Annotated in this window: 52 protein-coding genes and 1 pseudogene (2 of these 53 cut by a window edge); 29 read left to right on the top strand and 24 right to left on the bottom strand. The window is 69.0% G+C overall.

Going from position 1 to position 55859, the window contains the following annotated elements; all coding sequences use genetic code 11:
* From E9232_RS20135 to E9232_RS20165, 7 genes are all read left to right on the top strand, one after another.
* On the top strand, positions 1-219 hold the 3' end of the coding sequence (locus tag E9232_RS20135) for a hypothetical protein (protein WP_309796816.1). Its footprint begins 453 nt before the window's first position; 219 of the gene's 672 nt are visible here — the last part of the coding sequence; its start codon lies off the left edge, out of view; it ends in the stop codon at positions 217-219.
* 350 nt (positions 220-569) lie between these two features.
* Positions 570-1457, top strand: coding sequence for an NAD(P)-dependent oxidoreductase (locus tag E9232_RS20140; protein WP_309796818.1), 888 nt, complete (start codon positions 570-572; stop codon positions 1455-1457).
* Positions 1454-2467 (top strand): thiamine pyrophosphate-dependent dehydrogenase E1 component subunit alpha, encoded by a 1014-nt coding sequence (locus E9232_RS20145; RefSeq protein WP_309796820.1) that lies wholly within the window; start codon positions 1454-1456, stop codon positions 2465-2467. The genes E9232_RS20140 and E9232_RS20145 overlap by 4 nt, the downstream gene beginning before the upstream one ends.
* Positions 2464-3450 carry an alpha-ketoacid dehydrogenase subunit beta gene (locus tag E9232_RS20150; protein ID WP_309796823.1) on the top strand — a complete coding sequence of 329 codons (987 nt, stop codon included), beginning with the start codon at positions 2464-2466 and terminating at the stop codon, positions 3448-3450. The genes E9232_RS20145 and E9232_RS20150 overlap by 4 nt, the downstream gene beginning before the upstream one ends.
* Positions 3447-4826, top strand: coding sequence for an acetoin dehydrogenase dihydrolipoyllysine-residue acetyltransferase subunit (locus E9232_RS20155; protein ID WP_309796825.1), 1380 nt, complete (start codon positions 3447-3449; stop codon positions 4824-4826). Before E9232_RS20150 ends, E9232_RS20155 begins: the two co-directional genes overlap by 4 nt.
* A 94-nt stretch (positions 4827-4920) precedes the next feature.
* Positions 4921-6054, top strand: a complete 1134-nt coding sequence (locus tag E9232_RS20160; protein WP_309796826.1) for a helix-turn-helix transcriptional regulator — start codon at positions 4921-4923, stop codon at positions 6052-6054.
* Positions 6055-6150: 96 nt separating this feature from the next.
* Entirely contained in the window at positions 6151-6597 is a 447-nt protein-coding gene (locus tag E9232_RS20165; RefSeq protein WP_309796827.1) for a DoxX family protein, read from the top strand.
* 20 nt (positions 6598-6617) lie between these two features.
* Here E9232_RS20165 and E9232_RS20170 read toward each other — a convergent pair whose 3' ends face one another.
* The 3 genes from E9232_RS20170 to E9232_RS20180 are packed head-to-tail and all read right to left on the bottom strand — an operon-like array spanning position 6618 to position 9116.
* The gene (locus E9232_RS20170; protein WP_309796829.1) at positions 6618-7397 is read right to left on the bottom strand and encodes a MetQ/NlpA family ABC transporter substrate-binding protein; all 780 of its coding nucleotides are present in this window, start codon (positions 7395-7397) and stop codon (positions 6618-6620) included.
* 26 nt (positions 7398-7423) lie between these two features.
* On the bottom strand, positions 7424-8089 hold the full coding sequence (locus E9232_RS20175) for a methionine ABC transporter permease (RefSeq protein WP_309796832.1): 666 nt from the start codon (positions 8087-8089) through the stop codon (positions 7424-7426).
* Positions 8058-9116 (bottom strand): methionine ABC transporter ATP-binding protein, encoded by a 1059-nt coding sequence (locus E9232_RS20180; protein WP_309796834.1) that lies wholly within the window; start codon positions 9114-9116, stop codon positions 8058-8060. Before E9232_RS20180 ends, E9232_RS20175 begins: the two co-directional genes overlap by 32 nt.
* 643 nt (positions 9117-9759) lie before the next feature.
* Between E9232_RS20180 and E9232_RS20185 the strand changes: the two genes are divergently transcribed.
* The 3 genes from E9232_RS20185 to E9232_RS20195 all read left to right on the top strand — a co-directional run bounded on the left by E9232_RS20185 (position 9760) and on the right by E9232_RS20195 (position 13364).
* Positions 9760-9975 carry a hypothetical protein gene (locus E9232_RS20185; protein WP_309796837.1) on the top strand — a complete coding sequence of 72 codons (216 nt, stop codon included), beginning with the start codon at positions 9760-9762 and terminating at the stop codon, positions 9973-9975.
* Between the two features lie 222 nt (positions 9976-10197).
* Positions 10198-12018, top strand: a complete 1821-nt coding sequence (locus E9232_RS20190; RefSeq protein WP_309796839.1) for an ABC transporter ATP-binding protein — start codon at positions 10198-10200, stop codon at positions 12016-12018.
* Between the two features lie 74 nt (positions 12019-12092).
* Entirely contained in the window at positions 12093-13364 is a 1272-nt protein-coding gene (locus E9232_RS20195) for a glycosyltransferase family 4 protein (protein ID WP_309796841.1), read from the top strand.
* 20 nt (positions 13365-13384) lie between these two features.
* Here E9232_RS20195 and E9232_RS20200 read toward each other — a convergent pair whose 3' ends face one another.
* The 4 genes from E9232_RS20200 to E9232_RS20215 form a co-directional block, all read right to left on the bottom strand.
* Positions 13385-16708, bottom strand: coding sequence for a class I SAM-dependent methyltransferase (locus E9232_RS20200; RefSeq protein WP_309797446.1), 3324 nt, complete (start codon positions 16706-16708; stop codon positions 13385-13387).
* A gap of 95 nt (positions 16709-16803) precedes the next feature.
* On the bottom strand, positions 16804-17514 hold the full coding sequence (locus tag E9232_RS20205; RefSeq protein WP_309796842.1) for a class I SAM-dependent methyltransferase: 711 nt from the start codon (positions 17512-17514) through the stop codon (positions 16804-16806).
* A 193-nt stretch (positions 17515-17707) separates the two neighbouring features.
* A complete protein-coding gene (locus tag E9232_RS20210) occupies positions 17708-19177 on the bottom strand; it encodes a glycosyltransferase family 2 protein (protein ID WP_309796844.1) in 1470 nt (489 codons plus the stop codon).
* Positions 19177-20583 (bottom strand): rhamnan synthesis F family protein, encoded by a 1407-nt coding sequence (locus E9232_RS20215; protein WP_309796846.1) that lies wholly within the window; start codon positions 20581-20583, stop codon positions 19177-19179. Before E9232_RS20215 ends, E9232_RS20210 begins: the two co-directional genes overlap by 1 nt.
* 164 nt (positions 20584-20747) lie before the next feature.
* Here E9232_RS20215 and rfbA point away from each other — a divergent pair, with 164 nt between their 5' ends.
* Positions 20748-21644 (top strand): glucose-1-phosphate thymidylyltransferase RfbA, encoded by an 897-nt coding sequence (gene rfbA, locus E9232_RS20220; protein WP_309796848.1) that lies wholly within the window; start codon positions 20748-20750, stop codon positions 21642-21644.
* A 6-nt stretch (positions 21645-21650) separates the two neighbouring features.
* Entirely contained in the window at positions 21651-22613 is a 963-nt protein-coding gene (locus E9232_RS20225; RefSeq protein WP_309796850.1) for a hypothetical protein, read from the top strand.
* A gap of 72 nt (positions 22614-22685) precedes the next feature.
* Here the strand turns inward: E9232_RS20225 and groL are convergent, their stop codons facing one another.
* Together groL and E9232_RS20235 are read right to left on the bottom strand one after the other, a co-directional pair.
* Entirely contained in the window at positions 22686-24335 is a 1650-nt protein-coding gene (gene groL / locus E9232_RS20230; protein ID WP_309796852.1) for a chaperonin GroEL, read from the bottom strand.
* Between the two features lie 63 nt (positions 24336-24398).
* Complete coding sequence (locus tag E9232_RS20235) at positions 24399-24686, bottom strand: co-chaperone GroES (RefSeq protein ID WP_309796855.1); 288 nt, start codon at positions 24684-24686, stop codon at positions 24399-24401.
* 316 nt (positions 24687-25002) lie between these two features.
* On the opposite strand from E9232_RS20235, the gene E9232_RS20240 reads away from it, so the two are divergent.
* Both E9232_RS20240 and E9232_RS20245 read left to right on the top strand, forming a co-directional pair.
* Complete coding sequence (locus E9232_RS20240; protein ID WP_309796857.1) at positions 25003-25251, top strand: hypothetical protein; 249 nt, start codon at positions 25003-25005, stop codon at positions 25249-25251.
* A gap of 6 nt (positions 25252-25257) precedes the next feature.
* Positions 25258-25917 (top strand): exopolysaccharide biosynthesis protein, encoded by a 660-nt coding sequence (locus E9232_RS20245; RefSeq protein WP_309796859.1) that lies wholly within the window; start codon positions 25258-25260, stop codon positions 25915-25917.
* Between the two features lie 32 nt (positions 25918-25949).
* On the opposite strand, the gene E9232_RS20250 is transcribed toward E9232_RS20245, so the two are convergent.
* A complete protein-coding gene (locus E9232_RS20250; protein WP_309796861.1) occupies positions 25950-26294 on the bottom strand; it encodes a hypothetical protein in 345 nt (114 codons plus the stop codon).
* 259 nt (positions 26295-26553) lie between these two features.
* Between E9232_RS20250 and E9232_RS20255 the strand changes: the two genes are divergently transcribed.
* Positions 26554-26985 (top strand): hypothetical protein, encoded by a 432-nt coding sequence (locus E9232_RS20255; RefSeq protein WP_309796863.1) that lies wholly within the window; start codon positions 26554-26556, stop codon positions 26983-26985.
* A 3-nt stretch (positions 26986-26988) separates the two neighbouring features.
* Here the strand turns inward: E9232_RS20255 and E9232_RS20260 are convergent, their stop codons facing one another.
* The 4 genes from E9232_RS20260 to E9232_RS20275 are packed head-to-tail and all read right to left on the bottom strand — an operon-like array spanning position 26989 to position 30623.
* Positions 26989-27753 carry an amino acid ABC transporter ATP-binding protein gene (locus tag E9232_RS20260; protein WP_309796866.1) on the bottom strand — a complete coding sequence of 255 codons (765 nt, stop codon included), beginning with the start codon at positions 27751-27753 and terminating at the stop codon, positions 26989-26991.
* Positions 27750-28727 carry an amino acid ABC transporter permease gene (locus E9232_RS20265; RefSeq protein WP_309796867.1) on the bottom strand — a complete coding sequence of 326 codons (978 nt, stop codon included), beginning with the start codon at positions 28725-28727 and terminating at the stop codon, positions 27750-27752. The genes E9232_RS20260 and E9232_RS20265 overlap by 4 nt, the downstream gene beginning before the upstream one ends.
* Complete coding sequence (locus E9232_RS20270) at positions 28724-29617, bottom strand: ABC transporter substrate-binding protein (protein ID WP_309796869.1); 894 nt, start codon at positions 29615-29617, stop codon at positions 28724-28726. The genes E9232_RS20265 and E9232_RS20270 overlap by 4 nt, the downstream gene beginning before the upstream one ends.
* 49 nt (positions 29618-29666) lie before the next feature.
* A complete protein-coding gene (locus E9232_RS20275; protein ID WP_309796871.1) occupies positions 29667-30623 on the bottom strand; it encodes a substrate-binding domain-containing protein in 957 nt (318 codons plus the stop codon).
* A gap of 118 nt (positions 30624-30741) precedes the next feature.
* On the opposite strand from E9232_RS20275, the gene E9232_RS20280 reads away from it, so the two are divergent.
* Together E9232_RS20280 and E9232_RS20285 are read left to right on the top strand one after the other, a co-directional pair.
* Positions 30742-32094, top strand: a complete 1353-nt coding sequence (locus E9232_RS20280; RefSeq protein WP_309796873.1) for an aminotransferase class I/II-fold pyridoxal phosphate-dependent enzyme — start codon at positions 30742-30744, stop codon at positions 32092-32094.
* Between the two features lie 78 nt (positions 32095-32172).
* Positions 32173-32982 carry an HpcH/HpaI aldolase family protein gene (locus E9232_RS20285; protein WP_309796876.1) on the top strand — a complete coding sequence of 270 codons (810 nt, stop codon included), beginning with the start codon at positions 32173-32175 and terminating at the stop codon, positions 32980-32982.
* A gap of 14 nt (positions 32983-32996) precedes the next feature.
* Here E9232_RS20285 and E9232_RS20290 read toward each other — a convergent pair whose 3' ends face one another.
* Positions 32997-33818: a carbohydrate ABC transporter permease gene (locus E9232_RS20290; protein ID WP_309796878.1), complete on the bottom strand. Its 822-nt coding sequence runs from the start codon at positions 33816-33818 to the stop codon at positions 32997-32999.
* Between the two features lie 23 nt (positions 33819-33841).
* Here E9232_RS20290 and E9232_RS20295 point away from each other — a divergent pair, with 23 nt between their 5' ends.
* Entirely contained in the window at positions 33842-34201 is a 360-nt protein-coding gene (locus E9232_RS20295) for a type II toxin-antitoxin system RelE/ParE family toxin (RefSeq protein ID WP_309796880.1), read from the top strand.
* A 12-nt stretch (positions 34202-34213) separates the two neighbouring features.
* Positions 34214-34516 carry a HigA family addiction module antitoxin gene (locus E9232_RS20300; RefSeq protein ID WP_309796882.1) on the top strand — a complete coding sequence of 101 codons (303 nt, stop codon included), beginning with the start codon at positions 34214-34216 and terminating at the stop codon, positions 34514-34516.
* 23 nt (positions 34517-34539) lie between these two features.
* On the opposite strand, the gene E9232_RS20305 is transcribed toward E9232_RS20300, so the two are convergent.
* From E9232_RS20305 to E9232_RS20320, 4 genes are all read right to left on the bottom strand, one after another.
* On the bottom strand, positions 34540-35523 hold the full coding sequence (locus E9232_RS20305) for a carbohydrate ABC transporter permease (protein ID WP_309796884.1): 984 nt from the start codon (positions 35521-35523) through the stop codon (positions 34540-34542).
* A 76-nt stretch (positions 35524-35599) separates the two neighbouring features.
* Positions 35600-36820 (bottom strand): ABC transporter substrate-binding protein, encoded by a 1221-nt coding sequence (locus E9232_RS20310; RefSeq protein WP_309796886.1) that lies wholly within the window; start codon positions 36818-36820, stop codon positions 35600-35602.
* A 41-nt stretch (positions 36821-36861) separates the two neighbouring features.
* Positions 36862-37788, bottom strand: a complete 927-nt coding sequence (locus E9232_RS20315) for a sugar phosphate isomerase/epimerase family protein (protein ID WP_309796887.1) — start codon at positions 37786-37788, stop codon at positions 36862-36864.
* Positions 37785-38843 carry a Gfo/Idh/MocA family protein gene (locus tag E9232_RS20320; protein WP_309796889.1) on the bottom strand — a complete coding sequence of 353 codons (1059 nt, stop codon included), beginning with the start codon at positions 38841-38843 and terminating at the stop codon, positions 37785-37787. Before E9232_RS20320 ends, E9232_RS20315 begins: the two co-directional genes overlap by 4 nt.
* Before the next feature lie 151 nt (positions 38844-38994).
* On the opposite strand from E9232_RS20320, the gene E9232_RS20325 reads away from it, so the two are divergent.
* From E9232_RS20325 to E9232_RS20345, 5 genes and pseudogenes are all read left to right on the top strand, one after another.
* The gene (locus tag E9232_RS20325) at positions 38995-40032 is read left to right on the top strand and encodes a LacI family DNA-binding transcriptional regulator (protein WP_309796891.1); all 1038 of its coding nucleotides are present in this window, start codon (positions 38995-38997) and stop codon (positions 40030-40032) included.
* 461 nt (positions 40033-40493) lie between these two features.
* Complete coding sequence (locus E9232_RS20330; RefSeq protein WP_309796893.1) at positions 40494-42689, top strand: phosphocholine-specific phospholipase C; 2196 nt, start codon at positions 40494-40496, stop codon at positions 42687-42689.
* An 80-nt stretch (positions 42690-42769) separates the two neighbouring features.
* Positions 42770-42904: pseudogene (locus E9232_RS20335) on the top strand (IS701 family transposase); the annotation flags it as partial.
* Between the two features lie 49 nt (positions 42905-42953).
* The gene (locus E9232_RS20340; RefSeq protein WP_309796896.1) at positions 42954-43277 is read left to right on the top strand and encodes a type 1 periplasmic-binding domain-containing protein; all 324 of its coding nucleotides are present in this window, start codon (positions 42954-42956) and stop codon (positions 43275-43277) included.
* Positions 43250-43423, top strand: coding sequence for a substrate-binding domain-containing protein (locus tag E9232_RS20345; RefSeq protein ID WP_309796897.1), 174 nt, complete (start codon positions 43250-43252; stop codon positions 43421-43423). Before E9232_RS20340 ends, E9232_RS20345 begins: the two co-directional genes overlap by 28 nt.
* Before the next feature lie 30 nt (positions 43424-43453).
* Here the strand turns inward: E9232_RS20345 and E9232_RS20350 are convergent, their stop codons facing one another.
* Complete coding sequence (locus E9232_RS20350) at positions 43454-44419, bottom strand: AraC family transcriptional regulator (protein ID WP_309796898.1); 966 nt, start codon at positions 44417-44419, stop codon at positions 43454-43456.
* Positions 44420-44577: 158 nt separating this feature from the next.
* On the opposite strand from E9232_RS20350, the gene E9232_RS20355 reads away from it, so the two are divergent.
* The 3 genes from E9232_RS20355 (at position 44578) to E9232_RS20365 (ending at position 49491) form a co-directional block, all read left to right on the top strand.
* Positions 44578-45426, top strand: coding sequence for an alpha/beta fold hydrolase (locus E9232_RS20355; protein ID WP_309796899.1), 849 nt, complete (start codon positions 44578-44580; stop codon positions 45424-45426).
* A 349-nt stretch (positions 45427-45775) separates the two neighbouring features.
* On the top strand, positions 45776-47968 hold the full coding sequence (locus tag E9232_RS20360) for an RNA degradosome polyphosphate kinase (protein ID WP_309797447.1): 2193 nt from the start codon (positions 45776-45778) through the stop codon (positions 47966-47968).
* A 14-nt stretch (positions 47969-47982) separates the two neighbouring features.
* Positions 47983-49491, top strand: coding sequence for a Ppx/GppA phosphatase family protein (locus E9232_RS20365; RefSeq protein WP_309796900.1), 1509 nt, complete (start codon positions 47983-47985; stop codon positions 49489-49491).
* 7 nt (positions 49492-49498) lie between these two features.
* Here E9232_RS20365 and E9232_RS20370 read toward each other — a convergent pair whose 3' ends face one another.
* Positions 49499-51049, bottom strand: coding sequence for an ABC transporter substrate-binding protein (locus E9232_RS20370; protein WP_309796901.1), 1551 nt, complete (start codon positions 51047-51049; stop codon positions 49499-49501).
* Positions 51050-51066: 17 nt separating this feature from the next.
* Positions 51067-51978 carry an alpha/beta hydrolase gene (locus tag E9232_RS20375; protein ID WP_309796902.1) on the bottom strand — a complete coding sequence of 304 codons (912 nt, stop codon included), beginning with the start codon at positions 51976-51978 and terminating at the stop codon, positions 51067-51069.
* 111 nt (positions 51979-52089) lie between these two features.
* On the opposite strand from E9232_RS20375, the gene E9232_RS20380 reads away from it, so the two are divergent.
* Entirely contained in the window at positions 52090-52713 is a 624-nt protein-coding gene (locus E9232_RS20380; protein WP_309796903.1) for a GntR family transcriptional regulator, read from the top strand.
* 46 nt (positions 52714-52759) lie between these two features.
* On the opposite strand, the gene E9232_RS20385 is transcribed toward E9232_RS20380, so the two are convergent.
* Together E9232_RS20385 and E9232_RS20390 are read right to left on the bottom strand one after the other, a co-directional pair.
* The gene (locus E9232_RS20385) at positions 52760-53632 is read right to left on the bottom strand and encodes an amidohydrolase family protein (RefSeq protein WP_309796904.1); all 873 of its coding nucleotides are present in this window, start codon (positions 53630-53632) and stop codon (positions 52760-52762) included.
* A 36-nt stretch (positions 53633-53668) separates the two neighbouring features.
* A complete protein-coding gene (locus E9232_RS20390; protein WP_309796907.1) occupies positions 53669-54655 on the bottom strand; it encodes an aldo/keto reductase in 987 nt (328 codons plus the stop codon).
* A gap of 315 nt (positions 54656-54970) precedes the next feature.
* On the opposite strand from E9232_RS20390, the gene E9232_RS20395 reads away from it, so the two are divergent.
* Positions 54971-55859 carry the 5' portion of an ABC transporter substrate-binding protein gene (locus E9232_RS20395; protein WP_309796909.1) on the top strand. 320 nt of this gene lie beyond the right edge of the window, so only the first 889 of its 1209 coding nucleotides appear in the window; the start codon lies at positions 54971-54973; its stop codon lies beyond the right edge, outside the window.

The following is a 55859-nucleotide window of genomic DNA, read 5'->3' on the forward strand; positions in this document are numbered from 1 at the left end:
TTCGTGCGCGAGGTCTGCCGCAGGATCGGCCGGCCGCCGGCTTCGGTCCCGCTGCCGCAGGGCCGGGATGATGGCACCGGCGATGATGCCGGCTTGGCCGGGGAGGGCACGGGTGCGGTCGCCGTGGGCTCCGGGACCGGGGAGGGCTGGGCCGAGCTGCCGGAGGAGTCCGGGGAAGGCTGGGCGCCGTCCAAGCTGGCGGCGCCGGACAGCAGCTGAGCGGGCGATGGGCCGCGCCACTCCCGAACTGTCGTCGAAGCCTGCTGATCGCATTGCCTCTCCCGTTCACGGGAGAGGTCGGAGGCGTTTGCGCCTCCGGGTGAGGGGGTTTTGTCGAGGCCGGGACCAGCCCTCACCCGGTCTCGCTGCGCGAGCCCGGCCTCTCCCGCCAGGCGGGAGAGGTGACGCACTCCCGTTCTCCCGAGGGAAGAGGCTCGCGGTCTCCCGCGCGCTATGTCGCCATCCCCCGCAGCGGATGCCGCTGGCATCCCGGCCCAGCCTTTGTAGGATGTATGAAACGGCGCGACCGGTCCCCGGCCGCGCCGCGTCATGACGGGAGGGCGGAACCCATGGCCGACATCGCATATCTCGGGCTCGGGCTGATGGGCCGGGGCATGGTCCGCAACCTGCTGAAGGCGGGGCACAGCGTCCACGCCTGGAACCGCAGCGCCGTCGACCTGCCGGAGGAGGTCACCGGCCATGCCGGTTACCACGCCGCCGCCTCGGTGGCCGCGGCGGTGGCGGGCCGCGACCGGATCATGCTCTGCGTCACCGGTCCGGACGCCCAGCGCGCCCTGCTGCTGGGCCCCGACGGCGCCTTCGCCCATGCCGCTAAGGGCACGGTCGTGGTCGACAGCACCACAACCGACCCCGCCGTGTCGCGCGCCCTGGCCACGGCTGCCGCGGAGGCCGGCCACGCCTATCTCGACGCCCCGGTCTATGGCAGCAAGGCCCAGGCCTGGGACGGCACCATCGGCTTCATCGTCGGCGGCGAGGCGGCGGTGCTGGACTCGGTGCGGCCGATCCTGGAGGCGATCTCCGGCGGCGCCTTCCATCTCGGCCCCAACGGCGCCGGGGCGGTGATGAAGCTGATCGGCAACCTGCTGTCGGCCGCCCAGACCGCGGCGCTGGGCGAAGGCCTGGCCCTGGCCCGCAAGAACGGCCTGGCGGCGGAAGGCGTGATCGAGGTGCTGGACCGTTTCGGCGGGTCCTCCAGCGTCATCCGCGGCGCCGCCCGCAAGACCCTGGCGAACGACTTCGAGCCCGCCTTCCACCTCAAGAACATGGCCAAGGACATCGGGCTGATGCTCGACCTCGGCAAGGCCAGCGGCGTGCCGATGCTGGGCACCGCCGTGACCGCGGAGCTGTACCGCGCCGCCCTGGCCGCCGGTTACGGCGAGCTGCAGGCCAACGCCGTGCACAAGGTCCAGTTCGCCCTGGCGGGGATCAAGGAATGACCAGCAACACCGCCGGTCTCGACCTCTACCGCCGGCTGGTCCGCATCCGCCTGTTCGAGGAGCGGGTGGGCGAGCTGTTCGTGCGCGGCGGCACCGCCGGGTCGATGCTGCACCTCTCGATCGGGGAGGAGGGGGCGGCGGTCGGCGTCGCCGCGGCGATGCGGGACGGCGACAGCTTCACCACCCATCACCGCGGCCACGGCATCTTCCTGGCCCGCGGCGGCGAGCCCGACCGGATGATGGCGGAGATCGCGGGCAAGGCCACCGGCTATTGCCGGGGCAAGGGCGGGTCGATGCACATCGCCGACCGCGGCGTCGGCCATCTCGGTGCCAACGCCATCGTCGGCGGCGGCATCGCCCATGTCGTCGGCGCCGGCCTGTCGTACCGGGCGCAGGGGCAGGGCCAGGTCGCGGTCGCCTTCTTCGGCGACGGCGCGCTGCAGCAGGGCATCCTGTACGAGAGCATGAACCTGGCGGCGCTGTGGTCGCTGCCGGTCGCTTTCGTCTGCATCAACAACCAGTACGGCATGGGCACGCGGATCGACCAGGCCTCGGCCTCGCTCGACTTCTCCGGCCGCGCCCGCAGCTTCGGCCTCGCCGCGGCTCAGGCCGACGGCACCGATGTCGAGGCGGTGCTGGACGTCGCCCGCGGCCTCTTGGACGGCGCGCGGGAAGGCCGGCCGGCCTTCCTCACCATCGACTGCTATCGCTTCCACGGCCACGCCCGGATGGACAAGAGCCCCTATCGCGACGCGGCGGAGGAGGCGGCGGGGCGCCAGCGCGACCCGGTTGCCCACCAGCATGCCCGCCTGCTCGCCGCCGGCCTGGCCAGCGAGGCCGAGCTGGACGCGATCCGCGATGCCGCGGCGGCGGAGATGGATGCGGCGCTGGATGCCGCCATCGCCGCGCCAGAGCCAGATGCCGCCGCGCTGTTCGAGGATGTCTACGACCCCGCGACCCCGGCGCCGGAGCCGGTGGCCGCCATGCTGGACCGGGTGTTCGGACCATGAGCGCGCATCCCGCCGAGATCACCTACCGCGACGCGCTGCGCCTGGCCCTGCGCGAGGCGATGGCCGAGGACCCGGCCGTGATCGTGCTGGGCGAGGAGGTTGGCCGCTACGGCGGCGCCTATGGTGTCACCAAGGGCCTGCTGGAGGAGTTCGGGGCCGAGCGGGTGCGCGACGCCCCGATCTCCGAGGCCATCATCGTCGGCGCCGCGATCGGCGCGGCCATGACCGGCCTGCGGCCGGTGGCCGAGCTGATGTATGTCGACTTCATCGGCCTGGCCATGGACCAGGTCGCCAACCAGGCGGCCAAGATCCGCTCGATGTTCGGCGGCCAGATCGGCGTGCCGATGGTGCTGCGCACCCAGGGCGGCACCGGCCGCTCCGCCGCCGCCCAGCACAGCCAGAGCCTGGAGGCCTGGATCCTGCACGTGCCGGGCCTGCGCCTGGCCATGCCGGCGACCGCGACCGACGCCTATGTCCTGCTGCGCCAGGCGCTCAAATCGCCCGACCCGGTGGTGTTCATCGAGCACAAGGGCCTCTACACCAGGACCATGCCCTTCGCGCCGGACGAGGCGCTGCCCTGGGGCAAGGCGGCGGTGCGGCGGCCGGGCCGCGACCTGACCATCGTCACCTATTCCCGCATGGTGTTCACGGCGCTGGAGGCGGCGGAGACGCTGGCCGGCCACGGCATCGAGGCCGAGGTGATCGACCTGCGCACCCTCAACCCGCTCGACCACGAGACCATGACCGCGTCCCTGCGCCGCACCGGCCGGGCCATCGTGCTGACCGAGGACGCGCTGACCGGCGGGGTCTCGGCCGAGCTGTCGGCCCGGCTGCAGGAGGGTGCGTTCGACTTCCTGGAGGAGCCGATCCTGCGCCTGGCCGGCGAGGATGTGCCGATCCCGGTGGCGCCGGGGCTGGAGCAGGCGGCGATTCCCCAGGCCGCCGGCGTGGTCGCCGCCGCCCGCCGGCTGCTGCGGCGATGAGCGCGCTGCTGACCCTGCCTCGGCTGGGCGAGACCATGGAGGAGGGTGTGGTCGTGGCCTGGCTGAAGCAGCCCGGCGACCGTTACCGCCGCGGCGAGGTGCTGCTGGAGGTCGAGACCGACAAGACCGTGGTCGAGGTGCCGGCGCTGTCCGACGGCACCCTGCTGGAGATCCTGGTCGAGGCCGGCACCCGACTGCCGGTGGGGGCGCCGATCGCCCGGGTGGAGGATGGGACGGTTGGGGCGAAGGCCGCGGCTGTCTCGAGTCCCCCCTCCCCTCGCGGGAGGGGGCCAGGGGGAGGGGGTTCCCGATCGGAGGGAGCCGACGCGGCTGATCCCGATGCCAGTTCTCCCGGCGCCAACCCCCTCCCCCTACCCCCTCCCGCGAGGGGAGGGGGGACCACTGAAGGTGCCTCCGTCCGCGCCTCTCCCGCCGCGCGCCGGCTGGCGGATCGCGGCGGCGTCGCCCTGGCCGACCTCGCCGGCAGTGGGCCGCTTGGCCGCGTCACCACCGACGATGTCCGCGCCGCCACGGCCGCACCGCCGGCCCCGGCCGCGCATCCGGCGACGCTGGCCGCCGGGGTCCGCGCCCAGCAGGTCGCCCTGGCCGACGGCCGGTCGATCCGCTACCGCCGCATGGGCGCGGGCGAGGCCACGCCGATCGTCATGGTGCATGGCTTCGCCGGCGAACTCCTGACCTGGGCCGCCAACCAGGGGCCGCTGTCGGTCCGGCGCCCGGTCTATGCGCTCGACCTGCCCGGCCATGGCGGGTCGTCCAAGGATCTCGGCCCGGGCGGCGTGCCCGGCCTGGCCGAGGCGCTGCTGGCCTTTCTCGATGCCGTGGGCGTCGGCCGGGCGCATCTGGTCGGCCACTCCATGGGCGGCGCGGTGGTGCTGCAGGCGGCGCTGGCCCGGCCGGACCGCGCGGCGTCGCTGACCCTGATTGCGCCCGGCAGCCTGGGCGCCCAGGTCAACACCGGCTTCATCGACCGGCTGCTGACCGCCGACGACCCGGAGGCGCTGGCGGCGACGCTGCGCCCGCTCTATGCCGATCCGGCGCTGATCACCCCGGCGCTGGGCGAACTGGTGCTGACGGTGATGCGCAGCCCCGGCACGCGGCAGACGCTGCGCCGCCTGGCCGACCAGTGCTTCACCGCCGGCGCCCAGCGCCTGGTGCTGCGCGACCGGGTGGGGGAACTCACCATGCCCGTCAAGGTGTTGTGGGGGATGAACGATGTCATCCTGCCGGCCCATCACGGCTGGGGCCTGCCGGGCACCGTGGCGCTGCACCTCTTCCCCGGCCAGGGCCACATGCTGCCGATCGAGGCCGCGGCCGAGGTCAACCGCCTGGTCGCGGAAATCGCGGCAACGGGCTGATCTGTCGCAGCAATCAGGGGGGCGGGGCCCCCTGTCGCCGTCCTGGCCGGTTTGAATAAAATGCCATTCGACGCTGCCGTCACGGAGGCCCGCCTTGGGGGATCTCGAAAGACTGAGCGATCTGATCGGCCGTATCTATGACGCTGGGAACGATCCGGACGCCTGGATTCCGGCGCTGAACGAGATCTGCAGCTGGACCGGTGGCGAGGCGGCGCAGGTCCTGGTGCTGAACCAGGGCGCGCCGGCGCCGGGCCTCGCCGCCACGGTCGGCTACGACGCGGAGGCCCATGACCGCTACCTCAAGGAGTACGCGCTGGAGGACCCGCGCCTGCCGGCCTGGCGCCGCCTGCCGCCGACCGCCCAGGCCTGCCATGTCGTGGTCGATCCCGGCTGGTTCGACCGCCAGCCCTTCGGCGCGTTCCTCGACGAGCACGGCTATCGCTGGACCATGGGCGCGATCGAGCCCGGCTTCGGCGGGCTGGCCGGCATCGGCGTGCATCGGGCCCGCCGGGCTGGTCCGTTCAACGCGGTGGAGCTGCGCCGGCTCGACCTGCTGGTGCCGCATGTCCGGCGGGTGCTGGCGCTGCATCAGCGCTTCGACGGCCTGTCGGGCCGCGCCGGCCAGGCCGAGGATGTGCTCGATCGGCTGGGCCAGGCGCTGATCCTGCTGACCGCGGATGGCCGGGTGGTGCACAGCAACGCCGCGGCGGAGCAGCTGTTCGAGAGCGGCCGGCTGCGCCTGCGCGGCCATCGGCTGGACTCCGATGATCCGGCCGAGGCGACGGCGCTGCGCGGCCTGATCGCGGCCGTGCTCGACCCCGCGCCCGATGCCGCGCTGACCCGGCTGCTCGGCGCGGCCGGCCCGGCGGCGCTGATCGCCCGCGGCTGCCGCCTGCCGGTGCGCCGGCCCCCCGCCATGGGATCGGTGCGGGCGGCGGCCGCCCTGTTCCTGACGCCGCTCGGGCAAGGGCAGGGCGACCTGCTGCGCCTGCTGCCGGCACTGTTCGGCCTCAGCCCGGCCGAGGCGCGCTTGGCCCTGGCGCTGCATGACGGCCTGTCGCTGACCGAGATCGCGGCGCAGCACCGGCTCAGCCGCGAGACGCTGCGCACCCAGCTGCGCTTCGTGTTCGACAAGACCGGCACGCGCCGCCAGGGCGCCCTGATCCGGCTGCTGGCGGACCTGGCCGGGGAAAGCCGGCTGCTGCGGCGGACGAAGCCGGAGGGCTAGGCAGGGCTTGGCGGGATCCTGTGATCGCCGACACGGCGCGGCCACAATGGTGGTGTTAGATTCCACCCATAGTCACTGCACAAGCGAACCTTTTTCATGTCCTCGACCACCATGGACGCGCACACCACAATCGAGCGGAATTCCGGGCTCGACCTGATCCAGCTGTTCGGCCGGCTTTGCCTGGCGATGGTCTTCTTCGCCTCCGGCCTGTTCAAGATCCCCGACTGGGCGGCGACGATGGCGATGATGACCGCCAAGGACCTGCCGATGCCGGAACTGCTGCTGGGCGGCGCCGCGGCGCTGCAGATCGTCGCCGGCGCCTTCCTATTGCTCGGCTGGCACACCCGGCTGGCGGCGCTGGTGCTGGCGGGCTTCACCGTCGTCGCCACCGTGATCTTCCACGGCTTCTGGAACTCGCCGCCGGACCGGTTCGAGTTCGACTTCGTCGTGTTCATGAGCAACGTCGCGCTGTTCGGCGCGCTGCTCTTCATCGCCGGGGCCGGCGGCGGCCGCCACTCGCTCGACAACGTCCCGCAGGACTGACCGTCCGCCCCACCTCCGGCCTACCAGCCGGCGACCACCGCGCCCTTGAAGCGGGTGGCCAGGAACTGCTTCACCGCATCGCTGTGATAGCTGTCGACCAGGATCTTGACCCAGGGCTCGTCCTTGCGCGCCGTCTGCACCGCGATGATGTTGACGTAAGGACCGTCGGCGGCCTCGCGCAGCACCGCATCCTTCGCCGGGTCCAGCCCGGCCTCGACCGCGTAGTTGGTGTTGATCGCCGAGATGTCGGTGTCGTCGAGTGACCGCGGCAGCTGCGCCGCATCCAGCTCCACGATCTGCAGCGTCTTCGGGTTGTCAGTAATGTCGGCCACGGTCGGCTTCAGCCCGGTGCCGTCGGCCAGCTTGATCAGCCCGGCGCTCTGCAGCAGCAGCAGCACGCGGCCGCCATTGGTCGGGTCGTTGGGGATGCCGACCACGGCGCCGTCGCGCAGCTCGCCGATCGCCTTGATCTTCTTGGAATAGATGCCGATCGGGAAGGTGACGGTGTTGGCCACCTTGCTGATCTTGTAGCCGCGCTTCTCGATCTCGTTCACGAGGTACGGCTCATGCTGGAACGAGTTGGCGTCGAGCTCGCCGGTGTCCAGCGCCGCATTCGGCACGACGTAGTCCGTGAACTCGACGATCTCGATGTCGAGGCCTTTGGCATGCGCGATCGGCTTCACCTGCTCCAGGATCTCGGCATGCGGGCCCGGCGTGACGCCGATCTTCACGGTCTCGGCTGCCGCCGACTGCGCCAGCAGGGCAAGCGCCGCCGCGGCCAGAATGGTCTTCAGGCTCATCAGTATCCCCCTCGGATGGGAAAAGTTCAGCCGGCGCGCTGGCGCTTGTTGACGCGGCGGGCCAGCCGGTCGCCGGCCATCTGCACCGCCTGCACGAACAGGATCAGGACGATGACCACCGCGGCCATCATCTCCGGCATGAAGCGCTGGTAGCCGTAGCGGATGCCCAGATCGCCCAGGCCGCCGCCGCCGACCGCGCCGACCATGGCGGAATAGCCGATCAGGCTGACCACGGTCAGGGTCAGGCCCAGCACGATCGCCGGCATCGCCTCGGGCACCAGCACCTTGCGCACGATCTGCAGCGGCGAGGCGCCCATCGCCTTGGCCGCCTCGACCAGGCTCTGGTCGACCTCGCGCACCGACGCCTCGATGATCCGGGCGATGAAGGGCACGCAGGCGATGGTCAGCGGCACGATCGCGGCGGTGGTGCCGATCGAGGTGCCGGCCACCAGTCGGGTGAAGGGGATGATCGCCACCACCAGGATGATGAAGGGGGTGGAGCGGGTGGCGTTGACCACCAGGCCGACAATGCGGTTGGCGGCAGGTGCCGCGAACAGCTCGCCCTTGCCGCTGGTCGCCAGCCACACCCCGATCGGCCCGCCCAGCAGGGTGCCGATCGCGGCGGCGACCGCGACCATGTACAGCGTCGCCCAGGCGGCGTCAGCCAACAGCGCGAAGAGTTGCGGGGACATGGCCCAGGACCTCGATGGAAAGCTTGAGGGAGGTGAGGAAATCGATCGCCGGCCGCGCCGTCTCCGGCCCGCCGGGGATCGAGACGATCAGAGTGCCGAACGGTGCGCCCTGCACGCTGTCGACCCGGCCGTGCAGCAGCGCCGCGTCGACGCCCAGGCGGCGGGCCAGCTGGCCGATCGCGGTGGTGCCGGCCTGGGAGCCCGCGAAGACCAGCCGCAGCACGGTCTCGCCGCCGGCCAGCGGCGCCTCGGACAGCTTGGCCGCCAGGTCGCCCGGCAGCTCGGCGCCGGTGACGCTGGCGACGAAGGCGCGCGAGGTGGCGGTCTGCGGCCGGGTGAACAGGTCGAACACCCGGGCCTGCTCGATGACGCGGCCGTGCTCCAGCACCGCGACGCGATGGCAGATCGCCTTGATCACCGCCATCTCATGGGTGATCAGCACGATGGTCAGGCCCAGCTCGCGGTTGATCTTGGCCAGGAGCTGCAGGATCGACGCCGTGGTCTCGGGGTCGAGCGCCGAGGTCGCCTCGTCGCACAGCAGGACGTTGGGCTCGTTGGCCAGGGCCCGGGCGATGCCGACGCGCTGCTTCTGCCCGCCCGACAGCTCGGCCGGGTAGCGGTCGCGCTTGTCGGTCAGCCCGACCAGCTCCAGCAGCCGGTCGACCCGTGCGGCGATGGTGCGGCGGTCCAGCCCGGCCAGCTCCAGCGGCAGGGCGACATTGCCGAACACGGTGCGCGACGACAGCAGCGCGAAATGCTGGAAGATCATGCCGATCTTCCGGCGTTCGGCCCGCAGGGCGGATTCCGGCAGGGCCGTCAGCTCGGTGCCGTCGACCGTCACGGTGCCCGCGGTCGGGCGTTCCAGCAGGTTGACCAGGCGGATCAGGGTCGACTTGCCAGCGCCGCTGGGCCCGATCACGCCGAAGATCTCGCCGCGCTCGACCGTGAGCGAGACGTCGGCCAGCGCCGCGACCTGGGCCTGGCCCGCGCGGTTGAAGGTCTTGGAGACGGAGTCGAGGCGGATCATGAGGGATGCCGGATGGTGGGAGCGGTCGGGATCGGGGAGCGGCCGGCCGGCGCAGGGCAGGGGCCGCAGGACGAGGGGCGGGGCCCCGGGATCAGGCGCGGCGACAGCGCATCCGCATCGCGGCTGCCGTCGAAAGCGGCCGGGGCGCAAAAGGGCTGTGGGGAACCGTCCTGGTCATCGTCGTGTCCTCGCCTCGCGATCCGAGGGAACCACGACCTGCATCGTGGCGCTTTAGCGGTTGGTGTCGCGGGCGCAAGCTGCTTCCCATCAAATCGCCGCGGATCCGTTGCGGGGGATCATTCCGTTGCCGTTTAGATAGAACGCCGCAGCGGGCGCGTCAATGAATCGCGGCATGCGCTGTGTGGATCTCAGAATTTCACAACACAATATCGGATGAATTGGCTGGCCGAATTCGGCCTCTCGGCCCCAAGAAAGCCATAGGCGCGCAGACCTTTCGATCGGCAACCATCTCGACCTAGAGGCAGCGCGCGCTCGCCCGGGCGGAAGCGTGGCAAAGTCATGACATGCGGGCTTACCATTGCTGCACTGCAAAAACGCTGATCCTGTTCCGACCCAAACATCCTACATTGGATGGGTACGAAGACTCTGGAAGGAGCCGGCACTGGCCGGCAATGAGGTAAGCATGCATATCGACGTTTTGGATTTCGCCCCCGCCGCCGCCCGCCCGACCACCCTGTTCGGTCGTGTCCGCCAGGCCGTGGCCCATCGCATCGCCGAGCACCGCGAATACACGCGGATCCACAACGAGTTGCTGAAGCTCGACCGGCGCGAGATGGAAGAGCTCGGCATCGGCCCGGCCGATTTCGACTCCATCGCCCGCGGTACCTATAGCCGCTGAGGCCATGTGACCCACCGGCCTCGCCCCTCCGGGCGGCGGCCGGCAGCCATTCGCGGGGTGCGCGCCCTGCCGCGGCCGGACCATCCGGCCCGGCGGCAGGGTCGGCGCACCCCGTCGTGTTTCCGGCCAGAGCTGCCGTGACCGGGCATCCGGGCCAATTTCCTGCCCCTTGTCGCGACTGTCATTTGGCGGATCGGCCGCGGGGCGCTATATGAGCACCCCATGAGCAAGTTACCACGCGCGCCACGCGCCCCCGGGCAGCTGACCGACTGGCAGATCGCGAAGCGGCTGCTGACCGACCACATGAAGGGCCATTTCTGGCGTTTCGTGATCGCCTTCGCCTGCCTGTTCGCGACCGCGGCGGCGAGTTCGGCCATCCCGTTCGTCAGCCAGCACATCCTGGACGGCATCTTCACCGACCGGCGGACGGACCTGCTGGTGCCGATCTCGCTTCTCGTCATCGCCGTCTTCTTCGTGCGGGGCGGGGCGACCTACGGCTTCACCGTGGTGATGAACAGCATCGGCCGGCGCATCGTGGGCGACCTGCAGATGCGCATGTTCCGGGCCAAGATCTGGGACGACCTGGCCAGCTTCCACGCCACCGCCTCCGGCCATCTGGTCAGCCAGTTCACCTTCAACGTCCAGGCGGTGCTCGGCGCGGTCTCGACCAGCGCGGCGGCGATCGGCCGCGACGCGATGACGCTGGTCGGGCTGGTGGCGGCGATGTTCTACCAGGACTGGAGGCTGGCCCTGATCGCCTCCGTCACCTTCCCGCTGTCGGTCTACCCGCTGATCAAGGTCGGCCGCGACCTGCGCAAGGTGACGCGCAAGTCGCAGTTCGGCATGGGCGAGATGACCAGCTACCTCACCCAGGTGTTCCAGGGCATCCGCCACGTCAAGGCCTACAACGCCGAGCAGCGGACGATCACGGCGACCGAAAAGATCGTGTGGTCGGTGTCGCGCATGATGCAGCGGATGACCAAGATCAAATCCTACAACGCCCCCTTCATGGAGGTGCTGTCGGGTGTCGCCATCGGTGCGGTGATCTACTATGGCGGCGGGCAGGTCATCGCCGGGAACCGCACCACCGGCTCGTTCTTCGCCTTCGTCCTCGCGTTGATGCTGACCTACGACCCGCTGAAGCGGATCGTGAACACCTGGGGCTCGATCCAGCAGGGCATCACGGCGGCGGAGGGCATCTTCGCCATGATCGACAAGCGGCCCGGCATCGTCGACCGGCCCGGCGCCGCGGTGATCGAGAAGGCCACCGGCGCGATCGCGCTGGAGGACGTGCATTTCTCCTACGGGCCCTCGATCCCGGCGCTGCGCGGCGTCTCGATCGAGATTCCGGCCGGCCGCACCGTGGCACTGGTCGGGCCGTCGGGCGCCGGCAAGTCGACGCTGCTGAACCTGATCCCGCGCTTCTATGATCCGACCAGCGGCGCCGTGCGGGTCGAAGGCCACGACATCCGCGACGTTACCCAGCATTCGCTGCGCGAGCAGATCGGTCTGGTCAGCCAGGAGACCACGCTGTTCGACGCTTCGGTGCGCGACAACATCGCCTATGCCCGGCCGGGCGCGAGCCAGGAGGAGATCGAGGCGGCGGCCCGCGGCGCCGCGGCGCACGACTTCATCGCCAGCCTGCCGCAGGGCTACGACACCCAGATCGGCGAGCACGGCGTACGCCTCTCCGGCGGCCAGCGGCAGCGCCTGTCGATCGCCCGGGCGATGCTGAAGAACGCGCCGATCCTGCTGCTGGACGAGGCGACCTCGGCGCTCGACACCGAGAGCGAGCGGCTGGTGCAGGATGCGCTGACCCGGCTGATGGTCGGGCGCACCACGCTGATGATCGCGCACCGCCTGTCGACCGTGCGCAGCGCCGACCTGATCTACGTCATGGACCAGGGCCAGATCACCGAGATCGGCAGCCATGCCGAGCTGCTGCAGCGCGGCGGCCTCTACGCCCGGCTGTGGCTGATGCAGACCGCCGAGGACGAGCCGTCGGAGGCCGAGGCGCCGCTGCCGGTTGCGGTGGCAGGATGAGCCTGCTGCTTTGCCGCGGGTCGGACTGAGTGGTTGGGCCTGGAGGGGCCGCCGCGCCCCGCATCTTCTGCGACATGACCACCATCCTGGCGCATGCGCGCAAGCATGCGACCGTGACCGGCATCCAGCGTGTCGTGCTCCGCGTCGTCGGCCATCTGGTGGCGACGCATGGGCCGGCGGCGATCCGCGGCATCGCCTGGCATCCGAAGCTGCGCCGGGTGGTCGAGATCGACCTGTCCTTCCTGGGTCCTGACTACCGGTTCGAGGCGCATCGGGATGCGTTCCTGCGCGACATGGCCGTGCCCGACGACGCCGAGGGGCGGAAGCAGGGGCTGCGGCGCCGAATCGGCACCAGGATCGATCGGCTGCGCTGGCGGGCACTGGGCGATGGCGGCTCCGGCCCGCACCTCGCCGAACCGTCGTTGCGGCCGGAGGATCGCATTCTTCTGCTGGCACCCAACTTCCGCAATGAACCCTACATCGCCTATCTCGCAGGGCGGAAAAAGGCCGGCACCGCCATCTTCCAGATGATTCACGACGTCATCCCGCTGCTGAAGCCATGGCTGTCGAAGCCAGGGCACGACGTCGAGTTCCGCAAGTTCCTGGAGCGCACGCCCGGCTACGTCTCGGGCTTCCTCTGCGTCTCCGACCAGACCGAGGCTGACCTGCGAATGGTGATGCCGGCGGCGGGCGGCGAAATCCCGACCCGCGTGGTGCCGTTGGCGCATGAGTTCATGGGCGATGTCGGCGATGACGGGGTGCCGATCGGCCATGCCGTCCGCGCCCTGGCCGAGCACCCTTTCGTCCTGTGCGTGGGCACCATCGAGGTGCGCAAGAACACGCTAGCCCTGTGCAAGGTCTGGGCCCAGCTGCGCCAGGATCTCGGGGTCGGGCTGCCGCGGCTGGTGCTGGCCGGGCAGCGTGGCTGGCAGACCGAGGACGTGTTCGACCTGCTGCGCGCCACCGGCAATCTCGGCGGTTACGCCGCGCTGGCCGAGGTGCCCTCGGATGCCGAACTGGCGTTCCTGTACCGCAACTGCCGCTTCACCGTGTTCCCCAGCCTGTACGAGGGCTGGGGACTGCCGATCGGTGAGAGCCTGTGGTTCGGCAAGCACTGCATCGCATCGAAGACATCATCGATGCCCCAGGTCGGGGGCGACCTAGCGGAGTATGTCGATCCCTATGATCTGGAGGACATGCGGCGGGTGATCGGGCGGGCGATCGCGGAGCCGGATCATGTGCGGGGGCGGGAGGATCACATCCGCGCCGCTAGTCTGCGGCGGTGGGGGGATGTCGCCGGCGGGATCGTCGCGCTGGCGTCGGGCGCCAGCCAGGGCCGCGGATAGCCCGGCTGCCGCCGGGCCTCTCAGCCCGTGGAGGCCATGTCCGCGAGGGCGCTGGTTTCGAGGGTTCCTTCGAAGAAGACGGACATCATGCGGAACGCCGCTGCCTCTGGGGTGTGCTTCGCGGCCTCCGTGACGGCGGCGAGGCGTAGCCGGATCTGCAAATCGCGATCAGTGACCAGCCGGGCCGCGGCCGCGTAGCAAGCCTTGGCATCCCGGGTGTCCACCAGCAGCCCGGTTTCCTCGTGGCGCAGAAACTCTCCGGCGCCCCCTTCGATGGGGCCGATGACAGCACAGCCGCTGGCCATGGCTTCCAGGGCGGTCAGCCCCATGGCCTGCCAGACCGAAAAGTCGAGGAAAATGTCCGATTCCTCCATGATCGTCGCCACGCGGCCCGGGCTGATGGCGCCGAGCTGACGGATATCCCCGATCACCGCCGTGTCGGGCGCGATCCTGTCGTCTCCAAAGGTCGTGATCTCGACGGCGGTGCCGAATTCGCTACGAAGCCGGCGCAGGATGTCGAGCGTCAACTCCGGGGACCGGCGTGGCGATGAGGGCCGGACCATCGCGCAGATCCGGACCGGATCTGCGTGATGTGGGTTCATCGAGGGCGCCGGCCTGTAAAGGTCGAGATCCACGCTCGGGCCGATGGTCCGGGGTCGTGGGCAGCCAATGGCTTCGATCCGGTCTGCGTTCCATCCCGTCTTCGTGAAGATCCGGACATCCCGGCGAGCGGTGTAGGATGCCAGGGCCTGCTGGTAGCCGGCCGAGCCCTTTTCGAAGAACCAGGGCTCGAAATCCTGGGAGTAGTATGCCAGCACGACGTCTGGATCGGGTTCGGGCAGCCAGAACACCGATGCGTACAGCGTGGCGATCAACACATCGAAGCCGGGCTCGCGGCTGGCCAGAATATGGCGCAGTTCCGCCTCGTCCTGAGCATAGACGCAGGGCAGTTCCAGAGTTGGATAGGAGGCCTCGAAGACGGGACGGTGCCGGGCGAAATTGATGATCGAGACGTCGACGCCCATGCGCCACAAGGCGCGCGCTTCCTGCAGGACGACATTGGATCCACCCCCGGCCTCGGCGGTGGGCAGGATGATGCCAACCCTACGACCGTGCCACAACGCGCGGCCTTGCTTCGCGAGCCTGTCCCGGAGCATGGCCGCCTCGACGCGGGCGCGGACCCCCGCCAGGCCCAGGCCGTCGCGGCAGAACAGCACCGGGACGTGGACGTCCCTTTCCAGATCATGCTTGCGCTTCAGAGTATCGTCGGCGCGTTTGGCAAGCGCCAGCCGCCTTTCCGAAGAATAGCTCTTGGACTGGGCGTGAAAAACATAGCTGTCGTCGGCCACGATCAGCTTCCATCCGCGATTTCGGGCGCGAATGCAGAAATCATTCTCCTCGCCGTAGCCCTGGCCGAAGTTCTCCTCATCGAACAGCCCGACGTCGTCGAGGGTGGCCCGGCGAACGGCCAGGCAGAAGCCGTTCAGGAATGGGATTGGCATTCCCTGTTGGACGGAGGCTTGGGCCACGAGCTGCCCCATCTTGTCGACGTCGACGTCGTCGGGCAGCGGATTGTCGTGCCAATCGCCGTTCTTCGCGACATGCGGCACGGACTGCCAGGACGCGGTGTTTGACAGCGGACCCACCAGCCCGATCCGCGGATCCCGTTCGGCAGTCGCAACCATGCGGTCGATCCAGCCTTCGGTCACGATCGTGTCGCTGTTCAGGAGGACCACCCAGGGGGCGGTCGAGGCGCGCAGCCCGACATTCGCCGCGAAGGTATAGCCCTGCGCCCGATCGTGCCGGATCAGGGTCGCGCCGTGCTGCTGCGCGAAACGCGTCACCAGCTCCCGCGCCGCATCGCCGCTGCCGTCGTCGACGATGATGATACGATAGGGCGGCAGCGTATGGGCGATCACGGAGTCGAGGCATCGCCGCGTGTCGTCCGGTGCATTGTGGACGCAGACGATCACGTCCACGGCCAGGGAGCGGGTCGGGACGGGTTCGGTCCGTCGTGCCGCGACCGGCAGTGCCATCGCCATCATGCTAACGGTCTGCGGCTCCAGAACGCGCTGCTGCCTCGCCCGCCGGCGCCAGCGGCGGAAATGGGCGAAGACGTTGATCTTGCGGCGCGTCGAGCGCATGGCGTTGCGAACCGGCCGCGCAATCTTCTTCGATACGGTCCGGCCGAGCCGCCTCCGGCGTTTCCGGGCAAGGACCTCCGTCTGCTTCTCGACCGCGGACCGCAGCCGGGCGTTCGCCTGGGCCAGCTCGGAGAGGCTCGTGTCCAGGTGCCGGTTCCGGGCCTCGACCGATGCGAGGAGCCGTTGCTGCTGCTCCAATGCCGCCTTCTGCTGCTCCAGTGCAACCTTCTGCTGCTCCAGCGCAACCTTCTGTTGCTGCTCCAGTGCAACCTTCTGCTGCTCCAATGCGGTCTTCTTAAGATCCATCTCTGCGAGCCGTGCGGCAGCCTCCGAGGCGCGTGCGGCCGCCTCCTGGCGGAGCCGGTCAAGCTCGCCCTCGCGCGCCGACACGTCGCCGCGGAGCCGATCGGCCTCGGACTCGCGCGTCGCCAGGTGCTCGCGCGCCTGGGCCAGATCGGCCTGGCGGTCCGTCAGCTCGGACCGCAGCGCCTGTGCGCGATGCTGCTGGGTGACGGCCGCGCCCAGCCGGGCATACGCGACCTGCACGCCGGCCCGGGTCTCGGCATCGTTGCTGTCGAACAACGGGCGGATGCCGTCCGGCATATCGCGACCGACGGCCAGGACGCCGAGGCCGTGGCCATGCACGAATTCAAACGACGGATGGCTGCCGGAGATCTCCTGCCACAGCCTCCAGACCCCGAACTCCCGCTCGCGGACATTGGTGTCGTGGAACAGGACCACGGCGCGATCCGACAGCTTCGGCAGCCAGGTCTCGAAGTCTCGTCTCACATCCTCGTAGCCGTGCCGGCCATCGATGTGCAGCAGGTCGACCTCGCCGTCCGAGAAGTAGGGCAGGGCCTCGTCGAAGCGCATGCGCAGCAGGTTCGAGAAGCCGGTATAGGTCTCGCTGTTGATGGCGCTGAGGGCGCCGAAGACCCCTTCGCCATAGAACCCCGCGTGATCGTCGCCGACCCAGGTGTCTACCGCATAGCAGCGCGCGGGGATGCCGAACTGCTGCACAGCCTGGCAGAAGCAGAGATAGGAGAAGCCGGTGTGGGTGCCCAGCTCGACGACCACGCGCGGACGGATCGCCTCGATCAGCCAGAATGCGAACGGCGCATGCTCCAGCCATGCCGACGGACTCAGATGACGGGGCCCGATGAAGGAGGTGGGGGTTAGGCAGCGAACGGACTCTGACACCAAGATCGACTTTTCCTCGACGGCTGAACTGGTCCTGGGTTTCGGAAGCTTCGACAAAGGCGGGCTGACGGCAGGGCGCCCCTCTTTGGTCCCCGTCACGGAGCGTTTCGATAGGCGGGCGGCCGGATGGGGGCTTTGCAGACCACCGGATTCATCCGGTTCGCATACAGCTCCCGGCCTACATTTATCCTGGTCGGCCAGAAGTCCGCGGCGGGAAAACCTGCTTCATGCTGCTGGACGACCTGGTGGAAGAACCTCGACAGGAGCGCGAACAGATCGAAATGGCTATACTCGATCTTGTGGTGCTCCCAGTCCGGAAACAACCGGGTTTCGTCATGGCCGCAGGGCGTGGACAGGATTAGCCAGCCATCGTCGGTGAGATTGTCGGCCATGCGCATCAGGGCGATTTCGCGGTGCGACAGATGCTCGATCGTATCGAACGACACGATGACGTCGGGTTTCGGCATCGGTGCCCCACCGCTCCTCCAGGTGGTCATGTCGCCGGTCGCATATGTCAGGTTCGGAGCGTCATAGAGGGTTTTCGCGTGAGCCACCGCGCGCTCGTCGTAATCGACCCCGCAAACTCTGCTCCCAGGCGACGCCCGCGCCAGCATATAGCTGCCATAGCCGGCTCCGCACGCGACGTCCAGCACGCTGGCGGGCTGCTTTTCGGCGAGCGCCAATGTCGCCCACTGGTAGCGGCCGACGTGATGGATGCCCTGGATCTGGTCGGTCGCGATGTAGGGCGATACGTCGAAACCGAGCTCCGGCGTGAAAAACTCGATGGTCTCCGAAATGTCCTTCATCGGTGTGCCAATCGTCTTTCGCTGTGTCTCTGGGAATGGCGAGGATGAGCTATACGGAAATTTCTGCAGATGGCCTAGTGTCTTGGCGCGGAGTAGCGGACCGTTGGCCAAGGCGACAAGTCGCACACGCTCCTGGTTCGGCCGGGCTTGGCAAAGCACTGCCAAGATCCGGAAGCCCCGCGGATCGGGCCGGTCATGCCCATTTCATCCATGCCGCCTCATAGCTCTCGGCCCGTGGCTGGACCTCGGCGTAGCGGACCAACTGGGGATTGTACATCGGGTCATCGGCCAGGAAATCGCCCCAGCGGCGGAGAAACAACGCGACTTCGTCGCCGGGGCGCGGCGTCTCTCCCCGCGACGATTTCTCGTAGTGGATCAGCTCGGCATGTGGCGTGTAGACGATCCGGTAGCCCAGGGTCTTCAGGCGCAGGCACAGGTCGACGTCGTTGAATTCCAGGCTGAAGCGCTCGTCGAATCCGTCGGCGCGTTCGAGCACGGATCTGCGGGTGGCGAAGGTGGCGCCGGTTACGGCGCACCAGTCGCGGTGAACATCGGCCCAGTCCCCGTAGCTCGGCTGGCCGACCGGCTGGCCGAACCAGGGATGGCCGCAGCCGCCGTAGAGGCCGCCGACCATGCCGGCATGCTGGATGCGGCGGTCGGGAAATAGAAGCCGGGCGCCGACGCCTCCGACATCCTCCTCCAATGCGAAGGTGAACAACGCTTCGAGCCAGTCCGGCGACTGGATGGTCATGTCGTCGTTGAGCAGCACGAGGAGCTCAGTCTCCGCTTCCCGCCACAGCCGGTTCATCTTCCGGGCGTAGCTGAACGGCTCGCCTGCTATGCGCGCCGTGACGATGCGCCGGATGTCCAGCCGGGTGCGGGATTGCTGGTAGATCCCATCCTCCGCCCGATCGTCGCCGATCAGGATACGGATGCGGTCCAGCGGCCAGCTGCTGGCCTCGATGCTCTGCAGCAGCCCGACGATGTAGGGCGGTCCGCCCGGCGGGCCGCTCTGCCGGGTCGGGATGACGAGGGTGACGGTCGGGTGGCTATCGAAGTTCCGGCGCAGTTGGAACGCGCCGGGTACCAGGCCGGGGCGGATCTCGAACCGGCCGCCGTCCTCATGGACGTACCGTTGCAGCACCGCTTCCCGGGCTGCGGCATCAGGCGGCGCCAGCTGCTGCGGCAGGCCGATTAGGGTGGCGGCGATGCGGTCGAAGCCGATGCCGGCGCGCAGCGCCCGCAGGCAGAGATCGTACCAGGCGGCCGGCCCGTGCTCGGCGCGCAGGCCGCCGAGGCGGGTGAAGACGGAGCCGCGGATCAGCAGCGGCAGGCCGATGTAGTCTCGGGCCAGGAGCAGGCTGGGGTTGAGCTGTGGCTTGCAGTCCAGCCCCACTAGGTCGCGGCCCCGGATCCGCCCGCTATCGGCGTAGACGATGCCGGCATCCGATCGGGCGCGCAGCGCCGTGGCATCGAGATGAGAGAAGGCGTCCCGGTTCAGCCGGGCCCGGGCGGGCGCCACAAACAGCCAAGTATCGTCGCCGAAGGTCCGGCCGACCAGCACGCCCGGGTCGATCGGCTGCAGGGCCGGGTCGAGTGGCACCGGGATCAGGTGGCTGAAGGCGGCGAGGGACGGCGTCTGGCGCCGGCGGGGCAGGGGCATCACGGTTGGCCGGCCAACAGGTCGCGCAGCCGTGCCGAGATCGCCTCGCCCGATCCCAGCCGGGGCGGCCACACCGCATCGACCGTCACGACCGGGACCTGCGCGGGCATCGTGTCCCACAAGCCGATCCGGATCGTCGCGCTTTCGCACAGGGCCTGCTGCTCCTCGTCGAGAGTGGCCGACTCCAGCTGGATCAGCACCGCATCCGGGGCGCCGTCGAAACTGCGGACGTCCCAGGCTGGCGACAGGCGCCGGTCCGCGCCGATGTCACGCTCCAGCGGATGCAGGTTGATCTCGTGCCCGGTGTGGAACAGCGCCGCGACGATGTCTCGGCCGGCCTCGCCCGCGGCCCCGGCATGGGTCCAGGGCCCGATATAGGCCAGTCGCAGAGGCGCCGGGTCGGCTCGCAGCCGCTCCGCCAAGGCGCGGCGGCGCCGGGTGCGGGTGAGGCCGGACGCCGGCGGCGGGTCGCCGGCGGGCGCCTCATCGACCAGGCCGATGTCGTAGCCGCGCGCGGCCAGCGCCGCCTCCCATCCCTCCCGCACCACAGCCGGCGGCAAGGCGCCGCTCAGCACCGCGGATTTGATGAAGGGGAAGCCGCGGTCGATCAGCTCGCGCCAGGCGAAGGCCGTCTGGTTGTCGCGGGTCGGGTTCTCGAACAGGGCGGCGCAGGCCAGGCCGGCGTCGCGCATCCGGCCGCAGAAGGCCACCTCGTACAGGTCGATGACGTCCTGCTTGTCCGGATAGGCGCGGACATCCTGCCAGAAGTGATGGAAATCGGGATGGGAGAAGGCCGACCGCTTCAGGCACAGGAAGAAGCTCTGCAGATGCCAGCCCTTATCGTGGCTCTCGGTCAGGCCGACGATGTCGCTGCCGGCAGCCCGGATGCGGGCCATGAGGGCGCCGAAATCCACCGCGTTGAACGGCCCGTACAGGCTGTCGTTGACGAGGTACAGCGCGTCCGACCGGAACACCGCCAGCTCCCGCTGCATCACATGGGCCCAGGCGGCGAAGTCGAAGCCGAGATTCTGCCTGATGTAGAGCCCGGCCAGCGACCGCGCGAGATCCTCGGGCACGGCGATGTCAGGCGTGTCCGCGGCGACGATGAGGACGACCGCGACCCCTTCCGCCTGCAGCGCCCGCACATAGTGCCCGACATGGCGGCGCAGGGTACGGCCGTTGCGCGAATGGGTGACGAACAACGCCACCTCGCGCGGCGGCTCCGCCGGGGCATAGGGCCGGACAATGTCGAGCCACGCGGTCGCCGCGCCGGGCATCCGGGGATCGGCCTGCCGCAGCGGCGGCGACGCCTTGGTCGGCAGTGCCGGCAGGCCTCTCAGCCGCCGCCAGCGCTTGCGGACCGACCGGCGCAGGCGCTCGGGCAGGCTTCGGCGGCGCAGTCTCATCGGTGCCGGCCGGTCGGCATCCCGGAGGGCAGGCCGGCATCCGTCCCGGCGTCGAAAACCATCAGGGCCGCTCTTTCTGATTGCGGGGCGCCCTGCTATATCGCAGTGGACTCGGCGAGTCCACGCGCTCGCCCGATCTGCCCAACCGCACCGGAGGTCCATCCTTGAAAGGCATCATCCTCGCCGGCGGCAGCGGCACCCGGCTGCATCCGCTGACCCTGGCCACGTCCAAGCAGCTGATGCCGGTCTATGACAAGCCGATGATCTACTACCCGCTCAGCGTGCTGATGCTGGCCGGCATCCGCGAGGTGCTGATCATCTCGACGCCGCACGACATGCCGCAGTTCCAGCGGCTGCTGGGCGACGGGTCGCAATGGGGCATGGCCTTCGAGTATGCGGTGCAGCCCAGCCCGGACGGGCTGGCCCAGGCCTATGTCATCGGCGCGGATTTCGTCGCCGGCGGGCCCTCCGCCCTGATCCTGGGCGATAACATCTACCATGGCCACGGCCTGCCGGAGCTGCTGCACGCCGCCGCGGCCGAGCCGTCGGGCGCCACCGTCTTCGCCTATTACGTCACCGACCCCGAGCGCTACGGCGTGGTCAGCTTCGGCGCCGACGGCCGCGCCGCCGCGATCGAGGAGAAGCCGCGCCAGCCGGCGTCCAACTGGGCCGTCACCGGCCTCTATTTCTACGATGCCGATGTGGTCGAGATCGCCGCCAACATGAAGCCGTCCGCGCGCGGCGAGCTGGAGATCACCGACGTCAACCGCGCCTATCTCGAACGCGGCGCCCTGCATGTCCAGAAGATGGGCCGCGGCTTCGCCTGGTTCGACATGGGCACCCATGACAGCCTGCTCGAGGCCTCCGGCTACGTCCAGACGCTGGAGCGGCGCCAGGGACTCCGCGTCGCCTGCCCGGAGGAGATCGCGTATCTCGAGGGCTTCATCGGCCGCGACGAGCTGGTGGTCCAGGCCAAGCGCTTCGAGAAGAGCGGCTACGGCCAGTACCTGCTGCGGGTGGCGGAGGGCGAGGGCGGCCCGCACGGTCGCCTCGACCGGTAGTCAGGCATGGCGTCGGCACGCCGTGGCATCCGCGGGTTGGCGCGGCGGGTCGGCGTCGCGGCCCTCCGCCGGCTGCGCCCCGCCTCCGGCCCGCGGGTGCTGACGCTGCTGGCCCGGCACGGCACCGAGAAGTACCCCGAGGCGCTGCCGGCGCTCGACCGCCTGTTCCGCCGCGCCATGCCGGGCGCCCGCCGCCGCACCGTGGTGATCGACAACGCGCTGCCCGAAGGCCACGTCGGCGCGGCGCCGGGCGGCGTCACGGTGATCGGCGGCGACAACGCGGCCTGGGAGTTCTCGGCCTGGGATGCCGGCCTGCGCTTCGCCGCGGCCGAGCTGGACGGGTACGACCTGGTCCACCTCGCCACCTCGGCCTTCGACACGCTCTACACCGGCTACCTCAAGCGCTTCGACGACGCGCTGCTGGCGGAGGTCGCGTGCCGCCGCATCGCCTGCGGCCATGTCGACTACTATGCCGAGCCGGTGACGCTGTTCGGCGAGCGGTCGCGCCACTGGCTGCGCTCGTCCTTCGTGATGCTGCCGCCGACGGAGCTGCGGCGGCTGGGGTCGCTGGTCTCGGTCGGGCCGGAGCGGCGCGCGGCGCTGTTCTCCGGCGACCCGGTGGCGCCATTTCGGGTAGAGGCGCCGATCTCGGACTCCTACCGGCGGTCGATCACCGGCTGGCTGGTCGGCGACGGCACCGGCCAGGGGGTGGAGTGGCATTCCCGCTTCGCGCTGACGGCGGAGACGCTGGATTTCTTCGAGCGCAAGACGCTCGCCATCCTCAACGAGCAGATGCTGTCGCCGCGGCTGCGGGCCCAGGGCTGCGCCATCGCCGACACAACCTGGGCGGCCACCGTCCTGGCCCGCCATGGCCGCCTGCCGGACGAGATCCCGCCCTGGCGCGAGCAGCTGGCCGGCCGGGACCGCAACATCGTATCCCTGGAACAGACCAGCCGGCCCGAGGATTGAGGGCCGGCTGGGGATAGGCACGAGGTCGCAGCGGCCAGCCCCCGGGATCGGGGGCCGGCCGCCGCGTTCGGGTCAGTAGTCCATGCCGCCCATGCCGCCCATGCCGCCGCCACCGCCGCCCGGGGCGGCCGCGCCGGCCGGGTCCGGCCGCTCGGCCACCATCGCCTCGGTGGTGATCAAGAGGCCGGCGATCGAGGCGGCGTTCTGCAGCGCCACCCGCACCACCTTGGCCGGGTCGAGGATGCCCGCCTTGATCATGGCGGTGTACTCGCCCTTCTGGGCGTCGTAACCCCAGTTGTGGTCCTTGCTGTCGAGCAGCTTGCCCACCACCACCGAGCCGTCGCTGCCGGAATTCTCGACGATCTGCCGCACCGGCGCCTGCAGGGCGCGGCGGACGATGTCGATGCCGACCTTCTGGTCGGTGTTCTCGGGCTTCAGCTTGTCGATCACCCGGCTGGCGTAGAGCAGGGTGACGCCGCCGCCGGCGACGATGCCCTCCTCGACCGCGGCGCGGGTCGCATGCATCGCGTCGTCGACGCGGTCCTTGCGCTCCTTGACCTCGATCTCGCTGCCGCCGCCGACGCGGATGATGGCGACGCCGCCGGCCAGCTTGGCCAGCCGCTCCTGCAGCTTCTCGCGGTCATAGTCCGAGGTGGTCTCCTCGATCTGCGCCCGGATCTGGTTGGTGCGGCCCTCGATGTCCTTCTTGGCGCCGGCGCCGTCGACCACCGTGGTCTCCTCCTTGGTGATGACGACCTTCTTGGCCCGGCCCAGCATGTCGAGCGTGACGCTCTCGAGCTTGATGCCGAGATCCTCGGAGATGACCTGGCCGCCAGTGAGGATGGCGAGATCCTCGAGCATCGCCTTGCGGCGGTCGCCGAAGCCCGGCGCCTTGACCGCCGCGACCTTCAGGCCGCCGCGCAGCTTGTTGACCACCAGCGTGGCCAGGGCCTCGCCGTCGACGTCCTCGGCGATGATCAGCAGCGGCTGGCCGGCCTGGACCACCGCCTCCAGCAGCGGCAGGAAGGACTGCAGGCTGGGCAGCTTCTTCTCGTGCAGCAGGATGTAGGGGTTCTCCAGCTCCACGATCATCTTCTCGGCGTTGGTGACGAAGTAGGGCGAGATGTAGCCGCGGTCGAACTGCATGCCCTCGACGATCTCGAGCTCGGTCTCGAAGCTCTTGGCCTCCTCGACCGTGATCACGCCCTCGTTGCCGACCTTCTTCATCGCCTTGGCGATCATCAGGCCGATCTCGCGCTCGCCATTGGCCGAGATGGTGCCGACCTGGGCGATCTCGTCATTGGTCGAGATCTTCTGGGCGCGCTTGCCGATCTCCTCGACCACGGCGGCGACCGCCAGGTCGATGCCGCGCTTTACGTCCATCGGGTTCAGCCCGGCGCCGATCGCCTTGGCGCCTTCCTTGACGATGGCGTGGGCCAGGACGATGGCGGTGGTGGTGCCGTCACCGGCCAGGTCGTTGGTCTTGGTCGCGACCTCGCGCACCATCTGGGCGCCCATGTTCTCGAACTTGTCGGCCAGCTCGATCTCCTTGGCCACCGTCACACCGTCCTTGGTGATGCGCGGCGAGCCCCAGGATTTGTCGAGCACCACGTTGCGACCCTTGGGGCCGAGCGTGACCTTGACGGCACGGGCGAGGATGTCGACGCCGCGCAGCATGCGGTCGCGTGCGTCGGCGCTGAATTTGACGTCTTTGGCGGCCATGGTGTTGGCTCCTTGAAGGGGAAAGGGGGATTCGGGAGGGATCAGGCGAAGACGCCGATCGGATCAGGCCACGACGCCGATCACGTCGCTCTCCTTCATCACGAGGTAGTCGACCCCCTCGAGCCGGATCTCGGAGCCGGACCATTTGCCGAACAGGATGCGGTCGCCGACGCTGACGTCCAGCGCCTGGATCGTGCCCTGCGCGTCCCGCGCGCCCAGGCCGACGGCCACGACCTCGCCCTGCTGCGGCTTCTCCTGGGCGGTGTCGGGGATGATGATCCCGCCCGCGGTCTTGGCTTCGGCATCGATGCGGCGGACCACGACCCGGTCGTGCAGCGGGCGGAATTTCATCGGCTGAATCCTTCGGAGAATCAATTTTTGGAGATAGGGCTTAATTCACTATCTCCTCCTCAAATGCGCATGACGCCCCCGACATGCAAGTCGAATTGCCTGTTGTCGGGAAATAAAGGCCGGTGTCATTTTTTCAATCGACGCTTCAGATCTTGCCACAATTTTCAATGATTATTGACAGGAAGGGGCGATTCGGCGGGCTTGTTCCTGCATTCCCGTGTACTGTATCGGGAATTCGGTGTGCCGGTCGTGCCGCCGCCTCCGCCACATCCGATCCCGCAGCCGGCGCTCCCCCCGGGAGGCCAGAAATGTCGTCATGAAGGACTACAAATTCCCGGTGGGCACCACCGTGCAGGTCTCGCGCAAGTCGCTGTCCGGGCAATCCGCCGTGGGCGCGTTCAAGGTGCTGGCCCGCTATCCCAGCGAGAGCTCCGGCCCGATGTACCGAGTCCGCAGCGTGCTCGGCAGCGAGGAGCGCATGGTGCCGGAGCACGAGCTGTCGTCCTCGGCGCAGTCGGCCGAGGCCGACGCCGCCTGGAAGTCGCCCAAGTCCGGCCGCCGCTGACCGGCTATGCTCCCGGGCGAGGGGCTGGGAGGGTCGCCCGGCACCGGCGTCCTCGGCTATCCTGGCCGGGCCATGGCGACCCGGATCCCGACCTCCGTCCTGCTCGACGACCTGCTGCGCGACGCCCGCACCGACCGGGTGACGCTGGGCTGGCTGGTGCACGCCCTGGGCGACCGCTCCTTCGGCTTGGTGATGCTGTTGCTGGCGCTGCTCGGGGTGATGCCGGGTGCGTCCGGCGTGGTCGGGCCGCTGCTCGGCATCCTGGCGGTGCAGATGCTGCTGGGCCGTGCCGGGCCGGTGTTCCCGGCGACAGTGGCCAAGCGCAGCTTCCGCACCCAGGGGCTGGCGCGCACGCTGGGCCGCGCCGTGCCGGTGCTGCGCCGGGTCGAGGGCTTCATCCATCCGCGCTGGCCGGTGCCGTTCGCGGCGCTGAGGCGCGGCGTCGGCGTGCTGGTGCTGCTGCTCGGCGCCCTGCTGCTGGCGCCCATCCCCTTGAGCAACATCCCGCCGGCCCTGGCGATCGTGCTGATCGCCATCGCCTATCTCGAGGAGGACGGCCTGCTGCTGTGTGTCGCCCTGGCGGTGGCGGTGCTGATGCTGGCGGTCGCCGCCGGCGCGGTGTGGCAGGCGATGGGCGAGCTGGGCTGGGTGCGGGGCTTCTTCTAGGGGAAGCCAGGCCCGCACCCGGCACCGGGACGCTAGCTGGCGAGCTGGCTGGCGCAGGACTTGGCGACCTGGGCATTGGCCTCGGTCGTCCCCGGCATGGTCGCCCAGCCGGCCTTCACCACCACGTCGCCGCGGCTGTAGCTCGACGCCGCCTTCAGCTCGACCAGCTTCTGGGCCAGCTGCGGGTCGCGCTTCGACTGGTCGAGGCAGATCAGCGACAGGGCGGCGACGACGTCGGTCTTGCCCTGGTCCTGGGCCATGCGCTTGGCCGAGCCGCCGGTGACCCAGCCACCCCAGCTGAAGCCGATGATGGCAAGCGCGGCGGCACCGCAGGCGACGCCATACAGCGCCGGCTTCAGCCATTCTGGGGTTGTCATGATGATGCTTTCACTGGAAGGAAGGCATTCTCCCTTCGACGCAAAAATATATCACGAGAGATGTATTTTATGGAATTTCTTTTTATTTTTAACGGATTTTCGAGCCGAAGATTGTAGAGCAGAGGAAGGAGCGGGATAAGGACGGCCAGCATTGCGGGTGGCCGATGCCGCTTCGCTTGGAATGATCATTCGAAGTTACTGATTGAATTTGGAAATAAATTTCACATTTATGGACCACCCGACAGGACGGCCCGGAGAGATGCCAGACACCGACGTTTTCCGCCTGCAGAAATCCGATCTGAACTCGTTCCTGTTCGCCGATGTCGGGACCGAGTCCAACGGCATGCCGCTCAGCGTCGTCTCGATGCTGGGCCGGCTGGGCGGGGACCCCTGGGCCGATGCGGGCCGGCTGGCGCGGCAGACGCCGGAGGCCGCGACCCGCGAACTGGCGGAGATCATCACCGGCACGGCCTGCAGCGGGCGGTCCAGCGCCGAGGTCATGGCCATCGCCACCCGGCTGGCGGCGCTGCTGCCCTCCGCCTCGTCGCGTCGCGCCGAACGCCAGGCCGCGCGCTCGGAGCCCCCGGGGCCGGGGCTGCCCGGCATCCGCAACCTCACCACCACGCTGACCTGGGGCGCGATCGTCCTGGGCGTCATGGTCCTGGCCGCACGGATGCTCGGCCTGATCTGATCCTCAGATAAAGCGCGCCAGGAACGCCCGGGTCCGCGGATGCTGCGGCGCGACCAGCACCTCGCCCGGCGGGCCGGCCTCGACCACCACGCCGCCATCCATGAACACCACCCGGTCGGCCGCATCGCGGGCGAAGCCGATCTCATGCGTTACCACGATCATGGTCAGGCCCTGGCCGGCGAGGTCGCGCATGGTGGCCAGCACCTCGCCGACCAGCTCCGGGTCCAGCGCCGAGGTCGGCTCGTCGAACAGGATCAGCTCGGGCCGGATCGCCAGGGCCCGGGCGATGGCCACGCGCTGCTGCTGGCCGCCGGACAGCTGCCGCGGGAAGGCGGCTGCCTTCTCCGCCAGCCCGACCCGGGCCAGCAGCTCGCGGGCATGGGCTTCGGCCTCGGCCCGGCTGCGGCGATGGATGCCGACCGGCGCCTCGACGATGTTCTCCAGCACGGTCATGTGCGGGTACAGGTTGAACTGCTGGAACACCATGCCGATGCGGCTGCGCTGCCGGGCGATGGCACGGGCCGGCAGCTTGTGCAGGTGGCCGTGGCGCAGCTCATAGCCGATCTGCTCCTCGCCCAGCCGGATCGACCCGCCATTCATCACCTCGAGCTGGTTGATGCAGCGCAGCAGGGTGGATTTGCCGGAGCCCGAGGGACCGAGGATCACCACCACCTCGCCGGCCCGCACGTCGAGATCGATGCCGCGCAGCACCTCGTGGTCGCCATAGGATTTGTGAACGCCGCGGATGCGGACCAGGGGCGCGGTCATCGTGCGTCTCCCGGGGGCGCTTCGACCGCGTCGCCGGCCCCGGTGGCCGGGCGCCCGCCCTTGGTCGCCACCGCATTGCGCTCGCCGCGGGCGTAGTAGCGCTCGATCGCGGACTGGCCGACATTGAGGATCGAGGTGATCAGCAGGTACCACAGCACCGCCACCATCAGCAGGGGGATGACCTCGAAGGTGCGGTTGTAGACCGCCTGGGCGGAGTACAGCAGGTCGCCCATGGCGATGACGCTGACAAGCGAGGTCGCCTTGATCATGCTGATCAGCTGGTTGCCGGTCGGCGGCACGATCGAGCGCATGGCCTGGGGGATGACGATGCGGCGCAGGGCGCGGCCGCGGGTCATGCCGAAGGCCTCCGCCGTCTCGTACTGGCCGCGGTCGACCGACAGCAGGCCGCCGCGGATGATCTCGGCCATGTAGGCGGCCTCGTTCAGCGACAGGCCGGCGATCGCCGCGGTCAGCGGCGTGATCAGGTCGTTGGTCTTCCAGGAGGCGAGTTGCGGCCCGAACGGGACGCCGATCGACAGGGTCGGGAACAGGGTCGACAGGTTGTACCAGAAGATCAGCTGCACCAGCAGCGGCGTGCCGCGGAAGAACCAGATGTACAGGCCGGACAGGGTGCGCGGCAGCCGGTCGGTCGACAGCCGCGCCACCGCCAGCAGCAGGCCCAGCGCGGTGCCGATCAGCATCGACACCAGCGTCAGCCCCAGCGTCACCGACAGGCCGCGCAGGATCGAGCCGGCGGTGAACCACTGGCCCACCACCGCCCATTCGAAGTTCGGGTTGCGGGCGACCACCCAGGCGGCCGCGGTCGCCACGACGAGGGTGAGAGCCCAGAGCAGCCCGCTGCCGTAGCGGATGGGCCGGCGGGCATGGGCGACGTCGCGCAGGCGGGCTTCGGCGACGTCGTCGGCCGCCGGCCCATCCACCACGGCAGGGGCGGCCCCGGGCGTCACGGTCACTGCGCCGGGGTCCCGGCGAGGTTCAGCCCCGGCGCATTCAGCATGTTGCCCTCAAGGCCCCATTTCTTCATCACGGCGGCATAGGTGCCATTGTCGAACAGGGTCTTGTAGCCGGCCAGCATCACCTCGCCGAGCACCGAGCCCTTCGGCACCACCGTGCCCTGGTACAGGTTGTGGAAGCCGTTGGCCTGGCCGGTGCCGGCGAGCTCGAGCTGGCCCTTGGACTGCTGGATGAAGTAGGTCAGCGGCGCCTGGGACGAGAAGAAGGCGTCCGCCCGCTTCGACCGCACCGCCAGGATCGCGGTCGGCTGGTCGGGATAGGACTGGACCTCCAGCGCGGGCTTGCCTGCCTTCTCGCAGGCCTCGGCCTGGGCCTTGATCACCCGCTCGGCGGAGCCTGCGGCCATCACCGCGATCTTCTGGCCGCAGGTGTCGTCCAGCGACTTGATGCCGGTCGGGTTGCCGGACTGCACGGCGAAGACGACGAACTCCTGCACGAAGTCGACGAAGTCGTTGGCCTGCTCCCGCTCCGGGAAGTCGCCGATCGGGCCGGACGCCATCTGGTAGCGGCCGGCCTTGATACCGCTCAGCACCGCCGCCAGGCCGCTGACCGTCTCGTGTCGGATCCTGAGGCCCAGCAGCTGGCCCAGCGCGTCCGACAGGTCGGCGCTGGCGCCGGTCAGGGTGCGGTCGTCGCCGACGATCTCATAGGGCGGGAACGACCCGCTGTTGACCGAGACCAGCTCGCCGGCATCCAGGATCTCCTTCGGCAGCTTGGCGCGCAGGGCCTCGTCGACCTTCTGCTCGGGGAGGGCGTCCTGCGCCAGGGCCGGCAAGGGTCCGACCAGGGCGGCCAGCAGGGCGGTGCGGATCAGGATTTTCGCGTTCATTTTTTGTCTCCCCGTTTGGTGGTCGTTCTGTTCAAGGTGTCGTGCCCGGTCACGACGGCAAGGCGGGGAACAGATCCCGCGGCGACAGCCGGGCCGTGGTCAGCTCCTGCGCCTGCAGCTCGGCGATGAAATCGCCCAGCATCGCCTCATTGGCGGCGAAGCCGTTGCGGTCCCAACCGGTCGGCAGGTCGCGGGCGACCTGGCGCAGCTCGTCCAGGATCCAGGGCGTGGTCTCGGCGTATTTGACGCGCTTCTCGATCCACAGCCGGGCGGATTCATCCAGCACCTCGCTCAGCGCCTGAGGCAGCCAGGGATGGTCGCGGACGATCGCAGGCTTGAGGCCGAGCAGGTGGATGCCGGGGACATAGCCGACCTCTTGGGCATAGGCGACCTCGGCGGCGCGGAAGTCGGGCAGCAGCTGGCGGAACGGCGAGGCCGCCTCGAAGAAGCCCTGCGGCATGAAGGGCGTGAACACGGCGTCCAGTTCGCCGGTCTGCAGCAGCTCCAGCATCGGCCGCTCGCCCGGCACTGCCTCGATTCGCCCGGGCCGGCCGAAGCCGCCGAGACGGTCGGTGACGGGGTGCGCCGCGGACAGGCGGCCGACGAACCAGCTTGCGTCGCCGATGCCGATGCCCTCCCGCCGCAGCAGGGCGCGGGTCCAGGTGTTGCCGGAATCCTGCCAGCCGGTCAGGCCGATGCGCTTGCCGGCCAGCTGCGCCAGCCCGGTCAGGCCGCTGCTCTTGGCGGTGATGATGCAGCGGTGGCGGAAGCCCCGCATCAGGAAGTGCGGCACGCCGGCGATCGCGGTCTCGCCGCGGGCCCGGCCCAGCGTGTAGCGGCTCAGCGACATCTCGCCGGCGTCGTAGTTCGGGTCGCTGCCCAGATCCTCCGGCAGGGTGCCGACCCGGTCGATCTGCAGCGTGAAGCCCTCGGGGCTGATATCGCCGAGGGCCAGCGGGGTGACCCAGTCCCAGTCGCGCACGGCCAATCTGATCGCGATCGCCATCCTGAAGCCTCTGTCGGGAAGCGGGCGCGGCCGGTCTTGCGGCCCGCCCTTTTTTCCACGATTAATTGTTCAGTCGATGCCGGACAATGCTTGTTATGACACTGAACAAAAGAATCGAATGACCGATCCGATCTCCGCCGAATGGCTCGCCGCGCGGCTGAAGGACCGGTCGATGCGGGGCATCGCCATCGAAACCGGGGCGCTCATCCGGTCCGGCGCCATCGCGGTCGGGGCCAGGCTGCCGTCGGTGCGCGACCTCGCCTTCGCCCTCGGCGTCAGCCCCGCCACGGTCTCGACCGCGTGGAGCGACCTGCGCAAGTTCAAGGTCATCAGCGGCCGCGGCCGCACCGGCATCCATGTGTGCGGGGACAAGGTCAGCCCGCGGCCGCTGCGCTACGGCGGCGACGCGGATTACGGGGCCGAGGCGCTGGACCTCCGGCTGGCCGTCCCGGACCCGGCGCTGCTGCCGCCGCTGGAGGAGGCGCTGCGCCGCGGCGCGCGGGCGGCGGGCCTCAACAGCTACCAGCGCGTGCCGATCCTCGACAGCCTGGCCGCGGCGGCCGGGGCCGACTGGCCATACCGGCCCGAGGCGTTCCTGGCCGCCAATGGCGGCTACGAGGCGGTCTACGTCACGGTGCAGACCCTGATCCGCCCGGGGACGGCGGTGGCGGTCGAGGATCCAACGGCGATGCGCCTGCTCGACATCCTCGACAATGTCAGCGCCCAGCTGATCCCGGTCGCCTGCGACGAGGAGGGGCCGCTGCCGGCCTCGCTCGCCGCCGCCCTGGCCAAGGCGCCGGCGGCCTTCCTGTACCAGCCGCGCACCCATGCGGTCACCGGGCGGATCGTCAGCCCGCAGCGCATGGCGGAGCTGGCCAGGACCTTGCGCGGCAGCGAGGCGCTGATCCTCGAGGATGACGGGGTCGGCGACGTCTCGGCCGCGCCGCCGGCCAGCCTCGGCCGGGTGTTTCCGGACCGGACCGTGCACATCCGCTCCTACTCAAAGTCGCTCGGCCCCGACCTGCGCGTCGCCGTGCTGTCCGGCCCGGCCGAAATCGTGGCCCAGATCCAGGCCTATCGCAGCTTCGGCGCCGGCTGGACCAGCCGCCTGCTGCAGGAGGCGACGGCCTGGCTGATCGGCGACCTCGACACCACCGCCATGGTCGACCGCGCCCGGCAGGTCTATGGCGAACGGCGCCGTGCGCTGATCGCCGCCCTCGGCGCCCGCGGCGTCGCCGTGCCCGATCGCGACGGGCTGTGCCTGTGGATGCCGGTGCGGTCGGAACAATTCGCCCTGGTCACGCTGGCGGCGCGAGGCATCGCGGTCGGGCGCGGCGCCAATTACAGCCCGCGCCCCGGTGACCACATCCGCGTCGCCACCAGCCTGCTGACCGGTCCCGTCGGGGCGGTGGCGGACGCGCTGGCGCTGGCCGACCCGGTGCGGCTGCGGGGCCTCACGCCATCGCATTAGCTGCCCTGCGCTGCTCGCTTATTGTCGGACAAGAAGCCGCGGCCCTACACTCCGGCAAAAGCAAGGAGGAACCCCTAGATGTTTCGCCCCAACAGGCTGAAGGAACGACTGCGGCGCGGCGACAAGCTGTTCGGCGCCTGGGTCGGCAGCGGCTCGCCGACGGTGGCCGAGATCATGGCCCATGCCGGATTCGACTTCGTCATCCTGGACACCGAGCACGGGCCCGGCGGGATCGACGAGACCATCAACCTGCTGCGCGCGGTGCAGGCCTCCGACACCCCGGCCGTGGTGCGGGTGCCGGCGCATGACCCAGTCTGGCTGAAGCGCGTGCTGGACGCCGGCGCCGACAGCCTGATGGTGCCGATGATCGAGAGTGCGGCGGATGCCGAGGCCCTGGTCCGCGCCTGCCGCTATCCCCCGGCCGGCCGCCGCGGCTATGCCGCCGGCGCGGTGCGCGCCTCGACCTACGGGTTCGAGCCGGACTACATGCGCAAGGCCAACGACAACCTGCTGCTGCTGGCCCAGATCGAATCCAAGGATGCGGTGCCCCAGGCCGCGGCGATCGCCCAGGTCGACGGCATCGACATGGTGTTCATCGGCCCCAACGACCTCGCTGGTTCGATCGGCCTGCTGGAGGAACTGCACGACCCCAGGGTGCAGGCGCTGGTGAAGCAGATCGAGGATGCGGTGCGGCCGACCGGCACGCTGCTGGGCACCGTGCCCAGCTCGGCCTCGACCTGGGCCGAGCTGTTCGACCGTGACTACCGCATGGTGACCGGCGGCGGCGACGTGCCCTATCTGCGCCAGGCGGCCTCGGATTCGGTGGCGGCGTACAAGGCCTATCGCGAGGGCGCGGGAGCGAGAGGGGCCAAGGGCGGCGGCTACTGACGAACGGTGCGGGGCTACTTCAGCGCCCCCGCGGTCAGGCCGCTGACGATCCGGCGCTGCAGCAGGGCGAAGACGATCAGGATCGGCGTCACATAGATCGCGGCATAGGTCATCATCCCGCCCCAGTCGTTGGTGTTCGTCCCCATGAAGGCGGACAGGCCGACCGTCGCGGTCTGCAGGCTCTCGGCCGCGATCAGCGAGCGTGAATAGACGTACTCGCCGAAGGACTGCAGGAAGATCAGCACCGACACCACCAGGATGCCGTTGCGGGCCAGCGGGATCATGATGCGGAGGAAGGCGCCGATGCGCGAGGCGCCATCCACCCGCGCCGCATCCTCCAGCTCGCGGGGCACCTGCAGGAAGGTCGACCGGCACAGCACGATGTACAGCGGCAGGACCTTGGCGGTCTGGGCCAGCACCACGGCGAAACGCGGCGTCTCCAGCAGGCCGACCTGGTTGAAGGCGACGAAGATCGGCGTGACCATCAGCGACGGCGGCAGCACCTGCAACATCAGCACCAGGAACAGGGCGACCGCGGTCCAGGCGTTGCGGTGGCGCGACAGGGCATAGGCGGCGCCGGTGCCGATCAGCGTCGCCACCGCGGTGGTGCCGACCGCGATCAGCAGCGAGTTCCACAGGTACCGGTCCATCGCGTGCTCGGCGAAGATCTTGCCGAACTGCCATTGCGGGTCGGTCGGCCAAAAGCTCGGCGGGAAGGCGAAGATCTCGGTACCTGACTTCAGCGCCGTGACGTACATCCAGTACAGCGGAAACAGGTAGATGCCCGCGAAGACCAGGGCGAGGCCGAGCAGGACGAAGGGCTTGGCCGACCTCATCGCGCAGCCTCCCGAGCGATGGCATGGCAGAAAGCAGGAGCGGACATGATTTCTGTACGCTTTTTCTTGTGCTGCGTACAAGAAAGAAGTACGCTCCATCGATGATCAAGGCGTTTGCCGACGCCAGGACTGAAAGCATCGCGCGCGGCATCGCCGTGAAGGGCGTTCCGGCCGATATCCTGCGTCGCGCCGTCGCGAAGCTGTTCCTGATCGACACGGTCACGCGGCTCGATGATCTGCGCGTGCCGCCGGGCAACCGGCTGGAGGCCCTGAAGGGAAACCGCAAAGGCCAGCACTCGATCCGGGTCAACGACCAGTTCCGGATCTGCTTCGTCTGGCGGGACGGCGACGCCTATGACGTCGAACTCGTCGACTATCACTGAGGACGCAGCATCATGGTTCGCGACATCCCGCTGCCCCATCCCGGGGAGATCCTGAAGGAGGAGTTCCTCATCCCCATGGGCCTCTCGGTCTACGCGCTGGCCAAGGCGATCGACGTGCCGCGCAGCCGGATCAACGAGATCTGCCATGGCCGGCAGGGCATCACCGCGAATATCGCGCTGCGCCTCGGCCGGTTCTTCGAGGTGGATCCGCAGTGGTTCATGAACATGCAGTCGAAATGGGATCTCGAGACGACGCGCGACAAGCTGGTGGAGGTGCTGGCGGCGATCGAGCCCCATCACGACAAGGCTGCGTGAGGCGGTGACCCGTTGCCCGGCCGTCATGCCCGCTGCTCCTGCCCGGTCGAGCGGACATAGAGCGCCGCGACCAGGATCACCACCGTGATCATCAGCACGGCGACGACGCTGCCGGCCGAAATCTCGTAGGTCTCGAACGACATCTGCCAGGACCAGTACTGGGCGACGTTCGACGCGTTGGCCGGGCCGCCTTTGGTCAGGGCCGCGATCAGGTCGAACTGCTGCAGCGTGAAGATGATGCCCAGCGCCACAACGGCGCCGAGGGTCGAGCGCATCATCGGCAGGGTGATGTGCAGGAAGCGCCGGCCGGCGCGGGCGCCGTCGATCTCCGCCGCCTCGTACAGGTCGTGCGGGATCGCGGCCAGGCCGACCGATAGCAGGATCATGTTGAACGGGATGCCCAGCCAGATATTGGCGATGATCACCGCGAACAGGGCGAAGTCGGGGTCCGACAGCCAGAAGATCTTGCCGCCGGTCAGGTGCAGGCTGGTCAGGGCGTAGTTCAGCACTCCGAAATCGCCGGCCAGGATCCATTTCCAGATCGCGCCGACCACCAGCGCCGGCATGATCCAGCCGGCCAGGAACACGCCGCGGATATAGGTCGCGCCCGGGAAGGGCTGCTGGAAGAACAGCGCCAGGCCGAAGCCGATGCCGAGCTGGAAGGTGATCGACAGCACCACGAAGATCACCGTGTTCCTCAGGATCTGCAGCGCCTCCGGCCGGCTGAACACGTCGCGGTAGTTGTCCAGCCCGGCGAAGGGCCGGTCGAAGGAGGCCAGCGAGAACATGTCGACCTGCTGCAGCGACATGACCAGCGTATAGACCAGCGGGAAGGCGGCGAAGACCAGGAGGTAGCCGACCGCGCACAGCACCAGCACGACATCGAAGCCGCTGCCGTCCCGCAGGGTGCGGAGCAGGGGCAGGCGCGAGAGGCCCCGCGCCGCCGGAGCGGAGCGGGAATTGACCGATCGATCGGTCAGCGATTGGCTGGCCTGGGCGCGCGTCATCGACAACCCCCTCCCCCTGGCCCCCTCCCACAAGGGGAGGGGGGACTCGGTGTTGCTGCGATGGTGCCGATCCGCCTCACTTCTTCAGCACGCGGTCGATCGTCGCCTGGGCGGTCTGCAGCGCGGTCTTGGGGTCCGACTGATGGGTCAGGGCCGACTGGATCGCGGTCTGGATCGCCTTGGAGATCTTCGGCCAGTCCGGGTTCGGGCCGCGCGGCCGGGCGTACTGCATCTGCTCGGTAAACACGGCATAGGCCTTCGGCCATTGCGGCGAGTCGGCCTTGGCGTCCTGGACCGGCGGCAGCAGGCCGAACTCGTTCCAGATCCGGTGGTTCTGCGAATAGATGTACTCCAGCAGCATGAACGCCTCCTTCGGATGCTTGGAGGTCTTGAAGATCACGTTGTTGAAGTCGCCGAGGGCCGAGGCGCGCGGGCTGCCGTCCTTCTCGATCGGGAACAGCGCGACCCGCCAGTCGAACTTGGCCTCCTTGGCCATGCGCGGCAGCTCCCACGGGCCGGAGATCGCCATGGCGGCATTGCCGGCGTTGAAGGTACCGGTCGAATCATACTGGCTGCGGATCAGCGTGTCCGGCGAGGCCAGCTTCTCGTCCAGCAGCTTCTGCCAGAACTCCAGCGCCCGCACCGCGCCGTCCGAGCCGACGCTGTCGTAATCGGCGCCGGCGCTCTGGATGAAGGGCAGAAACTGGAAGGTGCCCTCTTCCGTGCCGATGGCGGAGAAGGCGAGGCCGTACACGTTCTTGGCCGGGTCGGTGAGCTTCTTCGCCGCCTGATAGAGATCATCCCAGGTCTGCGGCGGCTTGTCGGGGTCGAGCCCCGCCGCCTTGAACATGTCGGCGTTGTAGTAGAGGGCGAGGGTGTTGGAGGCACGCGGGATGGCGAAGAGCTTGCCATCCCAGGTCGAGGAGTTGCGCGGCCCGGGATAGAAGGCGTCGGCCTTGATGACCTGCGACTGCTCGACATAGGGCGACAGGTCCAGCAGCACGTTGCGCGCCGCGAACATCGCCGTTTCCGGGTTGTCGATGCCGATGACGTCGGGGGCCGAGCCGGCGGCGTAGGCGCGCATGGCGTCGTTCACCACGTCGGCGAAGTTGACGTGCTTGAGATTGACCGTGATGTCGGGGTGCTGGGCCTGGAATTCCTTCACGAAGACGTAGGTGAACTTGGTCTCGTCCTCGTCATGGGTCCAGACCTCCAGCGTCACCGGCTCGGCTTGGGCCAGGGTGGCGGAGGCCAGAAGGGCGGCGGTTCCCAACAGAAGTCGCAAGGTCCTGGTCATAAGCTTCCTCCACTGTTTTGGTTGATTGTCCGCGCGACGCCTCACCCCGGATTGGCGACGAACCCCCCGCCGCGGCAGCGCTGGAGATAGCGCAGGCCTTCGACCTGGCCGGTCATCTCCAGGTCGCCGCGATAGACCGGGTCGTGCCAGCCCTCGATGTCGATCGATCCCCGGAAGCCGCCCAGCCGCAGCTCGGTGATCACCCGGGTCCAGTCGGTGTCGCCGAAGCCGGGGGTGCGGTGGAAGGCGAAGGGGACGCGGCCGTGCACGCCGTGCTCCTTGACCACGTCCCAGCGCACCGTGGCGTCCTTGCCGTGGACATGGAAGATCTTCGGCGCCCAGCGGCGGATCTGCGGCACCGGGTCGATCAGGTAGTACAGCTGGTGGCAGGGCTCCCACTCCAGGCCCAGATTGTCGTCCGGCAGGGCGTCGAACATCAGCTCCCAGGCCGCCGGGTTGTGGGCGATGTTCCAGTCGCCGGTCTTCCAGCTGCCCTCCATCGGGCAGTTCTCGAAGGCCAGCCGCACACCCTTGTCGGCGGCGCGTTTCGCCAGCCGGCCGAACACTTGCCTGAAGCGCGGCAGGCTGTCCTCCAGCGGCTTGCCGCGCACCCGGCCGGTGAAGCCGGAGACGATGTCGGTGCCGAACAGGTGGGCGTGGTCGATCAGCGCCTCCCACCCGGCCAGGGTCTCGCGGTCCTGCGCCTGGTCCTCCAGCGGGTTGCCGAAGATGCCGAGCGCGCCGATGGTGACGCCGCTGTCGCCGATCGCCTCGCGGATCTGGCCGGCCAGGCGCGGAATATCCTTGCCGCCCAGCGTCTGCCAGAAGAACGGCTCGATGCTCTCGAAGCCGTGGGCGATGATCGCCTTGATATAGCCGGCGGGGTCGTCGGCATTGGCCCGGACCATGGTGCCGATGCGGATGTCCTGGTGCCCGGTTCGCGCGGGCGGGGTCTGGTTGGGGCTCATGATTCCTCGGTGGTCGGGATGGCCACGCGGCGGCCCTGGCGCGCGCTGTCGATCGCGGCGAAGACCATGGCGAGGCTGTGGATGTTCTGGTGGCCGACGGTTTCGGGCTCGGTGCCGGCGCGGATGGCGTCGACGAAGTCGCGCATCACGCCGAGATGGCCGCCGACCCGGTCGGCCGGGTCCAGCGGCGGCACCGCGATCGCCTCGGGGGCGAAGAACAGGCCGTCGCGCTTGTCCGTGGCGACCTCGGCCCGGAACTCCTCGGCGCCGTCCCAGCTCAGGCTGCCGCGGGTGCCGGTCAGGCGCCAGGCGCTCTCCCAGCTGGTGCGCAGGCCCTCGGCGCACCAGCTGCCGCGATAGGTCAGGACGCCGCCGCCCTCCAGTTCGAAGATGGCATGGGCGCTGGCGCCATGGGCGTACCAGGACCCGGCCGGGTTGCTCTCATGGCAATAGACCGCGACCGGGCGCCGGCCGGCGACCAGGCGGGCCGCATCGAAGGTGTGGATCGCCATGTCCAGCAGCAGCACATGCTCCATCTCCTCGCGGAAGCCGCCGAAATGCGGCCCGACGAAGAAGTCGCAATGCACTCCGGTCAGGGTGCCGATCGCGCCGCTCTCGACCAGCCGGCGGATCCGCCGGATGCCGGCGAGATAGCGGCGGTTCTGGATGATGGCGTGCACCCGGCCGGCCGCCTTCGCCGCGGCGGCCATGTCGCGCGCCGCGGCCATGCTGTCGGCCATCGGCTTCTCGCTCAGCACGTGGCAGCCATGGGCGAAGCCGGCCAGCGCCACGTCGCGGCGGGCGCCCGGCACCACCACGTCGAACAGCAGGTCGGGCTTCAGCCGCTCCAGCAGGGCGGGCAGGTCGGTGCCGATCTCGGCCTGGGCCAGCCCGAACTCCGCCGCGCGGGACCGCGCCCGCTCCAGGTCCAGGTCGACCAGGCCGACGATCTCGAGACCGTCGATCTCGGCCGCCGCGCTGAACCAGGCGCGGCTCATGGCACCGCATCCCACGAGGATGGCTCGCACTGGTTTCGCTCCCTTCGTCTCGGCCACCGGTTTCTTGGCCAAACGTATGATTGTGTCGCCGTAAACGTTTACGGTAGTTGATGTGATAGTGGTGTAGGACAATTCGGGCTGTCAATCGGCTTGTGGCGTCACCCGGTGGTTCGGTTGCACTCTGTCGCCGCCGGAGGGAGAGAATCGCTTGGGAATCCGCGAGCTTGCGAAGCACCTGAACATTTCGATCGGGACCGTCTCCCGCGCCCTCAACGGCCGCGGCGACGTGAACCCGGAGACGCGGCGCCGGGTGCTGGCAGCGGCGGCGGAACTCGGCTACTCCCCGAACCAGTCCGGCCGCAGCCTGCGCCAGGGGTCGACCAGCGCCATCGCCTTCATGCTGCAGACCTACAGCGGCGCCGAGCTGTACGGCGAGCCGTTCTTTATCGGTCTGTTCAGCGGGGTGCAGGAGGTGCTGGCCCGCCATGGGCTGGACCTGATCGTGCTGCTGAACACGCCGGACGGCGACCACGAGGCGCAGTTGCGCCGGGTGGTCGAACGCCGCCTGGCCGACGGCATCCTGATCCCCTGGACCCGGCGGATCGACCCGCGGCTGGACTACCTGATCCAACGTGGCTTTCCCTTCGCCGCCCTCGGCCGCAGCGAATCCGGCGGCGACCATCCCTGGCTGGACCTCGATTTCGAACAGGCGGCGGATGTGGCGATCGACCGGCTGGCCGGCTTCGGCCATCGCCGCATCGGGCTGGTCAACAACGGGCACGACCTGATGCACGGCCATATCCTGCTGGCCGGCTATCGCCGCGCCCTGGCCCGGCACGGCATCGGCTTCGACGAATCCCTGGTGCGGACCGAGGAGATGACCGAGGCCGGCGGCTATCGCCTGGCTGAGGGGCTGTTGCGGGACGGACCACTGCCGACCGCGCTGCTGGTGGGCAGCGAGCGGGTGGCGGTCGGCGTCTACCGCCGGCTGAACGAGGCGGGGATCCGGCCGGGCCGGGACATCGCCATCATCGGCGGCATGATCGACAGCCCGGCCAGCCGCTTCCTGTCGCCGGCCCTGACCTGCTTCCGGCTGTCGCTGCACGACCTCGGGGTGCGCCTGGCCGAGGCGCTGCTGGCGACCATGCCCGACCATGCCGAGGCCTATGGCGGCGGCACGGTCCAGGCGCTGTGGCCGCTGGAGCTGGTGCCGCGCGAGAGCGACCTGATGCGCCTGGGAGGGTAGGACCGGGACTGCTCAGGACGAGGGTGGGAAGGGTGGGTGGGTTGCGGAAACTCACCATTCGGCCGGCGCAGGGTATAGGGGGGTATGAGAAATGCGGGCCAGATGAACAAATCGTAAGTAGCCAGCATAGGATCCTTCAGTGTTACTGGTAAGGGCGCATTGACAATTCTTAAGCCGGACTTCGCGGCTTACGCAGATTTTTATAGTACAATAAAGTATAGTTATTATTGTTTCAGAAATGGGATTATTAAAATACTTTAATGATTAAAATATGAAGATATGACATTTTTTTGCAACAAATGTAGATTAAAGACAAATCCGCATAAGGTGATCTCACGTCGACTGTGCCACTCATCTCGGCACCGAGGTTATTTCTCCTGATTTGCCATAGAAGACCCAGGAATACCCAGGAACACCCGCCCAATACTTTGGGTGACAAGCTCTTGTTCGGAGAACCCCTCATGACGTCTGAAAGCAGGCGCGATTTCCTGAAGACCGCCGGCTCGGTCGCCGGCGCCGCCGCAGCGATGACCGCTTTTCCGCCGGTCATCCGCCAGGCCCTCGCGATCCCGGCCAATAACGCCACACGCTCGATCAAGGATGTCGAGCACATCGTCGTGCTGATGCAGGAGAACCGCTCCTTCGACAGCTATTTCGGGACGATGGCCGGGGTCCGCGGCTTCGGTGACCGATTCACCATCCCGCTGCCAGGCGGCGCCAGCGTGTTCCAGCAGTCCAACGGCAGCCGCGTGGTGATGCCCTATCACCTCGACGAGAAGCGCGGCAATGCCCAGCGCGTCAAGGGCACCCCGCATACCTGGAGCGACACCCAGGCGGCCTGGGCCAGCGGCCTGATGACCAACTGGCCGGAGTTCAAGCAGAACCAGTCGATGGGCTACTACCGGGCAGAGGAACTCCCCTTCCAGTTCGCCCTCGCCAATGCCTTCACCCTTTGCGACAACTACCATTGCTCGCTGCTGGGCGGCACGATCCCGAACCGGCTGTTCCTGTGGACCGGCACCAACGGCCCGAGCGGGCAGGGTGTCGCCATGGTCGTCAATGAATGGGACACCTGCGGTCCGTCGACCGAGGGCTTCACCTATACGACCTACCCGGAGCGGTTGCAGCAGGCCGGCATCTCCTGGAAGGTCTATCAGAACATGCCGGAGAATTACGACGACAACATGCTGATCTCGTTCCGGCAGTATCGCGCGGCGAGCGAAGCGATCGGCAACCGCCCGGACGGTTCTCCCTTCATCCCCTGGGACCCGTCGCAGGACAAGGCCCAGCCCCTGTACAAGGGCGCCGGCAACACCATGCCAGCCGGCGGACTGCTGGAGGAGTTCAGGGCCGATGTCATGGCCGGGCGGCTGCCGCAGATCTCCTGGATCGTCCAACCCGAGATCTACTCCGAGCATCCCGGCCCGTCCAGCCCGGTCCAGGGCGGCTGGTACACCCAGGAGGTGCTCGCCGCCCTGGTCGCCAATCCGGAGGTCTGGAGCAAGACCGTCCTGGTCGTCAATTTCGACGAGAATGACGGCTTCTTCGATCACGCCCCGCCGCCGGCCTTGCACTCCCTCAACCCCGATGGCTCTCACGCCGGCGCCTCCACCGTGTCGGACGAGGATCTTGCCTTCGAACGCTTCACCTGGCCGGTTCCCCCGGGCACCAAGAAGCAGCCGGGGCCGGACGGCAATGTGTTCGGGCCGGGCAACCGCGTGCCCTGCTATGTGGTGTCGCCGTGGAGCCGGGGCGGCTGGGTCAACTCCCAGCTCTTCGACCACACCTCCGTCCTGCAGTTCATGGAACAGCGCTTCGGCGTGCGTGAGCCGAACATCAGCGCATACCGCCGCGCCATCTGCGGCGACCTGACCACCGCCTTCAATTTCAAGGACCCCAACACCGAGCGCCTGCCCAGCCTGCCCTCGATCACCCGGGCCCAGGCCGACGCCCGGCGGACGCAGCAGGAGGCCCTGCCTCAGGTTCCCCTGCCGGACCCCAGCGCCCAGAGCGCTCCAGTCCAGGCCCGCGGCACCAAGCCCTCCCGCGCCCTGCCCTATGAGCTCAACGTCAATGGCGACGCCGATGGCCCAGCCAAGCGGATGCGGCTGCACTTCCTCAATACCGGCGATGCCGGCGCCGTCTTCCACGTCTATGACAAGCTGCATCTCGACCGCATCCCCCGCCGCTATTCGGTCGAGGCCGGCAAGCAGCTGACCGGGGAGTGGGACACGGCCGCCGATCTCGGCGCATACGATCTGTGGGTGCTGGGACCCAACGGCTTCCACCGCCACTTCATCGGCACCGTCATCCCAGGCGACCCCAACCCTGGCCCGGAGCCGGAGGTGACCGTCGCCTATGACACCCAGGCCTCCAGCCTGGCCGTGACGCTCGTCAACAACGGCGATTCGCCGTGCGCCTTCACCGTCTGGGCCAATGCCTACAAGCTGCCCGGCCTCGATATGCCGGCTCCGCAGCCCGTCCCGGCCCACACCCAGTCGACCATCCATCTGCCTCTGGATCGTCAGGGCCGGTGGTACGACTTCTCGGTCACGGTCGAAGGCGATGACCTGTTCTCCCGCCGCTTCGCCGGCCGCATGGAGGATGGCACCCCCAGCGTCTCCGACCCCGCCATGGGCGAGCCCAACATCGCCTGAGCCTGGATGAAACGCATCGGCGCGGCGGAGCCGCCACGCCGATGCTTCGGCGTGTTGCCGTTGCTCCCGGGAGGGGGTGATGGGCCTACCGCCCGCTTGCCGATCTCGATGCCGAGGAATACGCCGCGCCGGCACCCGGGCTCTGGACCCGCGGCCTGTTGATCCGTCGCGGCATCGACGACGGCGAACTCACCTATGTCACCACCTGGTGCCCAAAGCGCGGTCGATGGCTTCGATATCGCGGGTGCCCGCTGTCGCCAGCACATGTCCGCTTGGGGGTCGAAAGCCGACCCGGGTGATCGGTCCCAAGCCCCTGTCGCGGTCGACCGCTTCGTCGGCTTCGGCCACCGCCGCATCGGGCTGGCCAGCAACGGGCACGACCTGATGCGCGGCCATATCCTGCTGGCCGGCTATCGCCGCGCTTTGGCCCGGCACGGACTCGAGTTCGACCCGACGCTGGTGCGGTCGGAGGAGATGGCCGAGGCCGGCGGCTACCGCCTGGCCGGGGCGCTGCTGGGGCAGGGGCCGCTGCCACGGCGCTGCTGGTCAGCAACGAGCGGATGGCGGTCGGCGTCTACCGCCGGCTGAACGAGGCCGGGATCCGGCCGGGCCGGGACATCGCCATCATCGGCGGCATGATCGACAGCCCGGCCAGCCGCTTCCTGTCGCCGGCGCTGACCTGCTTCCGGCTGTCGCTGCACGATCTCGGGGTGCGGCCGGGCGGGGTGGGGTGACGGCCGGCGCGGACCTCAGCCCGCTCCATGTCAATCGACGGCTTCCGCCTCCATGCCGTCGTCGCCTTGCCCCCGGCCGGAATCAGGGCGCCGGGCGGCGCGGAAGCGGCCGGGCGACAGGCCGTGGTGACGATGGAACAGCTTCGAGAATGCTGCCGCGGTCTCGTAGCCGACCCGGGTGGCAATCTGCGCGATCCCTTCGTCGCTGGATTCGAGCAGGAATGCCGCGTCGGCCATGCGGCGTGCGATCAGATAGCGCTGCATCGGCTGGCCGACGAGCCGGGTGAAGCGCGCCGAGAACGTCGAGCGGCCCAGCCCGACATGCTGCCCGAGCTCGTGAAGCGTCCAGGGCCGGTCCGGTCGTTCATGGATCAGCTGAAGCGCCTGCCCGATCTGCGGGTCCGCCATCGCGCCGATCCATCCGCCCTCCCCCGGGCGGAGAGACCTGATCCAGCTGCGCAGCACCTCGACGAACAGCAGCTCCGTCAGCCGGGACAGCGCGACGCGTTGCCCGGGACGCTCGAGCGCCGACTCGCTGACCATGCGCTGCAGGATCGCCTCGAGCCAGTCGCCATCCGCCGCCGGCTTCAGGAGAAGCACGGGCGGAAGCAGCTCCATCACGCTGCCGCGCGAGGGGCGCGACATGGTGAAGTTGCCGCAGATCATCGTCGAGGACGGTTGTCCGTCGCCGCCGTGACGGATGACGCCGGAATACGGGCGCGATCGATCGAGGTCCACAACCGAAAGCGGTGTCGTCAGGCGATCCGTATAGAAGATGTGCGGAGCGCCGCGCGTCACGACCACGAGGTCGCCCTCGGTCATGGGCCGTTCCTGTCCCGGTCCGAGCGCGAAGGTCGCCGAGCCACGGCTGAGATAGTGGAACAGGGCGTAGGGGCGCTCCGGCAGCGCCACGCCCCAGGGATGGCCGAGCTCGAAGTGGTACAGCAGGGTCCCGCCAAGGCGAACGCGATCGAGCACTTCGGCGAGGATGTCCATACAGTCGAGCTTAGGCCCGCGGACGATCGAACACAATATTCGGACGATGGCAGCCTATCGTCCGAAACGCCTCCATGCCATCTGATGCCCGGGCAGACCAATGCGTCCGCCCGGGCGGACCAACGCGTGGCGCGGCAGGCCATTTCGCCGAACGGGACATGGCAGAGCCGCGGCTTTACAGAAACGCCCGCCCATTCCCCCCAAATTCCGTCGTCCGATATCCCGAACAGGACCAATCCATGCGAAATCTTCTACTCTCGGCCGCCACCATCGTCATGGCCGGAACACTTGCCGCGCCCGCCCAGTCGGCGGGCCTGCCCCCAGGGTCGGCTCACAACATCGTGCTGGTCCACGGCGCCTTCGTCGACCAGACCAGCTGGCAGCCGGTTGCCGATATCCTCACGAAGAAGGGCTACACCGTCACCCTCGTCGAAAACCCCCTCACATCCCTCGCCGCGGATGTCGAGGCCACCAGGCAGGCGCTGGCGAAGCAGGACGGCAAGACCGTTCTGGTCGGCCACTCCTGGGGCGGCGTGGTGATCACGGAGGCGGGCAACGATCCCAAGGTCTCGGCGCTGGTCTACGTCTCCGCCTTCGCGCCCGATCGGGGGGAATCCCTGAAGTCCCTGGCCGATGCCGGCCCGGCCACCGAAGGCGGCAAGGCCATCCATCCCGACGCCAAGGGCAACCTCACCATCGATCCCAAGGTGTTTCCGGCGGCGGTCGCGGCCGACCTTCCCCCGAAGATCGCCGAATCCCTGGCGAACTCCCAGCTTCCGCTGAGCTACGCCGCGTTTGCGGCTCCGGTCGACACGGTCGCCTGGCGCGACAAGCCGACCTTCTTCGTGATCAGCACGAAGGACAAGCTGCTCGCGCCCGAGGCCCAGAAGATGTTTGCCGCCCGGATGAAGGCCCAGACGACGGAGGTCGCGGGGAGCCATGCCTCCCTCGTCGTCCATGCCGGCGAAGTCGCTGCGGTGATTGAGAAGGCCGCGCTCGCGAAGTGACGATACCGCTCCCGGCGCCCTGGCGCCGGGAGCGCCCACGCTTCGGTGCTCCCTCCGGCTGATATGTTGATGGAATTTTGATCGTCGATGCGCGCGCCTTGTGGCGATTTCGGATTTCATTGAAGCTTTGAGACGCGAATGAAACCGCCGGATGAAGGGTACGAAGTCCGCAAGGTCGAGGTGGCCGGGCCTCGGCATCGCCATCATCGGCGGCAGGGTCGACAACCCAGACCGGGGCATGGCGCTTCCGGTTCGGGCTTGTGTATAGTGGGTCTGAAATCGAGCCGGATAAGGGCTTGATATTACAGTTTTGTTGCGATCGATGAAGGTTCGGAGGCGACCCGTGAGCATGTTGCAGACCACCGCCGAGGCCCTTCCCGCCGAGGCGCCGGACACCGTGCGCGCCCCCGTCCCGCCTGCGATCGCCGTGGATTCGCCCGAACGCTTCATCAATCGCGAGCTGTCCTGGCTGGCCTTCAACCAGCGTGTGCTGGAGGAGGCCTACAACACCCGCTACCCCCTACTGGAGCGGCTGCGCTTCCTGTCGATCTCGGCCAGCAACCTCGACGAGTTCTACATGGTCCGCGTCGCCGGGCTGAAGGCGCAGGTCGCCCTCGGCGTCGCCTCGCCGAGCCAGGAGGGGCTGAGCCCGGCGCAGCAGCTGGGCGAGATCGCGACCCGGGTGCAGGAGCTGATGCGCGACCAGCAGCATTGCTGGCGGGCGCTGAGCGAGGAGCTGCGCGCGGCCGGCATCGCCGTGGTCTCCCGCGACGAGCTGACCAAGACCGAGAAGGCCTGGCTGGAGGAACGCTTCCTGGGCCAGATGTTCCCGGTGCTGACCCCGCTGGCGATCGATCCGGCCCATCCCTTCCCCTTCATCCCCAATCTCGGCCTCTGCCTGGCGCTGGCGCTGACCAACGACGAGGACGCGCATGAGGAGATGGAGGCGATCGTCCCGCTGCCGCCGCAGCTCGACCGCTTCACCCGCCTGCCGGGCCTGCCGATCCGCTTCGTGCTGCTCGAGGACGTGGTCAAGCTGTTCCTCGACCGTCTCTTCCCCGGCTACACGCCGCATGCCAGCGGCGTGTTCCGGGTGATCCGCGACAGCGAGATGGAGATCGACGAAGAGGCGGAGGACCTGGTCAAGACCTTCGAAAGCGCGCTGAAGCGCCGGCGCAAGGGCATCGTCATCCGCCTCGCCGTCTCGGCCGAGGTACCGGAATCGCTGCGCCGCTTCGTCTGCGAGAAGCTGAAGGTGAAGGACGAGGACGTCTTCGCCATGGACCGGCTGCTCGGCCTGGTCGACACCAAGAAGCTGATCGTCGACGAGCGGCCGGAGCTGCTGTTCCCGCCCTACAACGCCCGCTTCCCCGAGCGGGTGCGCGACTTCGGCGGCGACTGCTTCGCCGCGATCCGGGCCAAGGACATCGTCGTCCACCACCCGTATGAGAGCTTCGACATCGTCGTGCAGTTCCTGCGCCAGGCGGCGCGCGACCCCGACGTGGTGGCGATCAAGCAGACCCTGTACCGGACCTCGAAGGACTCGCCGATCGTCCAGGCCCTGGTCGAGGCGGCGGAGGCCGGCAAGTCGGTCACCGCGATGGTCGAGCTGAAGGCCCGCTTCGACGAGGAGGCCAACATCCGCTGGGCCCGGGACCTCGAGCGGGCAGGCGCCCAGGTGGTCTACGGCATCATCCACCTCAAGACCCACGCCAAGGTCTCGATGGTGGTGCGGCGCGAACAGGGCGGCCTGCGCACCTACACCCATTTCGGGACCGGCAACTACCACCCGATCACCGCCAAGGTATACACCGACCTCAGCTTCTTCACCTGCGACCCGGTGCTGGGCCGCGACGCGGCGGCGATGTTCAACTACATGACCGGCTACGCCAAGCCGGCGCAGATGGAGAAGCTGGCGATCGCGCCGCTGTATCTGCGCAACCGGATCATGGATCTGATCCAGGCCGAGATCGCCAACGCCAAGGCCGGCAAGCCGGCGCAGATCTGGGTCAAGCTGAATTCGCTGGTCGACGCCGACATCATCGACAAGCTCTACGCCGCCTCCCAGGCCGGGGTGGAGATCGACCTGGTGATCCGCGGCATCTGCTGCCTGCGCCCCGGCGTGCCGGGCCTGTCCGACAACATCCGGGTGCATTCGATCGTCGGCCGCTTCCTCGAACACGCCCGCATCCTGTGCTTCGGCAACGGCCAGAAGCTGCCGTCGCGCCAGGCCAAGGTGTTCCTGTCCTCGGCCGACTGGATGCCGCGCAACCTCGACGGCCGGATCGAGACCCTGGTGCCGCTCGAGAACGCCACCGTCCGCCAGCAGGTGATGGAGCAGATCATGCTGGCCAACCTGAAGGACGAAACGAACACCTGGATGCTCGATGCCGATGGCCGCTATCATCGGCTCGACGCGCCGGAGGCGGATGACTTCAGCGCCCACACCTACTTCATGACCAACCCCAGCCTGTCGGGCCGGGGCAGCGCGCTGAAGGATGCGAAACGGGCTCCACGCCGTCTGGTCAAGCCCACGGAATGAGGATCTGAGGTCAGGTGTTTCGTATCGGACCGATCGTGCCGTCCAGGCCCGGGCGGGTGGGTGTCATCGACATCGGCTCGAACTCCATCCGTCTCGTGGTCTATGACCGGGTGACCCGGTCACCGGTGCCGATCTTCAACGAGAAGGTCATGTGCGGGCTGGGGCGCGGCCTGGGCCAGTCCCGCCGCATGGCGCCGGACGCGGTGGCCCTGGCGGTGGACAACCTCGCCCGCTTCACCCGGCTGCTCGAAGGCATGGGCGTCGACCGGGTCGACGTGCTGGCCACCGCGGCGGTGCGCGAGGCCGAGGACGGCGCCGACTTCGTCGCCGAGGTCGAGCGCCGCTGCGGCCTGCCGATCACCATCATCAGCGGGGTGGAGGAGGCGCGGCTGTCGGCGCTGGGCGTCATCTCCGGCATCCGCGACGTCGACGGCGTGATGGGCGACCTCGGCGGCGGCTCGCTCGAGCTGGTCGGGCTCGACCATGGCGACATCGGCGAGCAGGTGACCCTGCCGCTCGGCCCGTTCCGGCTGATGGACGAGACCGGCGCGCGCAAGGAGGCGCGCAGCGTGGTGCAGGACACGCTGGCGCAGCAGGGCTGGCTGTCGCGCTATTCCGGCCGCAGCTTCTATCCGGTCGGCGGCGCCTGGCGCGCCATCGCCAAGCTGTACATGGAGCGCGAGAACCACCCGCTGCACATCATCCACCAGTACACGGTGCCGACCGCGGCGATGACCGATTTCGTCGGGCTGGTGGCGAAGCAGAGCAAGGGGGCGCTGTCCGGCGCCTCGATCTCGCGCCGCCGGGTCGAGATGCTCCCGATGGCGGCGCTGGTGCTGGAGGGCGTGCTCAAGGCGCTGCGCCCGGCCCGCATCGTGTTCTCCGCCCTCGGCCTCCGCGAAGGCCACCTGTTCGACCTGCTGTCGCCGGAGGACCAGGCGCGCGACCCGCTGATCTTCGCCGCCGCCGAGATCGCCCACCGGCTCGACCGCTTCGGCCATGCCGAGGTGGTGGCGGAATGGACCCGCTCGGCCTTCCCCGACGAGACCGCGGACGAGGCCCGGCTGCGCCAGGCCGCCAGCCTGCTCTCCGACATCGGCTGGTTCGAGCATCCCGACTACCGCGCCGAGCACGCCTGGCTGCGGGTGCTGCGCATGCCGGTGGCCGGGCTCGACCATGCCGAGCGCGTGTTCCTGGCCGCCGCGGTCTATGTCCGCTACGGCGCCGATCTCGGCGACGCGCTGACCCGGCCGGTGCTGGAGCTGCTGACCGACGCCGCCCGGACCCGCGCCCTGATCCTGGGCCAGACCCTGCGCCTCGCCCACACCCTGACCGGCGGCGCCACCTCGCTCTTGGAGCGCACCAGCCTCGCCTTCTCTGGCGATGCGGTGGTGCTGACCCTGCCGGCCGACGAGGAGGCGCTGACCGGCTTCGCGGTCGACCGCCGCCTCGACGCCGTGGCCAAGGCGCTGGGCCGCCCCGGCCGGGTGGCGGTCGAGGAATCCCGGCGGGCGGCGGGGTAGGAGCGGATTATTTCCGGATCGACACGCCCCAGAACCGGGCGGCGTCGGCCGGCCAGACGGTGAAGCCGGCGACGCGCCTAGCCACGGCGTAGTCGGAGCTGTGGAGGTACAGGCTGGCGGCCGGCGCCTCCTCGGTGAACAGCCGGCCGATTTGGTCCAGCACGGACTGCATCTTCGCCGGGTCAGTGGCGGCGTTGGCCTGGGCCAGCAGGGCGATGGCGCGCGGGTCCTTCCAGATCTTGCGCGGCTGGGTGCCGATGATCCGCTCCCACTGGCCCAGCGGGTCGAGCCGCGGCGAATAGGAGAAGGACTGGGTCTGGAACTTGCCGGTCTGGTAGGCGTCGAGCTGGGCGGTCCATTCCAGCACCTCCAGCTCGACGTTCAGCCCGGCGCTGCGCAGCATGTCCTGGGCCAGCACGCCGCAATCGTACATCTCGGTGTAGCGCTTGTTGGCGGTCAGCACGATGCGCTGGCCGCTGTAGCCGGCCTCGGCCAGCAGGGCCTTGGCCCGCTCCAGATCGAAGGGCAGGGCGTCGGTCTGGGCCTGGGAGTGGTAGGGGCTGAAGGCCGGCACCGGCGTCGCCGAGAAGGTCGAGCCGCCGAAGGTCACGGCGTTGGCGATGGTGGCGCGGTCCAGCGCCATGACGATGGCCTGGCGTACCCGCTTGTCCTGCAGGATCGGGTCCTCCGAATGCAGGATCAGCGCCTCCCAGCCCGGGGTGACGGCGGACTGGATCTCGAAGGCCGGGTCGCCCTGCAGCTGCATCCGGCCCTGCGACTCCAGCGGCGCGACGTCCAGCGCGCCGGCCTGCAGCGCGGTCAGCATGGCTGCCGGGTCGGGCATGATGTTGAAGCGGACCTTGTCGACATACACCTCCTTGCGGCCGACATAGCCGCTCATGGCGTCGTCGCGCGGGGTGTAGCCGTCGAAGCGGGTCAGCTCGATGTACTGGCCGGGCCGCCAGTCCGACAGGATGAAGGGTCCGGTGCCGACCGGCTTGTCCCAGCTGCCGTCGGGCTTGACCGAGGACGGGTGCAAGACCGGGGTGCCGCCGCAATCCATCCGCGCCAGGTTGTACAGGAAGCCGGCGCTGGGCCGGTCCAGCGCATAGACCACGGTGTCGGCGTCGGGGGCGGTGACGCTCTCGACCTTCAGGTCGTTGTCGCCGGTGTAGACGTCGCGGCAGCGCCATTTGGTGGCGGGGTCCATCAGCCGGTCCCACGACCATTTGACCTCGGCCGAGGTCATGGTCGCGCCGTTCTGGAACTTTACGCCGTGGCGCAGGTGGAAGGTGTAGGTCTTGCCGTCGGGCGAGACGTCCCAGCTGTCGGCCAGCATCGGCCCGATGCCGAGATCCTCGCGGAAGCCGACCAGGCCTTCGACGATGTGCTGGTGCACGATGTCGGTGGCGCCGTCGCGGTCGACGCCGGGATTGGTGCTGCGCATGTCGGCCGACAGCACGGTGCGGATGGTGCCGCCGCGCTGCGGCGTCTCGGCCGCGGCGGCGGGCAGGGCCGCCGCCAGCGCCGCCATGGCCAGGATCGTGAGCCGGTTCATGTCTGCCCCCTGTTTTCTTATCCGCCGAACACGGGCGCCCGGCCGGGGCCGAGCACGTCGTGGAAGAAGTCCTTGGCCCGGTCCGCCACCGCCGCCAGGTCGTGGGCGGCGCCGGGGACGATGTCGTGCCGCACCGCCACGCCATGCGCCTGCAGGTTGCGGCGCAGGCTGGTCAGCCGGGCGATGCGGTTCGCCCCGGCGCGGTTGGCGTCGTCCATCCAATGCGCGCTGCCCGGCCGGTGGATGATCGACGCCGTCTCCAGGTCGCTGTCGCCGACCGCCAGATGCACCGGCACCCGGCGGATCGCGGCGATGTCGGGGGCGCGGCCGAAGATCCGCTCCATGTCGCGGGTGCCGACCCACCAGTCGCGCTTCGGGTCGATCAGGGTGACCGATCCGGGGGCGCCGATCGACACGGCGCGCAGCCGCTCCGGATGCAGATAGAGGAAACGATGGGCGAAATGGCCGCCGCCGGAAAAGCCGAACAGGCAGAAGCGGTCGAAGTCGAAGCCATAGCGGGCCTCGACCTCCGCCACCATCGCCAGCAGCAGCCGGTCGTAGCGGATGTCGCCCTCGGCCAGGTATTTGTAGCCGTCCTCGTTGCCGTCGCCGCGGATATCGACCGGGAACAGCGGCGCCAGCACCACGGCGTCGTGCCAGCGGGCGAAATCCGCGAACAGGTCGCGGCTGCCCTCCATGGTCCGGAAGCTGCCATGCACCGACACCAGCAGCGGCACCCGCGCCGGCGATGATTCGCGCAGCCGCGGCGGAACGTAGAGGCAGTAGGAAAAGCGCGGATCGGCGCGGCAGGCGATGACCGGCGTGGCGCCGTAATGGCGCTTCGGCGCCGGCCTCGCCACGGCCGCGTCCGCCTCGATCTTCGCCGCCCCGCCATCCGCCATGTCGGTCTGCTCCAAAATTGGCGCCAATTTTTCCGTGACGATATCCGTGAAAATCGCATCCCGCAACCCGGCATGCTAGAAGGAGGGACGGGCGCGGCGGGAGGGCGGCGGTCCGGGGGCAGTCGAGACCGGGGCGGAATGAAGCGTCAGGACACGGATCAGGGGCGGATCGAAACGCTGGTCGCGGCGATCCGGGACGACATTCTCTACGGCGTCTACCGGGCCGGGGAATGGCTGAAGCAGATCGACCTGCAGGAGCGTTATGCCGCCAACCGCTTCGAGGTGCGGCAGGCGCTGGTCGAGCTGAAGAACCGCCATCTGGTCGAGCACAAGGTCAACAGCGGCTTCCGCGTCGCCTCGCCCGATCCCGACGAGCTGCTGCAGATGAAGGCGGTGCGGACAATCCTGGAGGCCGGGGCGGCGGCGATGGTGGTCGACCGGGCGACGGCGGCGGACCTCGCGGCGCTCGACGACCTCGCCACGCGGTTCGAGCAGGCGATCGAGACCGGCGACCCGCCGACCCGGACCGAGCTGAACTTCGCCTTCCACCGGCGGCTCTACGACATCGCCGGCAACCCGGTGCTGGCCGGGATGATCCGGGAGATGCGCGAGCGCGGCCAGGACGGCACCACCGGCCGTTGGTACACGCTGGCGGGGGTGCGCCTCAGCGCTCGGGAGCACCACGACATGATCGCCGCGATCCGCGGGCGGGATGCGAAGACGCTGCGCCGGCTGATCGACCAGCACATCAACCGGCGCTGAAGCCATGGGGTGAAGCCGCCCTGGCGTCACCCCATGAATGGGGCCGTCAGGCGCCCGCCGTGGCGAAGGCCGGCAGCCCGTAGGCCTCAATCGCGGAGCGGCCGAAGATCTGCGCCCGCTCGGCCTCGCTCAGATGGCCCAGGCAGGTCTTCAGCGCGCCGACGACGTCGTCATAGCTGCCGGCGACCAGGCAGACCGGCCAGTCGGTGCCGAACATGCAGCGGTCGACGCCGAAGATGCGCAGCACCTCGGCGACATAGGGCTTCAGGTGCTCCGGCGTCCAGTCGCGCCAGTCGGCCTCGGTGACCATGCCGGACAGCTTGCACCAGACATGGTCGCGATGGGCCGCGAAGCCGCGCATCAGCGCCGCCCAGGGCGCGAAGCCGCCGCCCTTGATGTCCGGCTTGGCGATGTGGTCGAGCACAAAGCGCAGCTCCGGGAAATCCTCGACCGTGCGCAGCGCCGCCGGCAGATGCGGCAGCTTGGGCACCAGGTCGTAGACCAGCCCGGCATCCGACACCGCGCGCAGGCCGCGGCGCACATCGTCGCGCAGCAGCCAGTTGGGGTCCGCCTCCTCATGGATCAGGTGGCGGATGCCGACCAGCCAGCGCCCCTCCGGCGCCGCCTGCAGCTCGGCCAGGGTCTGCCCGACCTTGGGATCGGTCAGGTCGACCCAGCCGACCACCCCGGCGACGAAGTCGGTCGCCGCGGCGGTGCGAATGAAGTCCCAGGTCTCGCCGAGGTCGTTCCAGGTCTGCACCAGCACCGTGCCCGACACGCCGTTGGCCTGCAGCGACGGCCGCAGGTCCTCCGGCGCGAACACCCGCCGGATCGGCGCGAACGGGCCGCTCAGCCAGCCATAGTCGCCCCGCTCGGGGTCCCAGAAATGGTGATGCGAATCGATGATCGGGGAGGTCATGGGCCGGTCTCCGCAGGCCGGGGAAGGGAAGGGCGCTTACCAGCGCTGGTGGACGAAGGGCTTGATGTCCTGGTCGTAGATCGCCCGCAGCTCGGCCATCACATCGGGCGGCAGGGCGGCGAGATCGGCGGCCTCGGAGTTCGACTTGGCCTGCGCCGCGTTGCGGGCTCCGGGGATGACGACGGTGACGGCGTCGAACATCAGGATCCAGCGCAGCGCGAACTTCGCCATGGTGGTGTCGCCGCCGACCAGCGGTCGGATCCGCTCCACCGCCTCCAGCCCCTTCTCATAGGGCACGCCGGAGAAGGTCTCGCCCACGTCGAAGGCCTCGCCGTTGCGGTTGAACAGGCGGTGGTCGGTGGCCTCGAACTTGGTGTCGGCGCGGAACTTGCCGGACAGCAGGCCGCTGGCCAGCGGCACCCGGGCGATGATCGCGACCTTCTTCTCCTCGGCCAGGGCGAACAGCCGCTCCGCCGGGCGCTGGCGGAAGATGTTGAAGATGATCTGGATGCTCTGGACGCCGGGATATTCCAGCGCCTTCAGCGCCTCCTCGACCCGCTCGACGCTGACGCCGTAGTGGCGGATCTTGCCCTGCTCGACCAGGCGGTCGAGGGCACCGAACACCTCCGGGTGGTAGTACAGGTCGGTCGGCGGGCAGTGCAGCTGCACCAGGTCCAGCGTCTCGACGCCGAGATTGGCCAGGCTGCGGTCGATGAAGCCGGACATGGTCTCGAGATTGTAGCCCGCCACCGTCTGCTGCGGCAGGCGACGCCCGGTCTTGGTGGCGACATAGGACTTGTCGCCGCCGCGCTCCTTCAGCGCGCGGGCGATCAGCTGCTCCGACCGGCCGTCGCCATAGACGTCGGCGGTGTCGATGAAGGTGACGCCGCTGTCCAGCGCCTCATGCAGCGCCGCGAGCGCGTCTCCGTCGTCGACATGGCCCCAGGCCGACCCGATCGCCCAGCTGCCGAAGCCGACCTCGCTCACCGTGCGGCCGGTCCGGCCGAATTCCCTCGCTCGCATCTCTTCCTCCATCTCACGCCGGCATGACGCGGCGCCGGCTTGATTCGACCAGGTCACAGGGTTATCATACAACTGGTGATCCTCTGACAAGACCTATATCGGGCGGGCGAGGAGAGTTTTGCCGTTGGCCGGGTTGGACGGCGGGGCCCCGGCTTCTGGACGGAAGGCTGCGGCCCGATCGCAAGTGCGATCCCGGGACGATCTTCGGGGCCGGGGCGACAGGTGGCTTGACAGACCTGTTGTCCGACATATCAGATGATAGGGTTGTATGATAACAGTGCAATAATCGATGCTGCTCGGGAGGCAACGCACATGATGGCATTATCGACTAGGACCGCCCTTCTGGCCCTGGGGCTCGGCGCGCTGGCCCTGCCGGCGGCCGCGGCCGACGACACCGTCAAGATCGGCGTCGTCGCGGCGGAATCGGGGGCCTTCGTCTCGGCCGGCCACACCCTGCCGGCCGGCGTCAGCCTGGCGGTCAAGGAGATCAACGACGCCGGCGGCGTCAAGGTCGGCGACAAGACCTACAAGATCGAGCTGGTGCGCCGCGACGACCGCACCGACATCGGCACCGCGGTCGCGGCGACCCAGGAGCTGGTGCGCGACGTCGGGGTGAAGGCGATCTTCGGGTCGGAATCGCACGACTTCACCCTGGCCATGGCCAAGATCACCCAGCCGGCCAAGATCCTGCACTTCGCCGGCAACAGCACGCTCGACACCATCCTGACCGACGCGGCGGTTGCCCCGGGCGGCGAGAACCACTACCTGTTCCAGTCCGAACCGCGCGAATTCCAGCGCAGCGGCAGCACCGCGCGCGGCGTGCTCAGCCTGCTGCAGCCGCTGGTCGACCACCCGATCAAGAAGTCGGTGATCATCGCCGGCAACGACGCCACCGGCCAGTTCCTGTCCTCCTACTACATCAAGGCGCTGAAGGCCGAAGGGCAGGAGGTGCCGGACATCATCTTCTACCCGCCCGACACCACCGACTTCTCGCCGATCCTGACCCGGGCGAAGAGCCTCAATCCTGACGTCGTGCACTTCTGGTACAACGGCGACTCCACGCTGACGGCGCTGCCGCAGGCGCTGGAGCTGGCGGTGGCGCCCAGCTACTTCCTGTTCGGCGTCGATCCCGGCATCTGGAAGGAGCGGGGGCTGTCGGCCGACGTGCCGGTGGCGATGAGCTGCGTGCCGGTGTGCTGGGGCG

It is taken from the genome of Inquilinus ginsengisoli (assembly GCF_031453975.1).
In the GTDB taxonomy this organism is placed as follows: Bacteria; Pseudomonadota; Alphaproteobacteria; order DSM-16000; family Inquilinaceae; genus Inquilinus; species Inquilinus ginsengisoli_A.

Excerpts from the sequence above, each read along its gene's own strand:
- E9232_RS20270 (WP_309796869.1), bottom strand. The coding sequence starts at position 29,617 with ATGAACGCGAAAATCCTGATCCGCACCGCCCTGCTGGCCGCCCTGGTC.
- E9232_RS20205 (WP_309796842.1), bottom strand. The coding sequence starts at position 17,514 with ATGAAGGACATTTCGGAGACCATCGAGTTTTTCACGCCGGAGCTCGGT.
- E9232_RS20360 (WP_309797447.1), top strand. The coding sequence starts at position 45,776 with ATGTTGCAGACCACCGCCGAGGCCCTTCCCGCCGAGGCGCCGGACACC.
- E9232_RS20305 (WP_309796884.1), bottom strand. The coding sequence starts at position 35,523 with ATGACGCGCGCCCAGGCCAGCCAATCGCTGACCGATCGATCGGTCAAT.
- E9232_RS20260 (WP_309796866.1), bottom strand. The coding sequence starts at position 27,753 with ATGACCGCGCCCCTGGTCCGCATCCGCGGCGTTCACAAATCCTATGGC.
- E9232_RS20315 (WP_309796887.1), bottom strand. The coding sequence starts at position 37,788 with ATGAGCCCCAACCAGACCCCGCCCGCGCGAACCGGGCACCAGGACATC.
- E9232_RS20345 (WP_309796897.1), top strand. The coding sequence starts at position 43,250 with ATGGCGGTCGGCGTCTACCGCCGGCTGAACGAGGCCGGGATCCGGCCG.
- E9232_RS20380 (WP_309796903.1), top strand. The coding sequence starts at position 52,090 with ATGAAGCGTCAGGACACGGATCAGGGGCGGATCGAAACGCTGGTCGCG.
- groL (WP_309796852.1), bottom strand. The coding sequence starts at position 24,335 with ATGGCCGCCAAAGACGTCAAATTCAGCGCCGACGCACGCGACCGCATG.
- E9232_RS20145 (WP_309796820.1), top strand. The coding sequence starts at position 1,454 with ATGACCAGCAACACCGCCGGTCTCGACCTCTACCGCCGGCTGGTCCGC.
- E9232_RS20255 (WP_309796863.1), top strand. The coding sequence starts at position 26,554 with ATGCCAGACACCGACGTTTTCCGCCTGCAGAAATCCGATCTGAACTCG.
- E9232_RS20185 (WP_309796837.1), top strand. The coding sequence starts at position 9,760 with ATGCATATCGACGTTTTGGATTTCGCCCCCGCCGCCGCCCGCCCGACC.
- E9232_RS20300 (WP_309796882.1), top strand. The coding sequence starts at position 34,214 with ATGGTTCGCGACATCCCGCTGCCCCATCCCGGGGAGATCCTGAAGGAG.
- E9232_RS20350 (WP_309796898.1), bottom strand. The coding sequence starts at position 44,419 with ATGGACATCCTCGCCGAAGTGCTCGATCGCGTTCGCCTTGGCGGGACC.
- E9232_RS20195 (WP_309796841.1), top strand. The coding sequence starts at position 12,093 with ATGACCACCATCCTGGCGCATGCGCGCAAGCATGCGACCGTGACCGGC.
- E9232_RS20285 (WP_309796876.1), top strand. The coding sequence starts at position 32,173 with ATGTTTCGCCCCAACAGGCTGAAGGAACGACTGCGGCGCGGCGACAAG.
- E9232_RS20140 (WP_309796818.1), top strand. The coding sequence starts at position 570 with ATGGCCGACATCGCATATCTCGGGCTCGGGCTGATGGGCCGGGGCATG.
- E9232_RS20330 (WP_309796893.1), top strand. The coding sequence starts at position 40,494 with ATGACGTCTGAAAGCAGGCGCGATTTCCTGAAGACCGCCGGCTCGGTC.
- E9232_RS20235 (WP_309796855.1), bottom strand. The coding sequence starts at position 24,686 with ATGAAATTCCGCCCGCTGCACGACCGGGTCGTGGTCCGCCGCATCGAT.
- E9232_RS20240 (WP_309796857.1), top strand. The coding sequence starts at position 25,003 with ATGAAGGACTACAAATTCCCGGTGGGCACCACCGTGCAGGTCTCGCGC.
- E9232_RS20275 (WP_309796871.1), bottom strand. The coding sequence starts at position 30,623 with ATGGCGATCGCGATCAGATTGGCCGTGCGCGACTGGGACTGGGTCACC.
- E9232_RS20290 (WP_309796878.1), bottom strand. The coding sequence starts at position 33,818 with ATGAGGTCGGCCAAGCCCTTCGTCCTGCTCGGCCTCGCCCTGGTCTTC.
- E9232_RS20180 (WP_309796834.1), bottom strand. The coding sequence starts at position 9,116 with ATGATCCGCCTCGACTCCGTCTCCAAGACCTTCAACCGCGCGGGCCAG.
- E9232_RS20165 (WP_309796827.1), top strand. The coding sequence starts at position 6,151 with ATGTCCTCGACCACCATGGACGCGCACACCACAATCGAGCGGAATTCC.
- E9232_RS20210 (WP_309796844.1), bottom strand. The coding sequence starts at position 19,177 with ATGCCCCTGCCCCGCCGGCGCCAGACGCCGTCCCTCGCCGCCTTCAGC.
- E9232_RS20150 (WP_309796823.1), top strand. The coding sequence starts at position 2,464 with ATGAGCGCGCATCCCGCCGAGATCACCTACCGCGACGCGCTGCGCCTG.
- E9232_RS20190 (WP_309796839.1), top strand. The coding sequence starts at position 10,198 with ATGAGCAAGTTACCACGCGCGCCACGCGCCCCCGGGCAGCTGACCGAC.
- E9232_RS20245 (WP_309796859.1), top strand. The coding sequence starts at position 25,258 with ATGCTCCCGGGCGAGGGGCTGGGAGGGTCGCCCGGCACCGGCGTCCTC.
- E9232_RS20295 (WP_309796880.1), top strand. The coding sequence starts at position 33,842 with ATGGCAGAAAGCAGGAGCGGACATGATTTCTGTACGCTTTTTCTTGTG.
- E9232_RS20215 (WP_309796846.1), bottom strand. The coding sequence starts at position 20,583 with ATGAGACTGCGCCGCCGAAGCCTGCCCGAGCGCCTGCGCCGGTCGGTC.
- E9232_RS20155 (WP_309796825.1), top strand. The coding sequence starts at position 3,447 with ATGAGCGCGCTGCTGACCCTGCCTCGGCTGGGCGAGACCATGGAGGAG.
- E9232_RS20370 (WP_309796901.1), bottom strand. The coding sequence starts at position 51,049 with ATGAACCGGCTCACGATCCTGGCCATGGCGGCGCTGGCGGCGGCCCTG.
- E9232_RS20355 (WP_309796899.1), top strand. The coding sequence starts at position 44,578 with ATGGCAGAGCCGCGGCTTTACAGAAACGCCCGCCCATTCCCCCCAAAT.
- E9232_RS20310 (WP_309796886.1), bottom strand. The coding sequence starts at position 36,820 with ATGACCAGGACCTTGCGACTTCTGTTGGGAACCGCCGCCCTTCTGGCC.
- E9232_RS20280 (WP_309796873.1), top strand. The coding sequence starts at position 30,742 with ATGACCGATCCGATCTCCGCCGAATGGCTCGCCGCGCGGCTGAAGGAC.
- E9232_RS20225 (WP_309796850.1), top strand. The coding sequence starts at position 21,651 with ATGGCGTCGGCACGCCGTGGCATCCGCGGGTTGGCGCGGCGGGTCGGC.
- E9232_RS20250 (WP_309796861.1), bottom strand. The coding sequence starts at position 26,294 with ATGACAACCCCAGAATGGCTGAAGCCGGCGCTGTATGGCGTCGCCTGC.
- E9232_RS20175 (WP_309796832.1), bottom strand. The coding sequence starts at position 8,089 with ATGTCCCCGCAACTCTTCGCGCTGTTGGCTGACGCCGCCTGGGCGACG.
- E9232_RS20385 (WP_309796904.1), bottom strand. The coding sequence starts at position 53,632 with ATGACCTCCCCGATCATCGATTCGCATCACCATTTCTGGGACCCCGAG.
- E9232_RS20390 (WP_309796907.1), bottom strand. The coding sequence starts at position 54,655 with ATGCGAGCGAGGGAATTCGGCCGGACCGGCCGCACGGTGAGCGAGGTC.
- E9232_RS20340 (WP_309796896.1), top strand. The coding sequence starts at position 42,954 with ATGTCCGCTTGGGGGTCGAAAGCCGACCCGGGTGATCGGTCCCAAGCC.
- E9232_RS20170 (WP_309796829.1), bottom strand. The coding sequence starts at position 7,397 with ATGAGCCTGAAGACCATTCTGGCCGCGGCGGCGCTTGCCCTGCTGGCG.